Annotated in this window: 58 protein-coding genes, 4 tRNA genes and 2 pseudogenes (1 of these 64 only partly in view); 37 read left to right on the top strand and 27 right to left on the bottom strand. The window is 62.2% G+C overall.

All coding sequences use genetic code 11. The features are described from left to right. Positions 1 to 13: 13 nt before the first annotated feature. Positions 14 to 90 (bottom strand) — tRNA-Met (locus ACIPZ8_RS19260). Between the two features lie 136 nt (positions 91 to 226). Next, positions 227 to 303 (bottom strand) — tRNA-Met (locus tag ACIPZ8_RS19265). A 208-nt stretch (positions 304 to 511) separates the two neighbouring features. On the opposite strand from ACIPZ8_RS19265, the gene dinB reads away from it, so the two are divergent. After that, the gene (gene dinB, locus ACIPZ8_RS19270; protein ID WP_400726660.1) at positions 512 to 1570 is read left to right on the top strand and encodes a DNA polymerase IV; all 1059 of its coding nucleotides are present in this window, start codon (positions 512 to 514) and stop codon (positions 1568 to 1570) included. 33 nt (positions 1571 to 1603) lie between these two features. Here the strand turns inward: dinB and ACIPZ8_RS19275 are convergent, their stop codons facing one another. The 4 genes from ACIPZ8_RS19275 to ACIPZ8_RS19290 all read right to left on the bottom strand — a co-directional run bounded on the left by ACIPZ8_RS19275 (position 1604) and on the right by ACIPZ8_RS19290 (position 6396). Beyond that, a complete protein-coding gene (locus tag ACIPZ8_RS19275) occupies positions 1604 to 2557 on the bottom strand; it encodes a hypothetical protein (protein ID WP_400726303.1) in 954 nt (317 codons plus the stop codon). 20 nt (positions 2558 to 2577) lie between these two features. Further along, positions 2578 to 4293 carry a proline--tRNA ligase gene (locus tag ACIPZ8_RS19280; RefSeq protein WP_294340617.1) on the bottom strand — a complete coding sequence of 572 codons (1716 nt, stop codon included), beginning with the start codon at positions 4291 to 4293 and terminating at the stop codon, positions 2578 to 2580. Between the two features lie 160 nt (positions 4294 to 4453). Beyond that, the gene (locus ACIPZ8_RS19285; RefSeq protein ID WP_400726306.1) at positions 4454 to 5728 is read right to left on the bottom strand and encodes an OprD family porin; all 1275 of its coding nucleotides are present in this window, start codon (positions 5726 to 5728) and stop codon (positions 4454 to 4456) included. A gap of 401 nt (positions 5729 to 6129) precedes the next feature. Beyond that, positions 6130 to 6396: a hypothetical protein gene (locus tag ACIPZ8_RS19290; RefSeq protein WP_400726309.1), complete on the bottom strand. Its 267-nt coding sequence runs from the start codon at positions 6394 to 6396 to the stop codon at positions 6130 to 6132. A gap of 71 nt (positions 6397 to 6467) precedes the next feature. Here ACIPZ8_RS19290 and ACIPZ8_RS19295 point away from each other — a divergent pair, with 71 nt between their 5' ends. Together ACIPZ8_RS19295 and ACIPZ8_RS19300 are read left to right on the top strand one after the other, a co-directional pair. Beyond that, positions 6468 to 6887: an HIT family protein gene (locus ACIPZ8_RS19295; protein WP_400726312.1), complete on the top strand. Its 420-nt coding sequence runs from the start codon at positions 6468 to 6470 to the stop codon at positions 6885 to 6887. A gap of 1 nt (position 6888) precedes the next feature. Continuing rightward, positions 6889 to 7095: a SlyX family protein gene (locus ACIPZ8_RS19300; protein WP_400726314.1), complete on the top strand. Its 207-nt coding sequence runs from the start codon at positions 6889 to 6891 to the stop codon at positions 7093 to 7095. A 39-nt stretch (positions 7096 to 7134) separates the two neighbouring features. Here ACIPZ8_RS19300 and ACIPZ8_RS19305 read toward each other — a convergent pair whose 3' ends face one another. Beyond that, on the bottom strand, positions 7135 to 7728 hold the full coding sequence (locus ACIPZ8_RS19305; RefSeq protein WP_400726317.1) for a cold shock domain-containing protein membrane protein: 594 nt from the start codon (positions 7726 to 7728) through the stop codon (positions 7135 to 7137). 277 nt (positions 7729 to 8005) lie between these two features. Between ACIPZ8_RS19305 and ACIPZ8_RS19310 the strand changes: the two genes are divergently transcribed. From ACIPZ8_RS19310 to ACIPZ8_RS19395, 18 genes are all read left to right on the top strand, one after another. Next, complete coding sequence (locus ACIPZ8_RS19310; protein WP_400726320.1) at positions 8006 to 8479, top strand: Dps family protein; 474 nt, start codon at positions 8006 to 8008, stop codon at positions 8477 to 8479. Positions 8480 to 8629: 150 nt separating this feature from the next. Next, complete coding sequence (locus ACIPZ8_RS19315) at positions 8630 to 8956, top strand: ribbon-helix-helix domain-containing protein (protein WP_400726323.1); 327 nt, start codon at positions 8630 to 8632, stop codon at positions 8954 to 8956. Between the two features lie 92 nt (positions 8957 to 9048). Continuing rightward, complete coding sequence (locus tag ACIPZ8_RS19320) at positions 9049 to 9270, top strand: FmdB family zinc ribbon protein (protein WP_027919960.1); 222 nt, start codon at positions 9049 to 9051, stop codon at positions 9268 to 9270. A gap of 94 nt (positions 9271 to 9364) precedes the next feature. Then, positions 9365 to 11140 carry an aspartate--tRNA ligase gene (gene aspS / locus ACIPZ8_RS19325; RefSeq protein ID WP_085675671.1) on the top strand — a complete coding sequence of 592 codons (1776 nt, stop codon included), beginning with the start codon at positions 9365 to 9367 and terminating at the stop codon, positions 11138 to 11140. A gap of 109 nt (positions 11141 to 11249) precedes the next feature. After that, on the top strand, positions 11250 to 11996 hold the full coding sequence (locus ACIPZ8_RS19330; protein WP_027919958.1) for a YebC/PmpR family DNA-binding transcriptional regulator: 747 nt from the start codon (positions 11250 to 11252) through the stop codon (positions 11994 to 11996). A 140-nt stretch (positions 11997 to 12136) separates the two neighbouring features. Then, positions 12137 to 12661 carry a crossover junction endodeoxyribonuclease RuvC gene (gene ruvC / locus ACIPZ8_RS19335; RefSeq protein ID WP_060510186.1) on the top strand — a complete coding sequence of 175 codons (525 nt, stop codon included), beginning with the start codon at positions 12137 to 12139 and terminating at the stop codon, positions 12659 to 12661. 109 nt (positions 12662 to 12770) lie between these two features. Continuing rightward, positions 12771 to 13388, top strand: coding sequence for a Holliday junction branch migration protein RuvA (gene ruvA, locus ACIPZ8_RS19340; RefSeq protein WP_400726325.1), 618 nt, complete (start codon positions 12771 to 12773; stop codon positions 13386 to 13388). Continuing rightward, positions 13385 to 14431 carry a Holliday junction branch migration DNA helicase RuvB gene (gene ruvB, locus ACIPZ8_RS19345; protein ID WP_103445278.1) on the top strand — a complete coding sequence of 349 codons (1047 nt, stop codon included), beginning with the start codon at positions 13385 to 13387 and terminating at the stop codon, positions 14429 to 14431. Before ruvA ends, ruvB begins: the two co-directional genes overlap by 4 nt. A 125-nt stretch (positions 14432 to 14556) precedes the next feature. After that, positions 14557 to 15009 carry a tol-pal system-associated acyl-CoA thioesterase gene (ybgC, locus tag ACIPZ8_RS19350; protein ID WP_400726328.1) on the top strand — a complete coding sequence of 151 codons (453 nt, stop codon included), beginning with the start codon at positions 14557 to 14559 and terminating at the stop codon, positions 15007 to 15009. A 2-nt stretch (positions 15010 to 15011) separates the two neighbouring features. Beyond that, positions 15012 to 15707, top strand: a complete 696-nt coding sequence (gene tolQ, locus ACIPZ8_RS19355; protein WP_054883398.1) for a protein TolQ — start codon at positions 15012 to 15014, stop codon at positions 15705 to 15707. Positions 15708 to 15721: 14 nt separating this feature from the next. After that, on the top strand, positions 15722 to 16174 hold the full coding sequence (gene tolR / locus ACIPZ8_RS19360) for a protein TolR (RefSeq protein WP_008090221.1): 453 nt from the start codon (positions 15722 to 15724) through the stop codon (positions 16172 to 16174). Next, positions 16174 to 17250 carry a cell envelope integrity protein TolA gene (gene tolA, locus ACIPZ8_RS19365; RefSeq protein ID WP_085675676.1) on the top strand — a complete coding sequence of 359 codons (1077 nt, stop codon included), beginning with the start codon at positions 16174 to 16176 and terminating at the stop codon, positions 17248 to 17250. Before tolR ends, tolA begins: the two co-directional genes overlap by 1 nt. Positions 17251 to 17267: 17 nt before the next feature. Beyond that, positions 17268 to 18548, top strand: a complete 1281-nt coding sequence (gene tolB, locus ACIPZ8_RS19370; RefSeq protein WP_152955760.1) for a Tol-Pal system beta propeller repeat protein TolB — start codon at positions 17268 to 17270, stop codon at positions 18546 to 18548. A gap of 55 nt (positions 18549 to 18603) precedes the next feature. Beyond that, positions 18604 to 19101: a peptidoglycan-associated lipoprotein Pal gene (gene pal / locus ACIPZ8_RS19375; protein WP_023381906.1), complete on the top strand. Its 498-nt coding sequence runs from the start codon at positions 18604 to 18606 to the stop codon at positions 19099 to 19101. Between the two features lie 6 nt (positions 19102 to 19107). Next, positions 19108 to 19923, top strand: coding sequence for a tol-pal system protein YbgF (gene ybgF, locus ACIPZ8_RS19380; protein WP_400726333.1), 816 nt, complete (start codon positions 19108 to 19110; stop codon positions 19921 to 19923). A 159-nt stretch (positions 19924 to 20082) separates the two neighbouring features. Then, positions 20083 to 20730, top strand: a complete 648-nt coding sequence (queE, locus tag ACIPZ8_RS19385) for a 7-carboxy-7-deazaguanine synthase QueE (protein WP_400726336.1) — start codon at positions 20083 to 20085, stop codon at positions 20728 to 20730. Positions 20731 to 20746: 16 nt separating this feature from the next. Beyond that, positions 20747 to 21421 carry a 7-cyano-7-deazaguanine synthase QueC gene (gene queC / locus ACIPZ8_RS19390; protein WP_159411720.1) on the top strand — a complete coding sequence of 225 codons (675 nt, stop codon included), beginning with the start codon at positions 20747 to 20749 and terminating at the stop codon, positions 21419 to 21421. A gap of 61 nt (positions 21422 to 21482) precedes the next feature. After that, positions 21483 to 21558, top strand: a tRNA-Lys gene (locus tag ACIPZ8_RS19395). 91 nt (positions 21559 to 21649) lie between these two features. On the opposite strand, the gene ACIPZ8_RS19400 is transcribed toward ACIPZ8_RS19395, so the two are convergent. The 4 genes and pseudogenes from ACIPZ8_RS19400 to ACIPZ8_RS19415 all read right to left on the bottom strand — a co-directional run bounded on the left by ACIPZ8_RS19400 (position 21650) and on the right by ACIPZ8_RS19415 (position 26190). Then, a complete protein-coding gene (locus ACIPZ8_RS19400) occupies positions 21650 to 22609 on the bottom strand; it encodes a cation diffusion facilitator family transporter (RefSeq protein WP_400726339.1) in 960 nt (319 codons plus the stop codon). Between the two features lie 94 nt (positions 22610 to 22703). Beyond that, positions 22704 to 23459 carry a methyl-accepting chemotaxis protein gene (locus tag ACIPZ8_RS19405; protein ID WP_371263085.1) on the bottom strand — a complete coding sequence of 252 codons (756 nt, stop codon included), beginning with the start codon at positions 23457 to 23459 and terminating at the stop codon, positions 22704 to 22706. Positions 23460 to 23561: 102 nt separating this feature from the next. Continuing rightward, positions 23562 to 24770: pseudogene (locus tag ACIPZ8_RS19410) on the bottom strand (HAMP domain-containing protein); the annotation flags it as partial. 67 nt (positions 24771 to 24837) lie between these two features. Continuing rightward, positions 24838 to 26190, bottom strand: a complete 1353-nt coding sequence (locus ACIPZ8_RS19415) for an APC family permease (protein WP_400726341.1) — start codon at positions 26188 to 26190, stop codon at positions 24838 to 24840. A gap of 451 nt (positions 26191 to 26641) precedes the next feature. Between ACIPZ8_RS19415 and ACIPZ8_RS19420 the strand changes: the two genes are divergently transcribed. Further along, a complete protein-coding gene (locus tag ACIPZ8_RS19420; protein ID WP_400726343.1) occupies positions 26642 to 28150 on the top strand; it encodes a YdgA family protein in 1509 nt (502 codons plus the stop codon). A gap of 215 nt (positions 28151 to 28365) precedes the next feature. Next, entirely contained in the window at positions 28366 to 29424 is a 1059-nt protein-coding gene (nadA, locus tag ACIPZ8_RS19425) for a quinolinate synthase NadA (protein ID WP_019472564.1), read from the top strand. Positions 29425 to 29512: 88 nt separating this feature from the next. On the opposite strand, the gene ACIPZ8_RS19430 is transcribed toward nadA, so the two are convergent. Beyond that, positions 29513 to 30949, bottom strand: coding sequence for a M48 family metalloprotease (locus tag ACIPZ8_RS19430; protein WP_400726346.1), 1437 nt, complete (start codon positions 30947 to 30949; stop codon positions 29513 to 29515). Between the two features lie 118 nt (positions 30950 to 31067). Between ACIPZ8_RS19430 and ACIPZ8_RS19435 the strand changes: the two genes are divergently transcribed. Together ACIPZ8_RS19435 and ACIPZ8_RS19440 are read left to right on the top strand one after the other, a co-directional pair. Next, positions 31068 to 31307, top strand: a complete 240-nt coding sequence (locus ACIPZ8_RS19435; RefSeq protein ID WP_159411714.1) for a sulfurtransferase TusA family protein — start codon at positions 31068 to 31070, stop codon at positions 31305 to 31307. 19 nt (positions 31308 to 31326) lie between these two features. Beyond that, the gene (locus ACIPZ8_RS19440) at positions 31327 to 32397 is read left to right on the top strand and encodes an AI-2E family transporter (protein ID WP_400726349.1); all 1071 of its coding nucleotides are present in this window, start codon (positions 31327 to 31329) and stop codon (positions 32395 to 32397) included. Positions 32398 to 32431: 34 nt separating this feature from the next. Here the strand turns inward: ACIPZ8_RS19440 and ACIPZ8_RS19445 are convergent, their stop codons facing one another. Beyond that, positions 32432 to 32905, bottom strand: a complete 474-nt coding sequence (locus tag ACIPZ8_RS19445) for a peroxiredoxin (RefSeq protein WP_400726351.1) — start codon at positions 32903 to 32905, stop codon at positions 32432 to 32434. A gap of 11 nt (positions 32906 to 32916) precedes the next feature. Beyond that, entirely contained in the window at positions 32917 to 33477 is a 561-nt protein-coding gene (locus ACIPZ8_RS19450; protein ID WP_013973793.1) for a glycine cleavage system protein R, read from the bottom strand. A 260-nt stretch (positions 33478 to 33737) separates the two neighbouring features. Here ACIPZ8_RS19450 and dapA point away from each other — a divergent pair, with 260 nt between their 5' ends. From dapA to ACIPZ8_RS19475, 5 genes are all read left to right on the top strand, one after another. After that, positions 33738 to 34625, top strand: coding sequence for a 4-hydroxy-tetrahydrodipicolinate synthase (gene dapA, locus ACIPZ8_RS19455; RefSeq protein WP_400726354.1), 888 nt, complete (start codon positions 33738 to 33740; stop codon positions 34623 to 34625). Between the two features lie 15 nt (positions 34626 to 34640). Further along, the gene (bamC, locus tag ACIPZ8_RS19460; RefSeq protein ID WP_400726357.1) at positions 34641 to 35759 is read left to right on the top strand and encodes an outer membrane protein assembly factor BamC; all 1119 of its coding nucleotides are present in this window, start codon (positions 34641 to 34643) and stop codon (positions 35757 to 35759) included. Continuing rightward, positions 35760 to 36518 carry an MBL fold metallo-hydrolase gene (locus ACIPZ8_RS19465; protein WP_400726359.1) on the top strand — a complete coding sequence of 253 codons (759 nt, stop codon included), beginning with the start codon at positions 35760 to 35762 and terminating at the stop codon, positions 36516 to 36518. A gap of 29 nt (positions 36519 to 36547) precedes the next feature. Then, on the top strand, positions 36548 to 37258 hold the full coding sequence (gene purC / locus ACIPZ8_RS19470) for a phosphoribosylaminoimidazolesuccinocarboxamide synthase (protein WP_011535129.1): 711 nt from the start codon (positions 36548 to 36550) through the stop codon (positions 37256 to 37258). A gap of 91 nt (positions 37259 to 37349) precedes the next feature. Next, positions 37350 to 37439 (top strand) — tRNA-Ser (locus tag ACIPZ8_RS19475). 71 nt (positions 37440 to 37510) lie between these two features. Here the strand turns inward: ACIPZ8_RS19475 and ACIPZ8_RS19480 are convergent. The 3 genes from ACIPZ8_RS19480 to ACIPZ8_RS19490 form a co-directional block, all read right to left on the bottom strand. Beyond that, positions 37511 to 39262, bottom strand: coding sequence for a hypothetical protein (locus tag ACIPZ8_RS19480; RefSeq protein ID WP_400726361.1), 1752 nt, complete (start codon positions 39260 to 39262; stop codon positions 37511 to 37513). A gap of 565 nt (positions 39263 to 39827) precedes the next feature. Continuing rightward, positions 39828 to 40445: a LysE family transporter gene (locus tag ACIPZ8_RS19485; protein WP_400726362.1), complete on the bottom strand. Its 618-nt coding sequence runs from the start codon at positions 40443 to 40445 to the stop codon at positions 39828 to 39830. A gap of 109 nt (positions 40446 to 40554) precedes the next feature. Next, positions 40555 to 40899, bottom strand: a complete 345-nt coding sequence (locus tag ACIPZ8_RS19490) for a hypothetical protein (protein ID WP_400726364.1) — start codon at positions 40897 to 40899, stop codon at positions 40555 to 40557. Positions 40900 to 41159: 260 nt separating this feature from the next. Between ACIPZ8_RS19490 and ACIPZ8_RS19495 the strand changes: the two genes are divergently transcribed. After that, complete coding sequence (locus tag ACIPZ8_RS19495) at positions 41160 to 41351, top strand: DUF4223 family protein (RefSeq protein ID WP_027918621.1); 192 nt, start codon at positions 41160 to 41162, stop codon at positions 41349 to 41351. A gap of 76 nt (positions 41352 to 41427) precedes the next feature. On the opposite strand, the gene ACIPZ8_RS19500 is transcribed toward ACIPZ8_RS19495, so the two are convergent. Together ACIPZ8_RS19500 and ACIPZ8_RS19505 are read right to left on the bottom strand one after the other, a co-directional pair. Beyond that, positions 41428 to 42297: a LysR family transcriptional regulator gene (locus ACIPZ8_RS19500; RefSeq protein WP_400726366.1), complete on the bottom strand. Its 870-nt coding sequence runs from the start codon at positions 42295 to 42297 to the stop codon at positions 41428 to 41430. A 61-nt stretch (positions 42298 to 42358) separates the two neighbouring features. Further along, positions 42359 to 43411 (bottom strand): proline racemase family protein, encoded by a 1053-nt coding sequence (locus ACIPZ8_RS19505; RefSeq protein ID WP_400726367.1) that lies wholly within the window; start codon positions 43409 to 43411, stop codon positions 42359 to 42361. 350 nt (positions 43412 to 43761) lie between these two features. Between ACIPZ8_RS19505 and mqo the strand changes: the two genes are divergently transcribed. Further along, positions 43762 to 45399, top strand: coding sequence for a malate dehydrogenase (quinone) (mqo, locus tag ACIPZ8_RS19510; protein WP_400726370.1), 1638 nt, complete (start codon positions 43762 to 43764; stop codon positions 45397 to 45399). A 50-nt stretch (positions 45400 to 45449) separates the two neighbouring features. On the opposite strand, the gene ACIPZ8_RS19515 is transcribed toward mqo, so the two are convergent. From ACIPZ8_RS19515 to ACIPZ8_RS19535, 5 genes are read right to left on the bottom strand one after another with little or no spacing between them, the layout of a single operon-like run. After that, positions 45450 to 45893, bottom strand: a complete 444-nt coding sequence (locus ACIPZ8_RS19515; RefSeq protein WP_400726371.1) for a hypothetical protein — start codon at positions 45891 to 45893, stop codon at positions 45450 to 45452. 26 nt (positions 45894 to 45919) lie between these two features. After that, a complete protein-coding gene (locus ACIPZ8_RS19520) occupies positions 45920 to 46240 on the bottom strand; it encodes an AzlD domain-containing protein (protein WP_159411700.1) in 321 nt (106 codons plus the stop codon). Continuing rightward, positions 46219 to 46920 carry an AzlC family ABC transporter permease gene (locus ACIPZ8_RS19525; protein WP_400726374.1) on the bottom strand — a complete coding sequence of 234 codons (702 nt, stop codon included), beginning with the start codon at positions 46918 to 46920 and terminating at the stop codon, positions 46219 to 46221. The genes ACIPZ8_RS19520 and ACIPZ8_RS19525 overlap by 22 nt, the downstream gene beginning before the upstream one ends. After that, positions 46917 to 47399, bottom strand: coding sequence for a GNAT family N-acetyltransferase (locus ACIPZ8_RS19530; RefSeq protein ID WP_400726377.1), 483 nt, complete (start codon positions 47397 to 47399; stop codon positions 46917 to 46919). Before ACIPZ8_RS19530 ends, ACIPZ8_RS19525 begins: the two co-directional genes overlap by 4 nt. Then, positions 47383 to 48129: a 2OG-Fe dioxygenase family protein gene (locus ACIPZ8_RS19535; protein ID WP_400726380.1), complete on the bottom strand. Its 747-nt coding sequence runs from the start codon at positions 48127 to 48129 to the stop codon at positions 47383 to 47385. The genes ACIPZ8_RS19530 and ACIPZ8_RS19535 overlap by 17 nt, the downstream gene beginning before the upstream one ends. Positions 48130 to 48333: 204 nt before the next feature. On the opposite strand from ACIPZ8_RS19535, the gene ACIPZ8_RS19540 reads away from it, so the two are divergent. The 3 genes from ACIPZ8_RS19540 to ACIPZ8_RS19550 all read left to right on the top strand — a co-directional run bounded on the left by ACIPZ8_RS19540 (position 48334) and on the right by ACIPZ8_RS19550 (position 50616). After that, positions 48334 to 49203: a LysR family transcriptional regulator gene (locus ACIPZ8_RS19540; protein ID WP_400726382.1), complete on the top strand. Its 870-nt coding sequence runs from the start codon at positions 48334 to 48336 to the stop codon at positions 49201 to 49203. A gap of 157 nt (positions 49204 to 49360) precedes the next feature. Then, complete coding sequence (locus ACIPZ8_RS19545; RefSeq protein WP_400726385.1) at positions 49361 to 50005, top strand: hypothetical protein; 645 nt, start codon at positions 49361 to 49363, stop codon at positions 50003 to 50005. Next, positions 50005 to 50616 carry a helix-turn-helix transcriptional regulator gene (locus tag ACIPZ8_RS19550; protein WP_400726387.1) on the top strand — a complete coding sequence of 204 codons (612 nt, stop codon included), beginning with the start codon at positions 50005 to 50007 and terminating at the stop codon, positions 50614 to 50616. Before ACIPZ8_RS19545 ends, ACIPZ8_RS19550 begins: the two co-directional genes overlap by 1 nt. Positions 50617 to 50675: 59 nt before the next feature. Here the strand turns inward: ACIPZ8_RS19550 and ACIPZ8_RS19555 are convergent, their stop codons facing one another. Further along, positions 50676 to 51011, bottom strand: a complete 336-nt coding sequence (locus tag ACIPZ8_RS19555) for an ArsR/SmtB family transcription factor (protein ID WP_400726389.1) — start codon at positions 51009 to 51011, stop codon at positions 50676 to 50678. A 48-nt stretch (positions 51012 to 51059) separates the two neighbouring features. Here ACIPZ8_RS19555 and xenA point away from each other — a divergent pair, with 48 nt between their 5' ends. Together xenA and ACIPZ8_RS19565 are read left to right on the top strand one after the other, a co-directional pair. Next, positions 51060 to 52151 carry a xenobiotic reductase XenA gene (xenA, locus tag ACIPZ8_RS19560; RefSeq protein WP_400726392.1) on the top strand — a complete coding sequence of 364 codons (1092 nt, stop codon included), beginning with the start codon at positions 51060 to 51062 and terminating at the stop codon, positions 52149 to 52151. Positions 52152 to 52400: 249 nt separating this feature from the next. Then, a pseudogene (locus ACIPZ8_RS19565) lies at positions 52401 to 52487 on the top strand (helix-turn-helix transcriptional regulator); the annotation flags it as partial. Positions 52488 to 52509: 22 nt separating this feature from the next. On the opposite strand, the gene ACIPZ8_RS19570 reads toward ACIPZ8_RS19565, so the two are convergent. Then, positions 52510 to 53757, bottom strand: a complete 1248-nt coding sequence (locus ACIPZ8_RS19570) for an NAD(P)/FAD-dependent oxidoreductase (protein WP_400726395.1) — start codon at positions 53755 to 53757, stop codon at positions 52510 to 52512. 2 nt (positions 53758 to 53759) lie between these two features. Continuing rightward, positions 53760 to 54124 carry the 3' portion of an aldehyde dehydrogenase (NADP(+)) gene (locus ACIPZ8_RS19575; protein WP_400726398.1) on the bottom strand. The gene runs 1213 nt beyond the window's last position, so the window shows 365 of its 1578 coding nt (coding positions 1214-1578); the start codon falls outside the window, past its right edge — the gene reads right to left on this strand; its stop codon occupies positions 53760 to 53762.

Consider the following 54124-nt stretch of genomic DNA (forward strand, 5'->3'; position numbering starts at 1 on the left):
CTTTTCTCGAATCTGGTTGCGGGAGCCGGATTTGAACCGACGACCTTCGGGTTATGAGCCCGACGAGCTACCAGGCTGCTCCATCCCGCGCCTGTGGGATCGAATTCTACAGTGTAAGCAGCGCGTGTCAAGCGCTACTTATTGATTTCACTTGTTTTTTCTTCTGCTGGTTAAATCGGGGCAAAAGAAAAAGGCCACTGCGTTAACAGTGGCCTTTTCTCGAATCTGGTTGCGGGAGCCGGATTTGAACCGACGACCTTCGGGTTATGAGCCCGACGAGCTACCAGGCTGCTCCATCCCGCGCCTGTGAGATCGAATTCTACGGGTTTCCTCGCTCATGTCAAGCAATATTATAGAAAACCCTTTTTCGTTCAATCCCTTAGCGTCCATGCCTGGCTGCGGCTCAGGCGCGACGGGGCTTGCAAGCCGATTATCGAAGCAGGCTGTCTCAGTGTCAGCGGCATGCGCTACTATCTGTATGAATTTACAGTGGTGGCCGTCATCAATGTCTTTGCGCAAGATCATCCACATCGACTGCGATTGTTTTTACGCCGCCATCGAGATGCGTGACGACCCGCGCCTGGCTGGCCGCCCCATGGCGGTCGGTGGTTCCCCTGACCGGCGCGGGGTAATCGCCACCTGCAATTATGAAGCGCGTGCCTATGGCGTGCGTTCGGCCATGTCGTCCCGGCATGCTCTCAAGCTTTGCCCGGACCTGGAAATCGTCAAGCCGCGCTTCGAGGCTTACCGGGAAGCTTCGCGCGAGATTCACGCCATTTTTCGTGACTACACCGAGTTGATCGAACCGTTGTCACTGGATGAGGCGTATCTGGATGTCAGTGAAAGCCAGTGGTACGCCGGAAGTGCCACGCGAATCGCCGAGGACATTCGCCGGCGGGTCGCCCGCACCCTGCACATCACGGTATCTGCTGGGGTGGCCCCGAACAAGTTTCTGGCCAAGATCGCCAGCGACTGGCGTAAGCCCAACGGCATCTTCGTGATTACCCCGGAGCAGGTCGAGGCCTTCGTTGCTGCCTTGCCGGTGGCCAAGCTGCATGGCGTGGGCAAGGTGACTGCGGACAAGTTGAACCGCCTGGGGATCGATACCTGTCTTGATTTGCGAGAGTGGTCGCGGCTGGCGTTGGCGCGCGAGTTCGGCAGCTTTGGTGAGCGGCTCTGGGGGTTGGCGCGAGGGATTGACGAGCGTGCGGTTCACAACGATAGCCGCAGGCAGTCGGTCAGCGTGGAAAACACCTATGACAACGACCTGCCAGATCTGGCCAGTTGCCTCGAACGCTTGCCTGAGCTGCTGGCCAGCCTTAATGAGCGGATTGAACGGATGGACAACAGCTACCGGCCGGACAAGCCGTTCGTCAAGGTCAAGTTTCATGACTTCAGCCAGACGACCATGGAGCAAGCGGGGGCGGGCAGGGACCTGGAAAGTTACCGTCAGTTGCTGCGTCAGGCGTTCGCCCGGGGTAGCAAGCCGGTGCGCTTGCTGGGGGTGGGGGTGAGGCTGCGGGATCTGCGCGGGGCCCATGAGCAGTTGGAGTTGTTCCCAGGCAATTGAAAAGGGGCCGTAAAAACGGCCCCTTCTTTATAGTTACTGCGCTCCGGGATCAGCGACCAGCCGGCCAGTGGCCTTGGTCAGTGCCGACAGGAATTCCTGTTGCAGCTCCGGATCGTTGCGTGTCAGCTCGACCAGGCTCTGCTCCATCTCGCTGGCTTCTTCTTCCAGGCCCAGCTCGGACAAGCGCTTGACCCGGTGTACCCACTGGCCGACATCGTCATCCTCGAGGTCATCGAAGATCAGCTCGTGGGCCTCGCGCAGCTTGTTGCGCAGGGTGGTGCTGACCAGCAGGCTGGCATCGCCACGCACGCCGTTGTCCTCGTCGGCCACCTGCAGGTGCAGGGTGCCGACGTGGTTCAGGTGCTGTTCCGAGAACGGGCTGTCCAGCAGGTTCAGGCGCAACACGCCATTCCTGTCGGTGGTCAGCTCGTGGGTCATCTTGCCCGCCTTGACTTCGACCAGGCGTTCACTCCAGGGCACGCTGGTGAACTCTTCGCGCTTGTCCTTCTGCACTTCGCTGATGCCCGCCAGGTTCTGCTGGGCGCGGCCATTGGACGGCGTGTTCATGAACGGATTGAGGCCATCCACGCCGTAGCTGAGCCAGTCGTGGGTCATGCTCTGCGGCAGGTTGCCGAGGGCGAACACGTTGACCACATTGGCGCCAATCCCGGCCACCACGGCTACCGCGCCGAGCGGGATCTCGTAGATCTCCCGCCACGGTTGGTAGGGGGTGTAGCGGTCGTAGCGGCGGGTGACCTCGTACTCGGTGACCTCGAAACGCTTCTGCTCATGGATACGCACACGCCGTTGCGGAAGCTCCATCACCTTCGGCTCGCCGACATCGATCTGCAGGGTGTGTTCGAGCAGCTTGCGCTCGACGCGCTCCTCATGATCGCTGCGCTGGGACATCTGGTTGGCGCAACCGCTGGCGAGCAGGGCGCCGCACAGTGCGGCGCCTCCCAGGGTAAAGGTACTTCGCTTGGACATGATTACTCGTGCATTGATTATCAGCGGCGAACGCGGGCCTGCAGGAAGGTCAGCACTTCATTGAGCGGCAGCTGTTGGGCTTCCGACTCGGTGCGGTGCTTGTACTCCAGGTTGCCGTCGGCCAGACCGCGGTCGCTGACGACGATGCGGTGTGGAATGCCGATCAGCTCCATGTCGGCGAACTTGATGCCGGGGCTGGTCTTCTTGTCGCGGTCGTCCAGCAGTACCTCGTAGCCGGCTGCGGTCAGCTCGGCGTACAGCTTGTCGGTTGCCTCACGGACCACCTCGGTTTCATAACGCAGTGGTACCAGGGCAATCTGGAACGGTGCCAGGGCGTCGTTCCAGATGATGCCCTTGTCGTCGTAGCTCTGCTCGATGGCAGCGGCGACCACGCGGGACACACCAATGCCGTAGCAGCCCATGGACAGGGTTACCGGCTTGCCGTTCTCGCCCAGGACCTGGCACTTGAGGGCCTCGCTGTACTTGGTGCCGAGCTGGAAGATGTGGCCGACTTCGATGCCGCGCTTGATTACCAGGGTACCTTGGCCATCCGGGCTTGGGTCGCCCTCGACGACATTGCGCAGGTCGGCAACCTGTGGAACGGGCAGGTCGCGTTCCCAGTTCACGCCGAAGTAGTGCTTGTCGTCGATGTTGGCGCCGATGCCGAAGTCGCTCATCAGGGCGACCGAGCGGTCGATGACGATTTCCAGTGGCAGGTTCAGCGGGCCGAGCGAGCCGGCGCCGGCACCAATGGCCTCGCGCAGTTCGGCGTCGGTGGCCATGACCAGCGGGTCGGCAACCTGTTCCAGCTTGGCGGCCTTGATTTCGTTGAGCTCGTGGTCGCCTCGGACGATCAGGGCGACCAGCTTGCCTTCTTCGGCGCCGCGCACGATCAGGGTCTTGACGGTCTTTTCGATCGCTAGGCCGTGGTTTTCCACCAGTTGGGCGATGGTCTTGGCTTCCGGGGTGTCGACCAGGCGCAGTTCCTCGGTAGGAGCAGGGCGCACGGTTTCACGCGGGATGGCTTCGGCCTTCTCGATGTTGGCGGCGTAGTCGGAGCTGTCGCTGAAGATCACGTCATCTTCGCCCGACTCGGCCAGGACGTGGAATTCGTGGGAGTAGCTGCCACCGATGGAGCCGGTGTCGGCCTGCACTGGGCGGAAGTCCAGGCCCAGGCGGGTAAAGACGTTGGTGTACGCCTGGTGCATGCGGTCGTAGGTTTCCTGCAGGGAAGCCTGGTCGGCATGGAAGGAGTAGGCGTCCTTCATGATGAATTCGCGGCCGCGCATCAGGCCGAAGCGTGGGCGAATCTCGTCACGGAATTTGGTCTGGATCTGGTACATGTTGAGCGGCAGCTGTTTGTAGCTGGACAGCTCGTTGCGGGCCAGGTCGGTGATCACTTCTTCGTGGGTCGGGCCGACGCAGAAATCGCGCTGGTGGCGGTCTTTCAGGCGCAGCAGTTCAGGACCGTACTGTTCCCAGCGGCCGGATTCCTGCCACAGCTCGGCAGGTTGGATGCTTGGCATCAGCACTTCCAGGGCGCCGGCGGCGTTCATTTCCTCGCGCACAACGTTCTCGACCTTGCGCATCACCCGCAGGCCCATCGGCAGCCAGGTGTACAGGCCGGAGGCCAGTTTGCGGATCATGCCGGCACGCAGCATGAGCTGATGGCTGATGACCACTGCGTCGGCAGGGGTTTCTTTCTGGGTGGCGAGCAAATATTGACTGGTGCGCATGGTTAGCCGTGTCGATTGCCTAAGACGTTGAAATAGCCCCGCATTGTACGGGGGCGAAACGAAGGCGTACAGAATGCCCCAGGGCGTGGCCGTTGTCAGCCAAGAAAAAGCCCGGCAAGTGTGCCGGGCTTTTTCAGGTGCGGGGCACTGTAAGCCAGGCTTACAGGATGCTCAGCGGGTACTCGACGATCAGGCGCAGTTCGTCGATCGAGTTCGAACCGTAGTAGACGCCATCGCTGGAACGGTAGGTGGCCTGACGAACGCGGAAGCTCAGGTCTTTGGCCGGGCCTTCCTGCAGTACGTACTTGACGTCTACGTCGCGTTCCCATTCCTTGCCATTGCTGGTGGAACCGGTGTTGGCATCGCTACCACGCACGTAACGGGTCATGAAGGTCAGGCCTGGCACGCCGAACTCGGCGAAGTTCAGGTCGTAGCGAGCCTGCCAGGATTTTTCGTCTTCGGCGTTGAAGTCGGAACGGGCCACGGAGTTGGCCAGGAAGATGGTGCCGCCACCATCGACGCCGTAGCCGTAGTCGCCGTCACCGTGGACCTTCTGGTAGGCCAGGGTGAAGGTGTGAGCGCCGATGTTGTAGGCGCCCGACAGGCTGTAGGCCTGGTTGTCGAGCTTGGTCACGCCATCTTTCTCGGCGCGCTGCAGGCCTTGGCCATCGCTCTTGGTGTCATAGATGTTGAAGTCGAACACCAGGCCCTGTTTGTCCGAGAGCGGCAGCGCCCAGTTCACGTTGGCGTAGTACTTGCGCCAGTAGTCTTCGACCTTGGAGTAGTACAGGCTGGTGGACAGGTTGTTGGTGAAGGCGTAGGTGCCACCGACAACGTCGGCCTGCTTCAGGTGCAGGCTGTCGTGGAAGGTCTCGGACTGAGCGTTCAGCGCGGTGAAGTGACCTGCGTTGAGGGTCAGGCCCTTGATTTCGTTGCTGGTGATCAGCGTACCTTGCGCCACTTCTGGCAGCAGGCGGCTGTCATCGGTCGCGAACACTGGCATGGCAGTGAACTGGTCGCCGAACTTCAGCACGGTATCGGAGAAGCGCAGTTTGACCGCGCCGCCAGCTTCGGAGAACTCGTCCTGCGCGCGGCCGTCGGAGTCAGTCGGGAACTGGCCGGTGCTGTGGCGGCCCTTGCCGCTGTCCAGTTTCACGCCGAGCATGCCGATGGCGTCGACGCCCACGCCGATAACGCCCTGGGTGAAGCCCGACTCGTAAGTGCCGAGGAAGCCGAGGCCGGTTTCTTCAACGCGGCTCTGGGTGCCTGGCTCGTTGTTACGGAAGTCACGGCTGAAGTACAGCATGCGAGTCTTGACGTTCAGCTTGCTGTCTTCGAGGAAACCCTTGGCATCGTCCTGGGACGAAGCCACTGCCATCTGCGAGGTCCCTGCCGCAACGGCCAGGGCGATCATGCTCCACTTCATCACGCGCATCGTGATTTGCTCCTTTGGTTTTTAGGAAGAGTACCGCTGCGTCCAAGTCTTTTAGTTATATGGAGCAGCTCTTTCTTGTTATGTCGGCGGAAATGTATAGCACGCTGACTGTTGTTGGCGATATGGCAAAAATCATCCTTACGGGAACTTTATTGCCATGTCGCTTTTAGGTATTTCCATGTCGCAAACCACGAACCGGTTAACCGGGCCGTACAACACCAGCGCTGTTCCATTGCCGTAACGGTTCTGTAACTGCAGATTCCGGCTGGGGAAACTCCCTGGCGTATCCAATTTCGCTGTTGTTATTTGTCGCGTCACCCGGTCAATGCAGGTGCCGTGCCGACTTGGCGTGAAAGGAATGCAACAAGCGTGCTCAAAATTAACAACGGTTCATGAAATTTTCACAATGCCTGCTGCCAAAGGTCGGAAAGTGCCGAAAACACGGGGCGGGAGTTGTCTGATGGTGTGCCAGCTTCAATGGTCTGGCTAAAACAAAAAGCTGCCATAAAAGTCAATGTGTTACCGACAACTGTTGATCCTGAGTCATCGATGTGGGTAGAAGTGTAGTGCCGCACACTTTTGCGGCCACATTTTGGTGCGAAAAGTAGCGCTGTGTTACCGCTGTTGTGCAAGTCGTGAAGATTCATGAGCTTGAAGCGTTCACCCACGCGTTTGGCGCATGCTGGAGCGGGCGAAGCAGAGTATCCTTGGCGCATAGGGTTATTGTTGGAGATTGATCGTGTTTGATATGGATTCTCGTTTGCAGCAGGACTCCCTGGTGCTGGGTGACTTTCCGCTGTGCCGTCTGCTGCTCAGCAAGGATGCCAATTACCCGTGGTTCATCCTGGTGCCCAGGCGCGCAGGTGTGAGCGAGCTGTTCGACCTGAGCCAGGAAGACCAGGCGCAGCTGTGGAAGGAGACCACCTACCTGGCTGAAGCGCTCAAGCGCGAGTTCGCGGCTGACAAGATGAACGTTGCCACCCTGGGTAATGTGGTCAGTCAGATGCACATGCACGTGATCGTTCGCCACAAGGGTGATCCAGCCTGGCCAGCGCCCGTCTGGGGCAAGGTGCCGGCTGTCGGATACGCGCCGGAGCAGGTTGATGCCATTCGTCAGCGTCTGCGTACGCTGCTGACCCACGATTACCAGGAGGCCTGACATGTCGGCGGAGTTGCGCATCATCGAGCTGGAAACCCGTCAGGCGTTCCAGGATGACACGATCCTGGCGCTGAATGATGTGGTGGTCGAGCAGGGGCGGGTCATCGAGCGCCTGCAGCTGCAGATGGCCGAGCTGATCAAGCGTTATGAAGAAATGGTCGGACAGTACGGCAGTGAAGGGGAAGAGGCGCCGCCACCTCACTACTGATATGTCGCCGCCCTGGGTTTGCCCCAGGGCGGCGCAGGGTCAACGGCGGTTCACCGCGACCACGTCTTCGGCCTGCAGGCCTTTGTCGCGGTGCATCACCGAGAACTCCACGCGCTGGCCTTCGACCAGGATGCGGTGGCCCTCGCCGCGGATGGCGCGGAAGTGGACGAAGATGTCGTCGCCCGAATCGCGGGAGATGAAACCGAAGCCCTTGGAGGTGTTGAACCACTTCACGGTGCCGGTATCACGCTTGCCAGCTTCCAGGGGCGCGCCTTGGCTGGCGCGGGCCTTCTTGCCGCTGCGGGCGAAACCGGCCACCAGGTGCAGGGCGACGGCCAGTGCGGCGCAGACCAGCGCCGCCAGGTTGCCCATTTCCGGGCGCGCCAGCAGGGTCAGGGTCTGCAGGACCACCGCCACCACCAGCAGGGCGCAGGCCAGGTATTGCAGTTGTTGCCGCGCACCGCGGTAATACATCGGTACGACCGGGGCCAGCAGCAGGTTGAGCAGGCCGAGCAGGGTCAGATAGACCGCGTCGGGTTGCTGCAGGAAGGGTGTTGCGTCGGGTTTGAGGCTGGGCATGAGCGATAGCAGCAAAGCCGCAACGCCCGTCACCAGATGGACGATCTTGAACATGGGTTGGCTCACAGTTGATAAGGCCGATCACAGGAAGAGCTGGCGGCACGGTGCGCATGAGGTGTAAAGCGCGAACACGTGGAGGCCAGCCTATGCACCCGGCAATGACAGTCCGCACGGGTGGCACCGTGCCTATTTAACAGCAAAGGCGGGGGCTTCTCAAACCGCAGGCGGCAGGCGCCGATGGCTTGCCCCGTGTCATGGGCGTGTTGCGCCAAGTATTGATACAGTGTGTCGGGCCCGCTTGATCATCAAGCCTTATGGAAAGGGGAACTTCATGGCAATCGATATCGGTATCAATGAAGAAGATCGCAAGTCCATCGTCGAAGGGCTTTCCCGCCTGTTGTCGGATACCTACGTGCTGTATCTGAAAACCCATAACTTCCACTGGAACGTCACAGGTCCGTCGTTCCGCACCCTGCACCTGATGTTCGAGGAGCAGTACAACGAGCTGGCGCTGGCGGTCGACTCGATCGCCGAGCGGATCCGCGCACTGGGCTTCCCGGCACCAGGTTCCTATGCCTTTTATGCGCGACACTCTTCGATCAAGGAAGAAGAGGGGGTTCCGCCCGCGGACGAGATGATCCGCCAGCTGGTGCAGGGGCAGGAGGCCGTGGTGCGTACTGCCCGCAGTATCTTCCCGGTAGTGGACAAGGTCAGCGATGAGCCGACCGCTGACCTGCTGACCCAACGCATGCAGGTGCATGAAAAGACAGCCTGGATGCTGCGAGTGCTGCTCGACGGCAATTGATCGGCTAATCGAGTAGGACTTGTCCGAAGGCCCGGCTGAATGCATTCCAGTCGGGCCCTTTCGTCTGTGCAGGAAGGCTTTGCCGCTGCTTTGGGCGCCTTGCTCAGCGCTTCATTGAACCCCGGTTGAATGAACTGAGGAAGTGGCGCGATGCAAGCAATCAAGCGTGAGGTGAGGGTGGGGCACTGGCCTGGCAAGCAGTGCATCGACCCGTTCAAGGCCGATTTCGACATGTTACAGACTCAGCCCGTATCGCGTTCGGTGCGGTTGAATGGTTTTTCCACCTGCCTGCGCCTGGAGGCGGTGTATTGGGGTATCCTCGAGCAGATCGCCGCCGCGAACCAGTGCTCGGTCAGTGCCGTGCTGTCCTATGTCGATCGCGAGGTGCACTTGCGTCAGGGCGGGGTGCGCAACTTCAGCGGGCTGATCCGGGTGATCTGCGTTGCCTGGTTGCGCGATCCGCCGAGTGCACGCTGATCGCCCGGCGGGCTGCGCAGTGTCGGTTAACCATATATAATCCCGCTTTTTGCTGCCCCGGCAGCCAGCGTTGTGGTTGACGAGAGACGTTCATGCCCCTTTATGACTATCAATGTGCTTCCTGCGATCACCGGATGGAGGCGCTGCAGAAGATCAGCGCCGCGCCGCTGACCGACTGCCCGGCCTGTCAGGCGCCGGCATTGAAGAAACTGCTGTCGGTCCCCGGTTTTCGCCTGAGTGGCAATGGCTGGTACGAAACCGACTTCAAGACCGGGGCGAAAAAGAACCTGGCAGGCGGCGACAAGGCCGACTGAGTTGAATTGCAGTAGCCGGGTCTTGCAGTATTAGCCCTCCGGGCGGCCAAGGCCTCCAACGAATACACGAATCACGAGAAGCGAAACCACCATCATGATGCGCAGCCATTATTGCGGCCAACTGAACGAGAGCCTGGACGGCCAGGAAGTCACCCTTTGCGGCTGGGTCCATCGTCGCCGCGACCACGGCGGGGTGATCTTCCTCGACATCCGTGACCGCGAAGGCATGGCCCAGGTCGTGTTCGACCCGGATCGCGCCGAAACCTTCGCCGCCGCTGACCGCGTGCGCAGCGAGTACGTCGTGCAGATCACCGGCAAGGTGCGCAAGCGCCCGGACGGCGCGGTGAATGCCAACATGGCATCCGGTGCCATCGAGATCCTCGGCTACCAGCTGAACGTGCTGAACGAAGCGGAAACCCCGCCGTTCCCGCTGAACGAGTACTCCGACGTTGGCGAGGAAACCCGCCTGCGCTACCGCTTCATCGACCTGCGTCGCCCGGAAATGGCCGACAAGCTGCGCCTGCGTTCGCGCATCACCAGCAGCATCCGTCGTTTCCTCGATGAAAACGGCTTCCTCGACGTCGAAACCCCGATCCTCACCCGCGCCACTCCAGAAGGCGCGCGTGACTACCTGGTGCCGAGCCGTACCCACGCAGGCAGCTTCTTCGCCTTGCCGCAGTCGCCTCAGCTGTTCAAGCAGCTGCTGATGGTTGCCGGTTTCGACCGCTACTACCAGATCGCCAAATGCTTCCGCGACGAAGACCTGCGTGCCGACCGCCAGCCGGAATTCACCCAGATCGACATCGAGACCAGCTTCCTCGACGAAGCCGAGATCATGGGTCTCACCGAGAGCATGATCCGCAAGCTGTTCAAGGAAGTGCTGGACCTGGAATTCGGCGAATTCCCGCACATGACCTTCGAAGAGGCCATGCGCCGCTACGGTTCCGACAAGCCTGACCTGCGTATCCCGCTGGAACTGGTCGACGTTGCCGACCAGCTGAAGGATGTCGACTTCAAGGTCTTCGCCGGCCCGGCCAACGATCCGAAGTGCCGCGTCACCGCCCTGCGCCTGCCAGGCGGCGCCAGCATGCCGCGCAGCAAGATCGACGAGTACACCAAGTTCGTCGGCATCTACGGTGCCAAGGGCCTGGCCTACATCAAGGTCAACGAGCGCGCCAAAGGCGTCGAAGGCCTGCAGTCGCCGATCGTCAAGAACATCCCTGAGGCCAACCTCAACACCATCCTCGACCGCGTTGGTGCTGTCGACGGTGACATCGTGTTCTTCGGTGCCGACAAGTTCAAGGTCGTCAGCGAGGCCCTGGGCGCGCTGCGTATCCGTCTGGGTCACGACTTCGAGCTGCTGACCTGCGAGTGGGCGCCGATGTGGGTCGTCGACTTCCCGATGTTCGAAGAGAACGAAGACGGCAGCTTCACCGCGCTGCACCACCCGTTCACCGCGCCGAAGTGCACCCCGGAAGAGCTCGAGGCCAACCCGGCCACCGCGCTGTCGCGTGCCTACGACATGGTCCTGAACGGTACCGAGCTGGGTGGCGGTTCGATCCGTATCCACCGCAAAGAGATGCAGCAAGCGGTATTCCGCCTGCTGGGCATCGAGGCTGCGGAACAGGAAGAGAAGTTCGGCTTCCTGCTCGACGCCCTGAAGTTCGGTGCACCACCCCACGGTGGCCTGGCCTTCGGTCTGGACCGTCTGGTCATGCTGATGACCGGCGCCCAGTCGATCCGTGAAGTGATCGCCTTCCCGAAAACCCAGAGCGCCGCGTGCGTCATGACCCAAGCCCCTGGCATGGTCGACGCCAAGGCCCTGCGCGAGCTGCACATCCGTCTGCGCGAGCAGACCAAGGTCGAGTAATCGGTCTCGGGCGCATCCCGGCGGGTGCGCCCCGGCGCTTCGGCGCAGTATTCCCACGTTCCGCCCTTCGGGGCGGAACCTGTTTCTGTTTCAAGGATTCGGAGTCGTTATGGCTGGTCATTCCAAGTGGGCGAACATCAAGCACCGCAAAGAGCGCCAGGATGCCAAGAGAGGCAAGATCTTCACCAAGTGGATCCGTGAGCTGACCGTCGCGGCCAAGCAAGGGGGTGCCGACCCCGGCTCCAACCCGCGCCTGCGCCTGGCGTTGGACAAGGCCCTGGGCGCCAACATGAGCCGTGACATCATCGATCGCGCCGTGGCCCGTGGTGCCGGCACCAACGAAAGCGACAACGTCGAAGAACTCAGCTACGAAGGCTACGGTCCGGGTGGCGTGGCGATCATGGTCGAGGCCATGACCGACAACCGCAACCGGACTGCCGCCGCCGTGCGCCATGCCTTCACCAAGTGTGGGGGCAACCTTGGCACCGACGGCTCTGTGGCCTATCTGTTCGAGCGCAAGGGGCAGATCAGCTTCGCCCCGGGCATCGACGAAGACGCCCTGATGGAAGCCGCCATGGAGGCCGATGCCGACGACGTGGTGGCCAACGACGATGGTTCGTTCGAGGTGTTCACCTCGTTCAACAGCTTCTATGCCGTGCGTAACGCGCTGGAAGAGGCTGGTTTCAAGGCCGCCGACGCGGAAATCGTCATGCAGCCGACCACCAGCGCCGAACTGGACCAGGAAGGCGCCGAGAAGGTGCTCAAGCTGATCGACATGCTCGAAGACCTGGACGACGTGCAGAACGTCTACTCCAATGCGCAGATCTCCGACGAGATCATGGAAAAACTCGGCTAAGGTTCTTCCGTTGGCTTTGAAGGCCTATTCGCGGGCAAGCCCGCTCCCACAGGTATTGCATCAGGCTCGGGTTTGGTGCGGTCCCTGTGGGAGCGGGCTTGCCCGCGAATAGGCCGGTACATTTTGAACATGCAGGCGCTATGACTCTGATTCTTGGTATCGACCCCGGCTCGCGCATCACCGGCTACGGTGTGGTCCGCCAGACCGCCCGTGGTTGCGAGTACGTGGCGTCGGGCTGCATCCGTACCGGCAGCGGCGAGCTGCCCGAGCGGTTGCAGATTGTTTTTCGCGGTGTCAGCGAGATCATCGCCCAGCATGGCCCGGTGACCATGGGCATCGAGCGGGTGTTCATGGCGCGCAACGCCGACTCCGCGCTCAAGCTCGGCCAGGCTCGCGGCGCGGCCATCGTCGCTGCCGCCGAAGCAGGCCTGGAAATCGCCGAATACAGCGCCAGCCAGGTCAAGCAGGCTGTCGCTGGCAGCGGTGGGGCGAATAAAGAGCAGGTGATGCTGATGGTCATGCACTTGCTCAAGCTGACCCAGAAGCCGCAAATCGATGCCTCGGACGCCCTGGCCATCGCCCTGTGCCATGCCCATACCCGCTCCAGCCTGGTGCCGCACGGCCTGGCCACGGCGCGGCGGCGTGGCGGGCGCTTGCGTCTTTGAGCGCTTCATGCGCTGATACACATTTTGTTCGGGTGAAACGTTCACCCGGTGCATTTGCTGATAGGGTTGAGCGGTCTTTGACCGGCTCCCCGAGAGAAAGGATCGGAACGTGATTGGACGTTTGCGCGGCACCCTGGCGGAAAAACAGCCGCCGCACCTGATTATCGACGTCAACGGCGTGGGCTACGAGCTGGAAGTGCCGATGACCACCCTGTACCGCCTGCCCAAGGTCGGCGAGCCGGCGACCGTGCATACCCATCTGGTGGTGCGCGAGGATGCCCACCTGCTCTACGGTTTTGCTGAAAAGCGCGAGCGCGAGCTGTTCCGCGAACTGATCCGCCTGAATGGCGTGGGCCCCAAGCTGGCACTGGCACTGATGTCCGGCCTGGAAGTGGACGAACTGGTGCGCTGCGTGCAGGCCCAGGACGCCTCGGTTCTGGTGCGCGTGCCGGGTGTCGGCAAGAAAACCGCCGAGCGCCTGCTGGTCGAGCTGAAGGACCGCTTCAAGGCCTGGGAAACCTCTCCAGCCATGTTCACCCTGGTCTCCGATGGCCCGCTGCCAGTGGCCAGCGAGTCTTCTGCCGAGGCCGACGCGGTCAGCGCCCTGGTCTCCCTGGGCTACAAGCCGCAGGAAGCGAGCAAGGCCATTGCCGCGATCAAGGACAAGGCCGGCCTGAGCAGCGAAGAACTCATTCGTCGCAGCCTTAAAGGGATGATTACCAAGTGATCGAAGCCGACCGCCTGATTGCCGCCAGTGGCCGCGACCGAGAAGAGGTCCAGGACCGTGCGATCCGCCCGCTGCGCCTGGACGAGTACATCGGCCAGCCGGTGGTGCGCGAGCAGATGGCGTTGTTCATCCAGGCGGCGCGCGGGCGTGGCGAGTCGCTCGACCATACGCTGATCTTCGGCCCGCCCGGCCTGGGCAAGACTACCCTGGCCAACATCATCGCCCAGGAAATGGGCGTGTCGGTCAAGAGCACCTCGGGGCCGATCCTCGAGCGGCCGGGCGACCTGGCGGCGATGCTGACCAACCTCGAACCGCACGATGTGCTGTTCATCGATGAAATTCACCGCCTGTCACCGGTGGTCGAGGAAGTGCTGTATCCGGCAATGGAGGACTTCCAGCTCGACATCATGATCGGCGAAGGCCCCGCAGCCCGTTCGATCAAGCTCGACCTGCCACCGTTCACCCTGGTAGGCGCCACCACCCGGGCCGGGATGCTCACCAACCCGTTACGTGATCGCTTCGGTATCGTCCAGCGCCTGGAGTTCTACAGCGACAAGGACCTGGCGACCATCGTCAGCCGTTCGGCCAACATTCTTGGCCTGGCCATCGAGGACCACGGCGCCTACGAGATCGCGCGTCGCGCCCGCGGTACGCCACGGATTGCCAACCGCCTGCTGCGCCGTGTGCGTGACTACGCCGAGGTCCGCGGCAAGGGGCAGATCACCAAGGCCGTGGCCGACATGGCGCTGAACCTGCTGGATGTCGACGAGCGCGGTTTCGACCATTCCGACCGTCGCCTGCTGCTGACCATGATCGAGAAGTTCGACGGTGGCCCGGTCGGCGTGGACAACCTGGCTGCCGCCATCAGCGAGGAGCGCCACACCATCGAGGATGTGCTCGAGCCCTACCTGATCCAGCAGGGCTACATCATGCGCACGCCGCGCGGTCGTGTGGTTACCCGGCACGCCTACCTGCACTTTGGCCTGAATGTGCCTGGCAGCCTGGGAGGCGCCGGTGAATTTTCCGAGCCAGGCGATGAATGACAGATCAAAACCCGCTTTTCGTGGTCCTACCGCTGGCATGCCGATGGCTCGCTGGCAATTCGACATTAATGAAGAAAAAACAGTTGCCGCAGCGGATTGGCAAGCTGAGGAGTAAGCACTAGAGTATGCGCGCGCAAAATGGCCTGGAACCGTTCGCACATCGTTGTCGTGTCTATTACGAGGATACCGATGCCGGTGGCGTGGTGTATTACGTCAATTACCTGAAATTCATGGAGCGCGCGCGCACCGAGCGCCTGCGGCATCTGGGTTTTTCCCAGGCGCAGCTGGCCGAGGACAACCTGCTGTTCGTGGTTCATTCCAGCGAAGCCCGCTATCACGCGCCGGCACGCCTGGACGACCAGCTTAGGGTCACAGCGCAAGTACTTGAACTCAATCGCGCCAGCCTGCGCTTCGTGCAGCAGGTCTGGCGGGAAAAAGATGAAACGCTGCTCTGCGAAGGGCAGTTCCTGGTGGCCGCCGTGCGCGCCGACACTTTCAAACCCCGAGCCATACCCCCGGAGCTGCGCGACGCCTTTGCGGCGGACGGCTCGGGTAATCAATCGAACGCAGGAGAATAAGCGTGGAAGCTAACGTCGTCGACCATACCTCCATGTGGAGTCTGGTCAGCAATGCCAGCGTGGTGGTACAGCTGGTAATGCTGACTCTGGTGGCCGCCTCGGTCACCTCATGGATCATGATCTTCCAGCGCAGCACCATGCTGCGCGCCGGTCGTCGTGCGCTGGATGCCTTCGAGGAGCGCTTCTGGTCGGGTATCGACCTGTCCAAGCTGTATCGTCAGGCAGGCAGCAACCCGGACCCGGACTCCGGTGTGGAGCAGGTCTTCCGTGCCGGCTTCAAGGAGTTCTCGCGCCTGCGCCAGCAGCAGGGTGTAGACCCGGACGCGGTCATGGAAGGCGTGGCGCGTGCCATGCGCGTGGCCATCTCGCGTGAAGAAGAAAAGCTCGAGCAGAGCCTGCCGTTCCTCGCCACCGTCGGTTCGACCAGCCCGTACATCGGCCTGTTCGGTACCGTGTGGGGCATCATGAACTCGTTCCGCGGCTTGGCCAGTGCCCAGCAGGCCACCCTGGCCACCGTGGCCCCGGGTATCGCCGAAGCGCTGGTCGCCACTGCCATCGGCCTGTTCGCGGCCATCCCGGCGGTCATCGCCTACAACCGTTTCGCGGCGCGCAGCGAAGTGCTGATCGGCCGTTACTACACCTTCGCCGACGAGTTCCAGGCGATCCTGCACCGCAAAGTGCACACCAGCGAAGAGTAATCAGGTAGAAGCCCATGGCCCGAGTTCGCCACAAACGCAAGCCCGTCGCCGAGATGAACGTGGTGCCCTACATCGACGTGATGCTGGTGCTGCTGGTCATCTTCATGGTGACGGCGCCCATGCTCAACCAGGGCGTGAAGGTCGACCTGCCCAAGGTTTCCAGCGAAGCCTTGCCGCAGGACAACAACGTCCAGATCCTCACCATCTCCATCAAGGCCGACAAGACCTACTACTGGAACCTCGGCAGCGAAGTCGACACCGACAAGCAGATGGACAAGGCCATGACCTTGCCGGACATGACCAGCGCAGTGACCAAGATCATTGCCGCCGGTCGCGACCAGGGCAAGCAGACCCAGGTCTTCATTCGTGGCGACAAGGCTGTCGACTACGGCGCCGTCATGGGTGCCATGGGCGGGTTGCAGAAGGCCGGTGTCGGTAACGTTGGCCTGATTACCGAGGCGCCCTGATGCAACAGCGAGAGCCATCCGCCTCGGAAAGCTACTTCTGGCCCAGTGTCTGGGCCATCGGCCTGCATGTGCTGGTGTTCGCCCTGCTGTTCGTCAGCTTTGCCATGACGCCTGAACTGCCGCCTTCCAAGCCGATCGTTCAGGCTACCCTGTATCAGCTCAAGTCCAAGAGCCAGGCGACCACCCAGACCAATCAGAAGATTGCCGGGGAAGCGAAGAAAACCGCTTCGCGCCAGACCGAAGTCGAGCAGCTGGAGCAGAAAAAGGTCGAGCAGGAGGCCATCAAGGCCGCGGAACAAAAGAAAGCCGACGCCGCTCAAAAGGCTGAGGAAGCACGCGAGGCCGCCGAAGCCAAGAAGGCCGAGGAAGCCGCGAAAGCTGCCGAAGCCAAGAAAGCCGCCGAGTCCAAGAAAGCCGAAGAGGCGAAGAAGGCCGCCGAGAAGCAGCAGGCCGACATCGCCAAGAAGAAGGCCGAGGAAGAGGCGAAGAAGCAGGCCGAGGAAGAAGCCAAGAAAAAAGCAGCCGAGGAGGCCAAGAAGCAGGCCGCCGAGGACGCGAAGAAGAAAGCAGCCGAGGACGCCAAGAAGAAAGCGGCGGCCGAGGAGGCGAAGAAGAAGGCAGCTGAAGAGGCCAAGAAAAAGGCCGCTGCAGATGCTCAGAAGAAGAAGGCACAGGAAGCGGCCCGCAAGTCGGCGGAAGACAAGAAAGCTCAGGCCTTGGCCGAGCTGTTGTCCGACACCACCGAGCGGCAGCAGGCTCTGGCTGACGAGCAGGGTGACCAGGTGGCCGGCGACTTCGACGACCTGATCCGTATGCGCGCGGCCGAGGGCTGGGCACGTCCGCCTTCCGCGCGTAAGGGCATGACGGTGACCCTGCAGGTCAACATGTTGCCGGACGGCACCGTCACCGGTGTCAGCGTGATCAAGTCCAGTGGCGACGGTCCGTTCGACAGTTCGGCGGTGGCAGCAGTGAAGAACATTGGTCGTTTGACCGAAATGCAGGGTATGAAGCCGAGCGATTTCAATCGTTATCGTTCGTTCAAGATGACATTTACACCTGAGGATCTAGCGTTGTGATTAAACTCCTTCGAGGAATGCTGGTCATGCTCTGCTGCGTGGCTGGCATGGCCATGGCAGAGGAAAAGAACATCCTGGTCACCAGCGGCAGCGATCGGGCCACGCCCATCGCGGTAGTGCCGTTTGGTCTGCAGGGTGGCAGTGTGCTGCCAGAAGACATGGCCGACATCATCGGCAACGACCTGCGCAACTCGGGCTACTACTCGCCGATTCCGCGTCAGAACATGATCAGCCAGCCTACCCAGGCCAGCGAAGTCATCTTCCGTGACTGGAAAGCGCTGGGTGCCCAGTACGTGATGGTTGGCAGCATCGTGCCGTCGGGCGGTCGCCTGCAGGTGCAGTACGCGCTGTTCAACGTCGCCACCGAGCAGCAAGTGCTGACCGGTAGCGTGGCGGGCAGCACCGACCAGCTGCGCGACATGGCGCACTACATTGCCGACCAGTCGTTCGAGAAGCTTACTGGCATCAAGGGCGCGTTCTCTACCCGCATGCTGTATGTGACGGCCGAGCGCTTCTCCACCAACAACACCCGCTACACCCTGCAGCGTTCGGACTACGACGGTGCCCGTGCAGTGACCCTGTTGCAGTCGCGTGAGCCGATCCTGTCGCCACGCTTCGCGCCGGATGGCAAGCGTATCGCCTATGTTTCGTTCGAGCAGAAGCGCCCGCGCATCTTCGTGCAGAACATCGATACCGGCCGCCGCGAGCAGGTGACCAACTTCGAAGGCCTGAACGGCGCGCCAGCCTGGTCGCCTGATGGTTCGCGCCTGGCGTTCGTGCTGTCCAAGGACGGCAACCCGGACATCTACGTGATGAACGTGGCTTCGCGCCAGATCAGCCGCGTTACCGCAGGCCCAGGCATCAACACCGAACCGTTCTGGGGCAAGGATGGCAACACCCTGTACTTCACCTCCGACCGTGGCGGCAAGCCACAGATCTACAAGCAGTCGGTCAGTGGTGGTGGTGCCGAGCGCGTGACGTTCGTGGGTAACTACAACGCCAACCCGAAACTGTCGGCGGACGAAAAGACCCTGGTCATGATTCATCGTCAGCAGGGTTTCACCAACTTCAAGGTGGCGGCACAGGACTTGCAACGCGGAAGTGTAAAGATTCTCTCGGAAACGAGTCTTGATGAGTCGCCCACTGTTGCGCCTAACGGCACCATGCTAATCTACGCCACCCGCCAGCAGGGCCGGGGAGTCTTGATGCTCGTGTCGCTTAACGGCCGTGTGAGGCTCCCACTTCCTACCGCTCAAGGCGAAGTCAGAGAACCGTCCTGGTCCCCTTACCTGAACTGATTGCGGCGTAATACGTTTTTGCTTAACACACTGGGGTTTCATTAGGAGTTTCACGATGGAAATGCTGAAGTTTGGTAAATTTGCTGCGCTGGCTCTGGCCATGGCCGTAGCTGTAGGTTGCTCCTCGAAAGGCGGTGACAACGCTGGTGAAGGCGCTGTTGATCCGAACGCTGGCTACGGTGCCAACACTGGCGCTGTTGACGGCTCCCTGAGCGAAGAAGCTGCCCTGCGCGCAATCACCACCTTCTACTTCGAATACGACAGCTCGGACCTGAAGCCAGAAGCCATGCGCGCTCTGGACGTTCACGCCAAGGACCTGAAAGCCAACGGCAACCGCGTTGTCCTGGAAGGCAACACCGACGAGCGCGGCACCCGCGAGTACAACATGGCTCTGGGTGAGCGTCGTGCGAAAGCCGTTCAGCGCTACCTGGTTCTGCAGGGTGTTTCCCCTGCTCAGCTGGAACTGGTCTCCTACGGCGAAGAGCGTCCAGTTGCCACCGGCAACGACGAGCAGTCCTGGGCTCAGAACCGTCGCGTAGAACTGCGTAAGTAAGTTCTTATGCGTATGTGCCGTCGTGCTGTAACCGTCCTCGCACTCAGCCTGCCGCTTTCGGCGTGGGCTGCGGTTCCTGTAGTTGATGACAACGGGGGTGCTTACCCACCTTCCGGTTATGGCACGAGCGGCGCCTATGCCGGCGCAGGGGCTTCGACCCCTGCCTCGGCACAGGGCCAGCTGTTCATGCAGCTGCAACAGATGCAGGATCAACTTTCCCGTCAGCAAGGCATCATCGAAGAGCTGCAAAACGATGTGTCGCGCATGAAGCAGGAAAACCTGGAGCGTTACCAGGATCTTGATCGTCGCATCAACAGTGGTGGCGCGCCTGCCGCGACCCCCGACAATTCCTCCACCGGTGGTGCATCCAATGCCGCCGTCGGTGCAGCAGCAGGCGCCGCTGGCGCAGCTGCACAACAGCCGGCCGCCAGCAGCGAGCCCGGTGATCCGGCGAAAGAAAAGCTCTACTACGACGCAGCTTTCGACCAGATCAAGCAAAAGGATTTCGACAAGGCCAGCCAGGCGTTCAACGCCTTCCTGCGCAAGTACCCGAACAGCCAGTACGCCGGCAACGCCCAGTACTGGTTGGGTGAGGTGAACCTGGCCAAGGGCGACCTGCCCGCTGCCAGCCAGGCCTTCGCCCAGGTCGGCCAGAAGTACCCCAAGCACAGCAAGGTGCCTGATTCGCTGTACAAGCTGGCTGACGTCGAGCGCCGCATGGGCCACACCGACAAGGTCAAGGGCATCCTGCAGCAGGTCATCACCCAGTACCCCGGCACCTCCGCCGCGCAACTGGCGCAACGCGACCTGCAGAAGCTCTAAGCTGCACCTTTGCAAGAAACCCGCGCCTGTCGCGGGTTTTTTCGTTAGAATCACGGCCCTTTTTTTATAAACACGCTGTAGCGGATAACGCCATGTCGAGTCCGCGACAGTGCCTGACGGAGGCGGACAGCCTGTTTAGCTGTCACGCCCGTGGCGAGCATGCAAGACACATTACGCATTACCGAAGTCTTTTACTCTTTGCAGGGTGAAACACGAACGGCTGGGCTGCCCACGGTATTCGTGCGCCTGACCGGTTGCCCCCTGCGCTGCCAGTACTGCGACAGTGCCTACGCCTTCACGGGTGGCACCCTTCGCACCCTCGATTCGATCCTGGAGCAGGTGGCTGGCTTCAAGCCGCGTTATGTCTGCGTCACCGGCGGTGAGCCGTTGGCCCAGCCGAACGCCTTGCCGCTGCTGCAGCGCCTGTGCGATGCCGGTTACGAGGTTTCGCTGGAAACCAGCGGCGCCCTCGATATCTCGGGCACCGATGTGCGCGTCAGCCGTGTGGTCGACCTCAAGACCCCGGGGTCGGAAGAGTCGCACCGCAACCGCTACGAGAACATCGAGCAACTGACCCGCAACGACCAGGTCAAGTTCGTCATCTGTTCCCGCGAGGACTACGACTGGGCGGTTTCCAAGCTGATCCAGTACAACCTGGCCGAACGTGCGGGCGAAGTGCTGTTCTCGCCCAGCCACCACCAGGTGAGTGCTACCGATCTGGCCGACTGGATCGTCGCCGACAACCTGCCCGTACGCTTCCAGATGCAGCTGCACAAGCTGCTGTGGAACGACGAACCCGGACGTTGATTGAGGAGTGAAAGAGATGACTGAGAAACGCGCGGTAATCCTGCTGTCTGGCGGCCTCGATTCGGCAACGGTGGTGGCCATGGCCAAGGCCGAAGGCTACAGCTGCTACACCATGAGCTTCGACTATGGCCAGCGCCATCGCGCCGAGCTCAATGCCGCCGCCCGCGTTGCCCGTGACCTGGGCGTGGTCGAGCACAAGGTCATTGGCCTCAACCTCGATGGTATCGGCGGTTCGGCCCTGACCGACAGCAGCATCGATGTGCCGGAGACCCCGGGCGAGGGCATTCCGGTGACCTACGTACCGGCCCGCAACACCGTGTTCCTTTCGCTGGCCCTGGGTTGGGCGGAAGTGCTGGAAGCGCGCGACATCTTCATCGGCGTCAATGCCGTGGATTATTCCGGCTACCCGGATTGCCGCCCGGAGTTCGTCGAGGCGTTCGAGCGCATGGCCAACCTGGCCACCAAGGCGGGTGTCGAAGGGCAGGGCTTCCGCATCCAGGCGCCGCTGCAGAACATGAGCAAGGCGCAGATCGTGCAGGCGGGCATTGCCCGGGGCGTGGACTACAGCCTGACGGTTTCCTGCTACCAGGCCAACGATGAAGGCCAGGCCTGTGGCAAATGTGACAGTTGCCGCCTGCGTGCTGATGGTTTCAAGGCTGCAGGTGTAGAAGACCCGACTCGCTACTTCTGACAAAAGGTTGGCTCAGGTGTTGATTTCCCGTTAAAAATCAGTATTATACGCGCCATCCAACGGGTCGTTAGCTCAGTTGGTAGAGCAGTTGGCTTTTAACCAATTGGTCGTAGGTTCGAATCCTACACGACCCACCATATGCAGTAAGGCAAAGCCCGCAACCAGTCATGGCCGCGGGCTTTGTCGTTCATGGCTGGCCGGTGCCGGGGCGCAGGGCGCCCCTCCTGATTATTCAGCCCACTCCGGGTCCCCGGTAAACACCACGGTAATCCAGCGATCCGGCCCTTCGCCGCCTACCGCATCGCCGATTTCATTGCGCCACGCATCCCATTCATCGATGGTCTTTGCAGCCATGGTCTTCGGCACGATGAAATACAGTTCGATCTCCCGTGAGCGCCCGACCTTGGCCACATAGGCTCTGTATGACTGCAGGCCGTGCCGCGCCACGAAAGCGCGCGCCACTTCGTCCACATGCAGCTTCAGGTCGCCTGGTGTCACCAGGAAGATCTCCGACAGCGCCTGACGCACCACCGACAGCGGCAGCGGAATGATCACCAGGCACACCAATGCCAGTACCGCCGGGTCGATGTACGGCGATACCCACTCCCACTGTGTACCTTGCACCGCGTAGCCAAAGCAGAAGGCAATCAGCAGCGCGGCGGTGATGCTGGCCGACATCACCCAGCCTTTGACGTCCATGCGCACGAAGTCCGACTTCAGCTTGCGGTTGGCGCGGTTCTCGACCACGGCGATGGTCGCGCAGGCGACGACGGTCAGCAGCGCATAGACCATCGCGATGCCGAACTCCAGGTGGCGGCCGCCTTGCAGCAGGCTGCTCACCGCGTTGATCAGCGCGTATATGGCGACGCCGCTGAGCAGGATGCCATTGAGTGCCAGGACCATCGGTTCCAGGTGCCAGAAGCCCATGGTGAAGCGTTCGCGCAGCTTGCGCGAGAGTTGCAGGCTGGTGGCGTGGGAGGTGATCAGCTTGACCACTACCAGCGACAGGCCGCTCATGCTGGCATCGACCAGCGAGTAGACGCCGTCGAAGACGATCGAGAACGAGCCGGAGGCCAGGCCGAAGCCGATGCCGATGGTGGCGATGAACAGGGTGACGGCGATCGAGGTGCGTAACAACCCCTGTTCGCTGGTGATGTCAAAGAATGAGGTTCGGGTTGCAGTTTGCATGTGTTTTGCTCGGTAAATAACGATGTTGCTGTGTTGGCTATGCCGGCCTCTTCGCGGGCTTGACCCGCGAAGCAGGCGAATTGGCCCTTACAGGCTAGACGCGAAACTGTTCCATCAACGCCTGTTGCTGATTGGCCAGTCGGTTCAGGGCCTGGCTGATCCGCGCCGATTCATCGGCCTGGCCCGACAGCGACTCGGTCACGTCGCGAATCCCGGCCACATTGCGGTTCACTTCCTCGGCCACGGCACTCTGTTCCTCGGCCGCCGAGGCAATCTGCAGGTTCATGTCGCTGATCACCGCCACGGCCTCGCCAATGCGCTCCAGCGCGGGCAGTGCCTGCTCCATGCGCGTGGCGCTGGCCTGGGCCTGGCGCTGGCCTTCATGCATGGCGCCGACCACGTCCTGGGTGCCTTGCTGCAGCCCTTCGATCACCTGGCGAATCTCTTCCACCGACACCTGGGTGCGCTGGGCCAGGCTGCGCACTTCGTCGGCGACCACGGCAAAGCCACGCCCGGCCTCGCCTGCGCGTGCGGCTTCGATGGCGGCGTTGAGGGCCAGCAGGTTGGTCTGCTCGGCAATCGCGCGGATCACCTCGAGCACCGAACCGATCTGCTCGCTGCGGTGTTCCAGTGCGCGGGCCTCGTCCATGGCGGTGTTCATGCCGGTTGCCAGCTGGTCGATGGTCTGACGGGTGCTGGCGATCAGTTGCAAGCCCTCACGGCTGGCCTGGTCGGCGCCGCGTGCGGCTTGGGCCGCCTGGGCAGCGTTGTGGGCGACATCCTGGGCGGTGGCACTCATCTCGTTGGCGGCGGTGGCGACCTGTTCGATTTCCCGTTGCTGCTGCTGCATGCCATTACTGGTCTGGCTGGCGATGGCTGCGGACTGGTCGGCGGTGCCGCGGGCCTCGAGCAGTGAGCCTTTGACCTGGGCGATCACCGGCTGCAGCTTGTCGAGGAAGCGGTTGAACCAGCCCGTCAACTGGCCCAGTTCGTCCTGGCGGGCGTAGTCCAGGCGGCGGGTCAGGTCACCTTCGCCGCTGGCGATGTCTTCCAGGCGGGCGGCCACGGCCAGGATCGGCCGGGTAACGCCACGCGCGGTCAGCCAGACCAGCAGCAGGCCGATGATGGCGGCGCCCAGGCCGATCAACAGGCTGGTCAGGTTGGCGCTCTGGTTATGGCTGTCCAGGCGCTGGTTGAGGGCCAGGGCTGGCGCTTGCAGCACCGCTTCCGGCAGTTCCAGTTGTACTTGCCAAGGGGTGGCGTCAGGGATCGGCGCGAACGGCCGTGTCACGCGCAGCAGACCCTGATCCACCTCCTTGTCCAGCGGCTGGCCCAGCTTGCTGGCGTCACGGCTGTGGCCGGCGAGCAGGCCGGCTGCGCTGACGATGCTGACCTGGCCTTGGCCGTCGAAGAGTTCCTGGCGGCCATCCAGGCTCAGTTGCTGAAGGTTGTCCAGGCCGATGTCCAGGCCGACCACGCCGACGACCTTGCCGTTTTCCAGCAGGGGCAGGGCGATGCTGGTCATCAGTACCTGGCGGCCATTGACGTCGTCGAGGTAAGGCTCGAGCACGCAGGCCCTGGCGGTTTCCTGCGGGCAGGTCAGCCAACGGTTCCTGGCCAGGCCATTGGTGCCAGGGCTGTTGTCGTTCAGCATCGATTCGGGCATCGCCTCCAGCTCCAGGGTGCCTGGGCGAGGTTGCGACCAATACAGCGAGAAGCGCCCGCTTTCGTTGCTGCCACTGGTTTCCTGGCCGATGAACTGGTTATCCAGGTGGTCGAGCGCATCGGGCTGGAACACCAGGTACAGGCCGATCACGTCCGGGTTGCCGGCCAGGCTGGCGTGGGCCTGGCGGGTCAATTCGGCGCGCAGGTCGAGGCCGCCCTTGGCCTTGAGCACCTGTACCAGGCGGGCGAAGCCGTTGCCGTACTGGTAGGCGTCCATGAAGTAGCGCTGGATGCGCAGCGCCTGGGTCTCGGCGTGGGCCTGCAGGCGCAGGCGCGCGCTGTGTTCGAGCATTTCGGTACTGGCCTGGTTGACCAGGGCCGCGCTACGTCGGGCCTGGGTCAGCGAGGTGGCGACCAGCAGTGCGACGATGGCCAGCAGGCACAGGCCGGCCAGCAAGGTGATCTTCCATTGGATGGACAGGCGACGTAGCGGCATCGGGACGTTCCTTTTCGAACAAGGAACAACGCCCGCGTTCAGGCGCGGGCGTTGTCGGTGGCGAGTGTCATTCAGCGACGTAGTTCGGTGGCGCGACGCGGAAGGCCTTGGTCAGCCAGGCCAGGTGCAGCAGGCCCGCCAGTGCCCAGAGGCCGCCGAAGATCAGCGAATTCTCGTTGAGGTCGAGCCAGAGCTTGGCAATGATGCAGAAGCCGATGGTCGGCAGTACCAGGTACTTCATCTTGTTGGCCAGCCCCTGGCGATTGCCTTCGCGCAGGTAGCAGTGGTTGATCACCGACAGGTTGACGAAGCTGAACGCTACCAGCGCGCCGAAGTTGATGATCGAGGTGGCGGTTACCAGGTCGAAGAAAATTGCCGAAAGGGCGATCAGGCCGACCACGGCAATGTTCACGACCGGGGTCTTGTAGCGCGGATGCAGGCGGGCGAACACGCCGCTCGGGATCACATTGTCGCGGCCCATCACGTACAGCAGGCGCGACACGCTGGTTTGCGAAGCCAGGCCCGAGGCGATGGTGTTGATCACCGTGCAGGCAATGAAGATCGACTGGAACAGCTTGCCACCGACATACAGGGCGATTTCCGGCAGGGCCGCTTCCGGGTCGTGGAAGCGTGCATTGGTCGGGAAGTAGGCCTGCATGAAGTACGACACCAGGATGAACACCACGCCGCCGATCAGGGCCGTGAGGAAGATCGCACGGGGGATGATCTTGCCCGGGTCCTTGGTCTCTTCAGACAGGCAGGTGACTGCGTCGAAGCCCAGGAACGAGAAGCACAGGATGGTTGCGCCAGCCGCCAGGGCGCTGAGTTGCGTCTGCGAGTCTGCGAACGGCGTCAGGCTCCAGGTGGTGCCCAGCCCCTCGCCCTGGCCCAGGCCGCGGACGCAGAGGTAGATGAACACCGACATGATCATCAGCTGCACCACCACGAACAGCAGGTTGAAATGCGCTACCAGGTTGATGCTGCGCATGTTGATCACGCTGATCAGGGCGACGAAGCCAGTCACCCACACCCATGCCGGTACTTCGGGGAACATGGCCGAGAGGTAAAGCTTGGCCAGCAACGCGTTGACCATGGGCAGCAAGAGGTAATCGAGCAGCGATGACCAGCCGACCAGGAAGCCCGCATGCGGGTTGATGGCACGTTGGGTGTAGGTGTAGGCGGAGCCGGACTGCGGGAAACGGCGGACCAGCGTGCCGTAACTCACCGCGGTGAACAGAACGCCGGCCAGGGCCAGCAGGTAGGCGCTGGGAACGTGGCCGGAGGTCACGCCGGACACGATGCCGAACGTGTCGAACACGGTCATTGGCGTAAGGTACGCCAAGCCGATGATGACCACGTGCCAGAGGCGCAGGGATTTACGGAATTGGCCGTTGCCGGTGGCGTTGTGGTCAGGCTGCATGCTGGTGTGGCTCCATGTTGTTCACCTTTTTGTTTGGAGCAGAGATAGGCGCGTGCTAGGCGCCGACGTCAGGCTGGCAGTGCCTTGGCGAGGAGGTTGAAGCGTGCGGGCAGGGGCATCCGAGCATCATGACGGCGCGACTTTTTCTTCTTCGTGGATCGGGCGCTGGGCGAGGTGGTGAAAATAAAAAACGATTGATAGGGAGGCGTCAAGTTAAACATGACAAGATGTTGCGAAATTGAAATATTTATCGGTTAAAAGGCCTGAATGTTCGGTTTTTGCGCGTTTTTTTGCGGTTTCGATCGACTTGGATGTTCGTAAAAATTAACGATCTGATGGATTGTCGGACATTTCCCAAATCCGCCATTTCTGCCCAGGCGCCATCACCAGCCTGTCACCGCGGTGATATCCTTTTGCACCCCGCCCATATGGACATCGATCGGTTCTATTCATGAAGAAATCAGTAGGCATCCTTTCCGGCCTGGCCATCGCCATCGCCGTCGTGACCACCGCTGGCGCCTGGTACACCGGCAAGCAGCTGCCTGCGGAGCTGGACAACGCCGTCAGTCGCAGCAACGAACAGCTCAAGAAGGCCCTGACCAATTATGGCGGCAGCATGACCGTCGAGCTGGTTTCACTCGATCGGCAATTCTTCAGCAGTACTGCGCAGTACCGGCTCAAGGCCAGGGACATCAACCTTGGCCACGGCGAAGTGGTCAGTTTCGACCTCGGCATGACCGACCAGATCGAGCACGGCCCGTTCCCGTGGTCGCGGGTCAAGGCACTGAAACTGGTGCCGGTGCTGGCCGCGAGCAGCAGCAGCCTGCAGAAGGATGACCTCACTGCGCCGTGGTTCGCAGCCGCAGGAGAGCAGTCGCCGATCAGCGCACACACCAGCCTGGGCTTCTCGGGCAACGTCGACAGCAACATCACTGTGGCACCGCTCAAGCGCACCGAGGCCGACGGCAGTAGCCTGGATTTCTCGGGGATGTCGCTGGAGGTCAGCGGTGATCAGGATGGCAAGGCGTCGAAGTTCCACGGCAGCGCGGATCGCTTCGTGATGAAGCTGGTCGGTGAGGACCATGCGCCGGCCACCTTCGAGCTCTCGGGGTTGAAGGTGGGTGGCAACCTGGCGGCCAGCAAGCATGACGCGGTGTACGTCGGCAATGTCGACCTGCTGCTGGCCGAGGCCAGGGCGACCTTGGGTGACAAGCAGCAGGTGCTGGTGCTCAAGGGCCTTGAGCAGAACTTCCTGCAAACCCTCGATGGCCCGGACACCGTGGGTGGCCGCGTGGATTACCGGGTAGCAGACATCACCTGGGATGGCCGCGCAGTCGGTAACGCGCAGATGGGTGTGACCGTCAAGTCGCTCAATGCTCCGGCCTTGCAGTCGCTGTCGCAGTGGTACCAGGCCCACCTGCCGGAGTTCGAGGCGGCTCAGGCTGCCGGCCAGCCGGTGCCGGAAATCCCGATGGATGAGGCGGAAAAAGCCAGGTTCCACGGCGACCTTCAACAGCTGCTGGCCTCCAGGCCCAAGCTGGCCATCGAGAACCTGGCGTTCCGCACTGCCAATGGCGAGAGCCGTTTCGACCTGTCGATGGATTTCGCCAGCCCGACCTCGTTCGACCTGCCGCCTGACCAGCTGAGCAAGCAACTGATCACCGAGGTGAAGAGCAAGCTGTCGTTGTCCAAGCCGATGATCGGCGACCTGGCGACCTTGCAAGCGCTGCTGGAAGGGCAGACCGATGCCCAGGCAATTGCTTCGCAATCGAGCCAGGCAGGGGAGATGGTCGGCATGATGGCGGTGCAGAGCGGCATGGCCACCGTACAGGGCAACGATGTGGTGTCGAGCCTGCACTATGCCGATGGCATGGTCGACTTCAACGGCAAGAAGATGACCGTCGAAGAATTCGCCATGCTGTTGGCGGCGCATTTTGCCGCCATGCAGCCGCAAGGCTGATGTTCAGCCTGTGCTGGCCTCTTCGCGCCGGCACAGGCATCACAAAAACCGCTTTTGAATTCCCTTGATTGTCTGTAGCCTTCGGCGTCCGATAATAATCCGCGCCCGCAGAGGGCCGTGGCGGCACGCCTGCCGTCCGGCACCCCTAGCCGATCTGCCAGGGCCGGGTGATACACTCGATTTGACGCGCACGCGCGCCTGCAGGTCCAGCGATCATGACCCAGATTTCCGAACGCCTGTTGGTTCAGGCCCACCTTGACGCCAAGCAGCCCAATCCGCTGACCGCCGAGCAGGAGGCCGAATACCGTGCGGCCATCGCTGCCGAGCTGAAAGCGCAGAATGCCGTGCTGGTGGCCCACTATTACTGCGACCCGGTCATCCAGGCGCTGGCCGAAGAGACTGGCGGCTGCGTGTCCGACTCGCTGGAAATGGCTCGCTTCGGCAAGAACCACCCGGCCGAGACGGTGATCGTCGCCGGTGTGCGTTTCATGGGCGAAACCGCCAAGATCCTCACCCCGGAAAAGCGCGTGCTGATGCCGACCCTGGAGGCCACCTGCTCGCTCGACCTGGGCTGCCCGGTCGAAGAGTTCTCGGCCTTCTGCGACCAGCACCCCGAGCGTACCGTGGTGGTGTATGCCAACACCTCCGCTGCGGTGAAGGCGCGGGCGGACTGGGTGGTGACCTCGAGCTGCGCGCTGGAAATCGTCGAAAGCCTGATGGACAACGGTGAAACCATCATCTGGGGCCCGGACCAGCACCTGGGCCGCTACATCCAGAAGCAGACCGGTGCCGACATGCTGTTGTGGGACGGTGCCTGCATCGTTCACGAAGAGTTCAAGTCGCGCCAGCTGGCCGACATGAAGGCGCTGTATCCGGATGCCGCCATTCTGGTACACCCGGAGTCGCCGGAAGCGGTGATCGAGCTGGCCGACGCGGTGGGCTCCACCAGCCAGCTGATCAAGGCGGCGCAGACCCTGCCGAACAAGACCTTCATCGTCGCCACCGACCGCGGCATCTTCTACAAGATGCAGCAGCTGTGCCCGGACAAGGAATTCGTCGAAGCGCCGACCGCCGGTAACGGCGCGGCGTGTCGCAGCTGCGCGCACTGCCCGTGGATGGCGATGAATACCCTGGAGCGGGTGCTGGATTGCCTGCGTAACGGCAGCAACGAGATCTTCGTTGACCCGGCGCTGGTGCCGAAGGCGATCAAGCCGTTGAACCGCATGTTGGACTTTACCCAGGCTGCTCGCCTGAAGCTCTCCGGTAACGCCTGAAATCGCTGGGGCCGCTCCTACAGGCGATCGCGTCCCCTGGTAGGAGCGGCCTTGTGTCGCGAAAGGGGCGCAAAGCGCCCCCAAATTATCAGCGCCCCATCATTTCCTGAACCATGCGCTTCTGTTCCAGGATCTCGCGCTGGCGCTGGTCGATCTGCGACGCCAGCGGGAAGTTGCTGCCCGCACGGCGCTTGGCGTAATCCAGCTGCTGTACCGCCTGGTCGAAATCCCCCACCAGGGTGAAGTACTCCGCGCGCGCCCGGTGCAGGCCGATGGTGTTGCCCGACAACCCGCGCACTTCAGCCATGTCGTACCAGACGTCCGGGTCATCCGGCCGGCTCTTGAGCAGGTCGTCCAGCACCTTCTCCGCCTCGGCCGGCTTGTTCTGCTTGACCAGCAGGTCGGCACGCACCTGTTTCAGCGGGTAGTTGCCCGGGTACAGCCCCTGCATGCGCTCGGCGCGTTGCTGCGCGTCGGCCAGGCGGTTGTTGGTGATGTCCAGGTCGATCTGCGCCAGGTTGTAGGTGATGTCGTTGGGCGCCTTGGCCAGCAACGGCTTGAGGTTCTCCCGCGCTTCGTTGAGCTGGCCACCCTTGATCTGTGCCAGGGCCAGGCCATAGCGTGCAGCGTCCAGTTTCGGGTCTTCGTCGAGCTGGGCGCGGAAGCGCTTGGCTGCCAGGCCTGGGGTGCCCTCGTAAGTGAGTGCCACACGGGCGCGGATCAGCTGGTAGCGCTGGCTGTCCTCGACGCCGCCCTTGGGCGCCTGTTCGGCGCGGTTGCGGGTGTCGGCGATACGCGACTCGGTCACCGGGTGAGTCAGCAGGAATTCTGGCGGCTTGGCATCGTAGCGATACTGGCGCGCCAGGCGTTCGAACATGGTCGGCATGTTGCGCGGATCGTAGCCGGCCTTTTCCAGGTTCTGGATGCCGACGCGGTCGGCTTCCTGTTCGTTCTGCCGCGAGAAGCGCCGTTGCTCCTGGATGGCCGCTGCCTGGGTGCCGGCGATCATGCCGATGCCGGCATCGCCGGCACCCCCTGCCGCCAGCACGATACCGGTCAGCAGTGCCGCCATCATCGGCAGCTGCATGCGCTGCTGGGCCTCGACGCCACGGGCAAAGTGGCGTTGCGACAAGTGCGCGAGTTCGTGCGCCAGCACCGACGCATACTCGCCTTCGGTCTGGGCGTTGAGGAACAGGCCACCGTTGACCCCGACGATGCCGCCAGGTGCGGCAAAGGCGTTGAGCTCGCGGCTGTCGATAAGGATGAATTCCAGGCGCCGGTCCTGCAGCTGGCTGGTTTCGGCCAGCCGGTACACGGTGGTTTCGACGTAATCCTTGAGCTGTGGGTCGTTGAGCTGGTTGACCTGGCCGCGCAACAGGCTCAGCCAGGCGCGGCCGAGGTCGTGCTCCTGTTTCGGCGAGACGATTGCGGAGCTGGCGTCGCCCAGTGACGGCAGGTCGTCGGCATGACCGGGAAGGGCCATCAGGCAGGCCAGCGTCAGCAGGGTGGGGCGCAGTAGATTCATGCAGAAGCTCGCGTCGATCAAAAAGCCTTACTGTAGCCGGGTCGCGCGGAGCCGACCAGTGGCGGTATGCTACCGAGCTTTACCCAAGATTATCCGCCACGGCCTGGAGACGCGCCCGATGAGTGACACCCTGACCTGCGACGCTGAACTCGATGCCAGCGGGTTGAACTGCCCGTTGCCGCTGCTCAAGGCGAAGATGGAGCTCAACCGCCTGGCCAGCGGGGCGATATTGAAAGTCATCGCCACCGACGCCGGTTCGCAGCGCGATTTTCGCACTTTCGCCCAGCTTGCCGGTCATACCCTGCTGCAAGAAACGGCCGAGGCCGGTACCTATACCTACTGGCTCCGCAAGGCCTGAGCCAACCCAAGGATCGTCAATGTTCAAAGTGCTTCGCGACTGGATAGAGCGCTACTTCTCCGATGAGGAAGCAGTGGTGCTGGCGGTCCTGCTGTTCCTCGCCTTTACCGCGGTGCTCACCCTCGGAGGCATGCTCGCGCCGGTGCTGGCGGGCATGGTCCTGGCGTTTCTGATGCAGGGCCTGGTCAATGCCCTGGAGCGCGTGCGCGTGCCGACCCGGCTGGCGGTGACGCTGGTGTTCGCCCTGTTCATGGGGGCGCTGGCGGTGTTCCTGCTGGTGCTGGTGCCGCTGCTCTGGCACCAGCTGATTACCCTGTTCAACGAGCTGCCGGGGATGCTCGGCAAGTGGCAGTCGCTGCTCCTGCTGCTGCCTGAGCGTTATCCGCACCTGGTCTCGGACGAGCAGGTGCTGCATGCGATCGAGTCGGTACGAGGCGAAATCGGCAAGTTCGGCCAATGGGCGCTGACCTTCTCGCTGTCGAGCCTGCCGCTGCTGGTCAACGCGATGATCTACCTGGTGCTGGTGCCGATCCTGGTGTTCTTCTTCCTCAAGGACCGCGAGCTGATCGGGCGTTGGGTCAGTGGCTACCTGCCGCGTCAGCGCACCTTGTTGAACCGGGTGGGCAGCGAGATGAACCGGCAGATCGCCAACTACATCCGCGGCAAGGGCATCGAAATCCTGATCTGCGGGATTGCCACCTACATCGCCTTCATCAGTCTGGGGCTCAACTACGCCGCGTTGCTGGCGCTGCTGGTGGGATTGTCGGTGGTGGTGCCCTATGTGGGGGCCGTGGTAGTGACCGTGCCGGTAACGCTGATCGCGCTGTTCCAGTGGGGCTGGGGTGACCAGTTCATCTACCTGATGACGGTGTACGCGATCATCCAGGGGCTGGACGGCAACGTGCTGGTGCCGTTGCTGTTCTCCGAGGCAGTCAGCCTGCACCCGGTGGCGATCATCTGCGCAGTGCTGCTGTTTGGTGGGCTTTGGGGGTTCTGGGGGATCTTCTTCGCGATCCCGCTGGCGACCTTGATCAAGGCCGTGCTGGATGCCTGGCCCAGGCAGGAGCCTAGCGTCTCACCGATGCTTTGATGCAACTGGGGCTGCAAAGCAGCCCCAATCGATTTCAGCCTTTATTCAAGGCCTGTGCAGCCGCCAACACGGCATCCACATGCCCGGGCACCTTCACACCACGCCATTCCTGGCGCAGCACACCGTCCTTGTCGATCAGGAAGGTACTGCGGTCGACGCCCATGTATTCCTTGCCATACAGCTTCTTCAGCTTGATTACGTCGAACAGCTGGCACAGGGCCTCGTCCTTGTCGCTGATCAGCTCGAACGGGAAGGCTTGCTTGGCCTTGAAGTTCTCGTGCGACTTGATGCCGTCGCGCGACACGCCGAACACCACGGTATTGGCGGCGGCAAAGGCATCATGCTGGTCGCGGAAGCCCTGGCCTTCGGTGGTGCAGCCCGGGGTGCTGTCCTTCGGGTAGAAGTACACCACCACCTGCTGGCCCTTGAGTTCGGCCAGGCTGACGGTCTGGCCGCTGGTGGCCTGGGCCTGGAAGTCGGCGACGGGTTGGTCGAGTGCTACTGCCATGGTCGGTTTCCTTACATGGGGTTCTGTGGACGCCACGGCTCGATCAGTGCGTCGAGGTTCAAGGCATCGGCGAAGTCCAGGAACTGGTCGCGCAGCCAGCTGATCTGCGTGCCGGCCGGCAGGATCACGGTGAACTGGGCATTGAGCATGCTGCTGCCGGTCTGCGGCGCCAGGTAGGTGTCGCAGGTCATGGCTTCGAGCTCGACGCGGTGGTCGAGGAAGAACTGGCACAGTTCGTTGATGATGTCCGGGCGGTAGGCGGCGCTGACATAGGCCACGTAGGGCAGGGCCTGCGGGCGCACTTCCTGGTCGGCGCTGCGCACCACGTCGAGGGTCAGGCCGTGTTTCTTGCCCAGGCCCGGCAGCATGGCTTCGAGGCGCGCCAGGGCATCCCAGCTGCCGCCTACCTGCAGCACCAGGGCGCTGGTCTCGCCGTGGCGGCTCAGGCGCGAGGTGACCACCGCGCAGCGGTTTTCGAAGGCGGCGCGGCTGAGGACGTTGGCCAGCTCCATGGGGTTGGGGCCCAGGGCGCTGATGACAAGGAATTGTTCGCGGACGGTGGGGGTGGACATGCAGCATTCCTAAAGCGATGAGCGGTCGGTGCAGGACGGGCGAAAGCCTCCTGTCGGCAGGGCCCGGGGCTCGCATGCGAGGACGTGGACGCTGGCCGGGGAGCAGGGTCGACGGCCCGGCGGGCCGCGCTGCACCGATCAAAGGATCAAGGGTAGCGAAATAAGGCGCCGAGGGGAATGCTCCGCCCGCCTGCTTCGCTTGTGCAAGGCCGATGCCCCCAGTACCATTACCGCTCTCTTTTTCCGGCAGGAGCAGTTACATGATTGCGGGCAGTATGGTGGCGTTGGTCACACCCATGGATGCACAAGGGCGTCTGGACTGGGACAGCCTCGACAAACTTGTAGACTTCCACCTGGAAAACGGCACCCATGCGATCGTCGCTGTCGGCACCACCGGTGAGTCGGCCACGCTGGATGTCGAAGAACACATCCTGGTCATCAAGCATGTGGTCGAGCGCGTCAAGCACAGCAAGAAGCCGATCCCGGTCATCGCTGGCACCGGTGCGAACTCCACCACCGAAGCCGTGCACCTGACCCAGAACGCCAAGAACGCTGGCGCCGATGCCTGCCTGCTGGTGGTGCCGTACTACAACAAGCCGACCCAGGAAGGGCTGTACCAGCACTTCAAGCACATCGCCGAAGCCGTCGACATTCCGCAGATCCTCTACAACGTTCCTGGCCGCACCTCCTGCGACATGCAAGCCGAGACCGTGATCCGCCTGTCGAAGGTCAAGAACATCATCGGCATCAAGGAAGCCACCGGCGACCTGGCGCGCGCCAAGGCCATCCTGGATGGCGTCGACAAGGATTTCATCGTCCTGTCCGGCGATGACCCGACCGCCGTCGAGCTGATCCTGATGGGCGGCAAGGGCAACATCTCCGTCACGGCCAACGTCGCCCCGCGCGAAATGGCCGACCTGTGCGAGGCCGCCCTTGAGGGCAATGCCGAGAAGGCCCGCGCAATCAACGAAAAACTCATGCCGCTGCACAAGGACCTGTTCTGCGAAGCCAACCCGATCCCTGTGAAGTGGGCGCTGGTGGAAATGGGCCTGATGCACAAAGGCATTCGCCTGCCACTGACCTGGCTGAGCGAAGGTTGCCACGAAAAAGTCCGTACTGCCTTGCGCCAGTCCGGCGTACTGGTTTAAGAGGAAGTACACCGCATGAAGCGACTGGCTGGTCTTTCCGCACTCGCCCTGATCATTTCCAGCACCAGTGGGTGTGGCTGGCTGTGGGGCGAGGATGGCTATTTCCGCGACCGCGGCAGCGATTACCTGCAGGCGCACCCGACTGCGCCGATGCAGCTGCCGCCGGACGCCGGCAAGGCCAAGCGCCTTGACCCGTTGCTGCCGATCCCGCGCAATGTCGCCGACGATCACGCCACTGGCGAGTTCGAAGTGCCGCGCCCGCAACCGCTGACCGCCGGCGCCGAAGCCAGCGATTACACCCTGCAGCGCAGCGGCAGCAGCCGCTGGGTACTGGCCCAGCACTCGCCGGCCGAAGTGTGGCCGGTGGCGCACCAGTTCTTCGAGGACAACGGCTTCCGCATCGCTGAAGAGCGCCCGCAGACCGGTGAATTCAACACCACCTGGCAGCGCTTCGATGAACTGTCGGCATCGCTCGGTCAGCGTCTGTCGAGCACTGCCAGCAGTGGCGACAGCGAAGTGCGAGTGCGTGTGCGCATCGAGCCTGGCGTGCAGCGCAACACCTCCGAGGTGTACATCGTCAGCGTCGAGCGCCCGGCCGGCAGCACCGCCGATACCGCGTTCCCGTCCACTTCGGCCAACACCGGCGCCGACGCGCTGCTGGTCGACGAAATGCTGGCCAGCATGAGCCGTAGCGCCGAGAAGGGCGGTTCGGTATCGCTGTTGGCTGCGCGTGACTTCGACGCCCCTAGCCGTGTCAGCCTGAGCGAAGACGGCAGCGGCAACCCGGTGCTGTTCCTCGGTTCGGACCTGGACCGTGCCTGGTCCGGCGTGGGCCGTGCGCTGGAGCAGAGCGGCCAGTGGCGTGTCGAGGACATCAACCGCAGCCTGGGCCTGTACTACATCAACCTGTCGGAAAAGCCTGAAGACAAGCACAACGAGCCTGGCTTCTTCAGCCGCATGTTCGGCAGCGAGCCGACCAAGGAAGAGCGTGAGGCCCGTGCCGAGCGTTATCAGGTACGCCTGAGCAAGGTCGGCGAAAGCGTGCAGGTTACCGTCGAGAAGAACATCAACACCGTGGCCCCGGCCGATGTCGCCCGCCGCGTGCTGAGCGCCATTCAGGACCACCTGGGCTAAGTGCGCTTCGCGGTACTCGGAAGCGGCAGCCAGGGAAATGGCACGCTGATCGCCAGTGGTGACACCTTCGTCCTGGTCGATTGCGGCTTTTCACTGCGTGAAACCGAGCGGCGCCTGGCGCTGCTCGGGGTGTCGGCGGCACAACTGAGCGCCGTGCTGGTCACCCACGAACATGCCGACCACGTGCATGGGGTGGGGTTGCTGTCGCGGCGCTACAATGTACCGGTCTACCTCAGCCAAGGCACATTGCGCGGCATGCGCAAGCCGGTGGAGGTGGCCGGTTTTCTCGCTTGTGGCGAGCGGCTGCAGATCGGTGGCCTGGACGTGAGCGCGGCGCGGGTCGAACACGACGCCTATGAGCCGCTGCAGTACGTGTTCAGCGACGGCAAGCGGCGTTTTGGCATGCTCACCGACCTGGGTTCGTACGATGCGCTGCTGCTCGAGCGCTACCAGGGCCTGGACGCACTGCTGATCGAAGCCAACCACTGCCGCGACCTGCTCGCACGTGGCCACTACCCGGCTTTCCTCAAGCAGCGGGTGGGTGGCATGCAAGGGCATTTGAACAATCACCAGGCCGCGCGCCTGGTGCAAGAGTTGGGCTGGAACAACCTGCAGCATCTGGTGCTGGCCCACCTCAGCAGCAAGAACAACCTGCCACACTTGGCCCGCCAGTGCTTCGTCGACACCCTTGGGTGCGACCCGGACTGGCTCCAGGTGGCGAATCAGGAACACGGGCTCGACTGGCGCGAAATCGCCTAGCCCAACACCTCAGCAAGCGGAGCCCAATCATGGAAAAACGCGACGAACTCTACCGCGGCAAGGCCAAATCGGTTTACAAGACCGACGACGCCGACCGCTTGATCCTGCTGTTCCGTAACGACACTTCGGCGTTCGACGGCAAGCGCATCGAACAGCTGGACCGTAAAGGCATGGTGAACAACAAGTTCAACGCCTTCATCATGCAGAAGCTCGAAGAAGCTGGCGTGCCGACCCAGTTCGACAAGCTGCTGGGCGACAACGAGTGCCTGGTGAAGAAGCTGGACATGATCCCGGTCGAGTGCGTGGTGCGCAACTACGCCGCCGGCAGCCTGGTCAAACGCCTGGGCGTGGAGGAGGGCATCAAGCTGGAGCCGTCCACCTTCGAACTGTTCCTGAAGAACGACGAGAAGGGTGACCCGTTCATCAACGAATCCCACGTGGTTGCGTTCGGCTGGGGCACCGCCGAGCAGCTGGTCGAGATGAAGAAGCTGTCGCTGAAGGTCAACGAAGTGCTGAGCAAGCTGTTCGATGACGCCGGCCTGCTGCTGGTCGACTTCAAGCTGGAGTTCGGCGTATTCCACGGCCAGATCGTCCTGGGTGACGAGTTCAGCCCGGACGGCTGCCGCCTGTGGGACAAGGAAACCCGCAAGAAGATGGACAAGGACCGCTTCCGCCAGGGTCTGGGCGACGTGATCGAAGCCTACGAAGAAGTTGCCAAGCGCCTGGGCGTGCCGCTGTAAGCTGCGCGTTCACGCAAGCGCCTGATACCACGCGATTTTTTTTGAAAAAAAGTTTGCCTTTCAAGAAAACGCTGGTATGATGCGCGGCATTGGAGAGATGCCGGAGTGGTCGAACGGGACGGATTCGAAATCCGTTGTACTGGCAACAGTACCTAGGGTTCAAATCCCTATCTCTCCGCCATACAAGATGAAGCCCCGCAGATTAAAGTCTGCGGGGCTTTTTCGTTTCTGGTTCTTATTGCTCGCTCAAGCTCACCAAGGCGTTGGTTCCAGCGCGCCGACCCCGGTGGGGGTGGTGCTGCCTTCGCCATTGCGCAGGAACGGCAGGTGCCAGAAGTCATTGGGCACAACCTCGTCCCCTGGCTTGACGTTTTCCGGGAAGATGAACTCGAACACCGGTGCCACGTACTGGCCGGCAGTCAGCCCGTTGGCCACGGTCAGGCGGCCGGCGTTCTGCAGGCAGCTATCGACACCCGGTTGCGGGAGAGTGTTGGTGGGTACGCACAGTGAGCGAGCGACCACCCGCAAGGTACGGCTTGGCTGGCTGAGCAGGCCGGTCGGTGCCTTGGACGCGCGCAACCGTGCGCGCTGTGGCTGCGGGCCTACGTTTTGCGTGGTGATCCCGCCGGAAGCGCCGGCACAGGTGGCCGCCAGCACGGTGGCAGGGTCACATTCGCCGGTCATTTCAAACGGCGTGATCCAGCGGTTGCGTTGTACGCCGGTGGCAGGATCGACATCGATTAGGTAGATGTCCACCGGCGTCTTGACGTCGGTCGTCTCGGCTTCGAGGAAGATGCGGTCCTGGGTTTCCTGGGCTGCACCGTTTACCGCTGTTGCAGCCGGGTCAGCTGTGCCGACGCCGAACTCGCCAATGGCCAGGTAGCTGGGCTGACTGCCCGGCTGGGTATAGATGCCGACGTTGGCCTCGATGGTGTGGGCCGAAATGAAGTCCGGCACACCGGCAGTGGTCGATTTGAACAGCGTGCCGGAGTAGGTGATGAAGTCGCCGACTTCAAACGGTACCTGTTGCGTCGGGTCTGGGTCGGTTGCGGTCCGGGTCGGGTCACTGAAGCGCTTCATGACGAACTGGCTGCAATACAGTTGGCCTGCCTTCGGTGGTGTCAATTCGCCCGATGCAGGTAGCGCCACGCCGGCCTGGGCAAAGTTGCGGCAGTTGTTGGTGGTGGTCGGGGTGACCACTTTTGGCCGGTTTTTCTGTGGGCAGAGCGGATCGTCTCCGGTACGCGGGACGCACATCGGGTAACCCGTGGCCGAGTGAATGGTCGGGTTGGCGTCATCCACCGAGAAACGCGCATCGGGGCTCTGGGCCCGGCCGAAACGCCCGTTGGGGTCGTTGATCTGCAAGACGGTCGGTTGCGGCGAGTTGGTACTCGTCACTTCTATGTTCCCGGTGGTCTGGTCGATTCTGCTGATGTAACCGCTGCCGACCTGGGCCGATTGCTGGGAGACAAAGATCAACCCGGCAATTTGTTTGCCGGCGACGGTATTGCCGACAACATGCACTTCAAATGATGGGTAAGTGGCCGGTAGTTGTTTAAGACCCAGCGGGCCGCCCTGTACGAACTCTGCCCAGGTGAGTGTATTGGCGGGCATCTGGATGACCGAGTTGCAGGGCACGGTAATCGTTGTGCCGTTGACCACTACAGTACCGCCCAGGCGGTTCGGGTTACTGGTATTCGGGCAGTTGCTGTTGCTGCTGTCGACGCTCATGTCCTGAATGAAACCGGTGATGTCGAAGCCGTGAATGGCCAAGGGATCGACGAAAATCGGGTCAGGTAGCGTAGGCGTTGTAAACGGTGATGGCGTCCCCTTGACCGGCTTGTCGGTCCCGCCCTTGGCCCAGGCATCGCCAGGCCCGGCAATACCCAATGCCAGTGCAGCGACTACTGCCCCGGCAAGCAGTGCGGGGCGAGCGAACAGCGTGCCGAGCCGCGTTTGAGCGGGGACTGCTGCTGACGTTTTGAATCCTGCAGGTGTGCTCATAATGGTCTCCGAAATGCTGCCAGCCTCTTTGCAAGCATTCGATCTACCGACACAGGGCTCGTATTGCACAAAGGCCTGTGCAATAACTACGGAGCGATACGGATATCGAATAAACGGCTCGACCTGGAATACCGAACTACGGGATATCCATCGATCTCGAGCGGCGATGTACTGGCCGGTTCCGGACATGGTCGCGAGAGGGACTTCCTTGAGCCATAACGGTCAAAGCACGTGTTGTGCCAGTGCCAGGTTGTAATGGCGAGCCCCGGAAAACTGTTACCAATTGTAAAAAATATATTCACAACTTCAGTGCTCCCGAAATGGGCAGCCCAGTTTTGGGGATGCAACGCCAGAATTGGGGGGTGGCTCCGTGGCCAATCGGGGCCTTGGAGGCAGGGGATCTCCAAGGCAGCCTTTTCGCAATAAAAAAGCCCCTGGAAACGATCAGTTTCCAGGGGCTTTTACTGCTTTATTTACAGCGAGGAGCATCTTCAAGCGGGTGAGCATGGACAGTCCTTTCGATGGGGTGAATGCTCAGAGGAGAAGATTCCACTTCTCGCTGGTTTCAGCGCATCGCTGCCAGCTTGATGCCGAACCCGACCAGGCAAGCCCCAGCCAAGCGTTCGAACATGTTGGCGATCCGGGGATTGGCGCGCATGCGCTCCGCCAGCAAATGTGTCAGCACCACCGCGATCAACCCATACAGGAAGGTCACCACTGCCACGGTGGCGGCAAGGAAACCGAAGGTCAGAAGCCCCTGGTGCCTCACCGGGTCGACGAACAGCGGGAAGAAAGCCATGTAGAACATGATCGCCTTGGGGTTGAGCAGGGTGATCATCATGGTCTGGCGCAGGTAGTGGCCGTTGTCCATGCGGCTGGTGCGGGGAGCGCCGCCGGGTTTGCTCAGCAGCATGCGCAGGCCCAGGTAGGCCAGGTAGGCAGCGCCGGCCCACTGCACCACGTGGAAGGCGGCGGGGTAGGCGGCCAGCAGGGTGGCGACGCCGGCCACGGCCAGCCACAGCAGCACCTGGTCACCGAGGATCACCCCGCAGGTTGCCGCCATGCCGGCCTTGATGCCGCCCTTGCCGGTGGCGGTGATCAGGGCGAAGTTGCCTGGGCCGGGGATGGCCAGGACGATGATGAAGGCGATGACGAAAGCGCCGTAGTCGGTGACGCCGAGCATGGGGAACTCCTGTTGGGCAGTGCGAAGGCAGGCTCGTAGACTATCGCGCTTTACATGGCCGGTAAAAACATTGGGGCCGCACAGCGGCCCCAAGCACAGACTTGCCAGGTTATTCCTTGATCTCTCGGACAAGACGCGAAGACCAAGGGCACCAATGGCCACCCGGCAGGAAAGCACCACCGGCTTCATCCAGGTGATCTTCCAGGTACTGGGTGGTTGAGTCACACACCTCGATCGCCACTTCGAAGAAGTTGATGGTGTCCGGCTCCAGGTAGAAACTCCAGCGTGGGTTATAGGGTGCCTGGCGTTTGGTCAGGCGACCATGAACGTGGATCTTGTTCTTTTCCTCGCCGGACAGGATGCGTCGAGCCTCGGCGATGCGTGCTTCATCGGTCAGCTTGAAGATGAACTCCGGGGCTTGTTCGGCGGTGGTCAGTGCGAAATAAGCTTCCATGCAATGTCTCCTGAAAACTGAATGGGTGTCGAATTGGCGTGTTGCGTTCTCAGGTATAGAGGCCTGGCGGCCCATGGCAAATGCACCGCGCTGAGGAGTTCACGTTTTCAAAGCGTGGGTCACCCGTCGCTGTGAGGCAGTTCACGGGTACGGCGCATTTTGTCGATGGCGTGATGTGACTTGGATCCAATGCCTGGGTTCTGTATCATCCCGCCGCCATCAGAAAGATGGCGGAAGATGAAGCATTTAAAGGACTTAGTATGAAAAAGCTGTTCAAGGCCACTGTCGCCGTTGCTGTAGTATCCGGCGTCGCCCTGCTGTCGGGCTGCACTGGCCAAGTCTACAACCAGCAGAAAAACTGCTCGTACGACTACCTGTTCCACCCTTCGGTTTCCATCTCCAAGGTCATCGGTGGCTGCGGCCCGATCGATAAGCTGCCTCAGCAGCAGTAACCCTGGTGGTCCCCAGATCTCGCCGCTAGCGGCCTGATCCGAAGCCCCCGGTCATGCAAATGGCCGGGGGTTTTTGTTAACTGAAGCGCTTGCCCTGGGTGTAGAAGGGGATCGATTGCAGTCCCTCGACTGCCTTCAGCGTTTCCGGCGACCGCTCACGCAAGGTGGAGAACGCCAGGTAAGTACGCACACTGAGCTCCGGCGCAGCGGCCACTCCATGCAGGCGCCCCTCGGCTAGCAGGTCCTTGACCATGAACTGTGAGAAATACGCCGAACCGCCGTGCCTGAGGATGTAGTCGAGGGCAATGGTTTCCTGGGTGATCGACAGGCGATGACGCCTGGCTCCGGGGAAGGCCGCATTGTGCTGGTCGGTGAAAGAGCGGCCCCAGCTGATATACACGTACCCCTCGCCATGGCCCTCGAACACGGTGTCGGCCTGGGTCGACACCAGCTGCAGCGGCTCTTCGAGGAAGGGTTCGAGGGCCACGTCTGGCCAGTGGTGGGGTTCGTATAGAATCGCCAGGTCCAGCAAACCTTCTCGCAGTTCGTTCATCAGCAGGACCGAGTAGTCCGACTGCACCTGCGTGGCGACCCGTGGCTGATGCTGCTCCATCCACGCCACCCAGTCGGCAGTGATGTTGCCCCAGTGGTTCATTGGCAACCCCAGGCTGACCGAGCTGCGCACATCGGTAGGCAAGGCCACGTCATGCTGGGCGCGCTCCCAGGCACTGATCACCGACACCGCATGCCGGTAGAACAGATGGCCGCCGGAGGTCAGGGTGACGCCATGGCGGCTGCGGCTGAACAGCGGGCGGTTGAGGCGATCTTCAAGGGCCTTGATCCGTGCGCTGACCGAAGACTGGGTGATGTGCAGGCGTTCAGCGGCCTTGTGGAAGCTGCCGCTGGCGGCCACTTCGATGAAAGCGCGCAGGTGCTCGATGTTCATGAGAATGCGACCGTCGTCAGTGGGCGAGCCGGCTGGCCCGACTCGCCGATACTAGCGGCACTCAGGCCCAGATGTCGCCAATGGTGAAACCCTCCGGGAACGGGTCGTCGTGGTCGAGGACGAAGGTGTTCAGGCCGCAGATCCAGCTCTTGCCAGTGATGGTCGGCACTACGGCCGGGTTGCCGCCGATGCTGGTTTCGTCGATCAGGCGGCCGGTGTAGACATTGCCCAGCAGCCCCTGGTGGCGGAAGTCGCGGTGCAGCGGCAGCTCGCCCTTGGCGTGCAGCGTGGCCATCTTCGCCGAGGTGCCGGTGCCGCACGGGCAACGGTCCAGCGCACCGGTCCAGGTGGCCGGGTCATCCCAGGAAAACGCGCCACTGGCCATGGTCACGGCATTCTTCCAGTCGGCGTTGGGGTCTTCGCTGGGGCCGGACAGCTGGGAGATGGTGATGCCGATATCGGGGTAGTCAGGGTGGGCAACCGGCAGCTGCTCGATGGCGGCCTGGCGGATCATCGACGATACCCGGGCGATCTCGCCACCGTGCTCGGGGATCAGTTGCAAGCCCTTGAACTGGCGCACGTCGGCGATCACGTAGAACATCCCGCCCCAGCCCACGTCCACGCGGACCTTGCCCAGGTGCGGCACATCGATTTCGGCGTCGATATGCGCCGCGAACGCCGGCACGTTCTGGAAGGTGACCGCCTTGACCTTGCCACCCTCGCATTGCGCCTTGATGCGGATCAGCCCGGCCGGCGCTTCCAGCACCAGTTCAGTGAGCGGTTCGCGCATCGGCAGCATGCCCATTTCCAATAGCACGGTGACCACCGAGATGGTATTGCCGCCGGACATCACCGGGTACTCGATCTGCTCCATGATGATGTAGCCGGCGTCGGCCTCGGGGTGGCTGGGCGGGACAATCAGGTTGCAGCAGTGCGCCGGGTAGCCTCGGGGTTCGCGAAGCATCAGCTTGCGCAGTTGGTCGTCGTTGGCTTCGAGCCATTTCATCTTGGCGTGCACGCTGGCGCCGGGGATGTGCGGGATGCCGCCGGTGATCACGCGCATGGGCGTGCCGGCGTGGGTGTCGACGGCGTGGATGGTGCGTTTGTATGACATGCGGGGCGGCCCTCTATTGTGGTGTTTGAGCGGGGTCTGGGCCGCAGGATAAAGGGGCTGGGATGGCCTGTAAGGCGAATAATTCCGATCAGGTGATCGGTTTTCTGGATGGAGAAACAAACTGAGACAACCCGCCGCGTTGACCCCCGTCCGGCAATTTGTTTGTGCTGGCATTTCGGTTACAATCGGCGAAACGATTCAGCCTTGCCGGTCAATTCGACAAAAGCCTGGGTCGTTTTCTGGTTCTCTGGCTGCTGAACAATCATCAACAACAAGCCTGCGCTGAAGAACAAGGAATACTCTGGGCCAGCCACAGGCCCACCCTCCGTTCTACTGACTGGAAATGATCAATGTTCAAGAAAGCTGGCAAGACCTTGCTGGGTCTGGCTGTCGCTGCGAGCTTCATGCAAGCGCACGCCGCAGAAACCAAGAAAGTCGATGTGCTGCTGGTCGGCGGCGGCATCATGAGCTCCACCCTGGCCGTGTGGCTGCACGAGCTGGAGCCGAGCTGGTCGATGGAAATGGTCGAGCGCCTGGACGGCGTCGCCGAAGAAAGCTCCAACGGCTGGAACAACGCCGGTACCGGCCACTCCGCGCTGGCCGAGCTGAACTACACCCCTGAAGACAAAGACGGCAACGTCAACATCTCCAAGGCCATCGAAATCAATGAAGCCTTCCAGATCTCCCGCCAGTTCTGGTCGTGGCAGGTTCGCCAGGGCGTGCTGAAGAACCCGCACTCGTTCATCAACACCACCCCGCACATGAGCTTCGTCTGGGGCGATGACAACATCAAGTTCCTCAAGAAGCGTTACGAGGCGCTGCAGGCCAGCCCGCTGTTCCGCCCGATGCAGTACTCCGAGGACCACGCGCAGATCGCCAAGTGGGTCCCGCTGATGATGGAAGGCCGTGATCCGAAGCAGAAGCTGGCGGTCACCTGGACCCCCATCGGCACCGACGTCAACTTCGGCGAAATCACCCGCCAGTTCGTTGGCCACCTGCAGACCCAGAAAGGCTTCGACCTGAAGCTGTCCAGCGAAGTGCAGGACATCACCCGCAACGAAGACGGCTCCTGGCACGTCGAGTACAAGAACCTCAAGGACGGTACCGAATCGGCCACCGACGCCAAGTTCCTGTTCATCGGTGCCGGTGGCGGCGCGCTGAAGCTGCTGCAGAAGTCGGGCATTCCTGAAGCCAAGGAATATGCTGGCTTCCCGGTGGGCGGTTCGTTCCTGGTGACCGAGAACCCGACCATTGCCATGCAGCACATGGCCAAGGCCTACGGCATCGCCTCGACCGGTGCGCCACCCATGTCGGTACCGCACCTGGACACCCGCGTGCTGGACGGCAAGCGCGTGATCCTGTTCGGCCCATTCGCCACCTTCTCGACCAAGTTCCTGAAGAACGGTTCGTACCTGGACCTGCTGAGCAGCACCACCACCCACAACGTGTGGCCGATGACCAAGGTCGGTATCGACCAGTACCCACTGGTCGAGTACCTCGCCGGCCAGCTGATGCTGTCGGATGACGACCGCTTCGAAGCCCTGCGCACCTACTTCCCGAACGCCAAGAAGGAAGACTGGAAACTGTGGCAGGCTGGCCAGCGCGTGCAGATCATCAAGCGTGACGAAGAGAAGGGCGGCGTGCTGAAGCTGGGCACCGAAGTGGTGGCTTCCCAGGACCGCACCATCGCTGGCCTGCTGGGCGCCTCGCCAGGTGCTTCGACCGCCGCGCCGATCATGCTGAACGTGCTGGAAACCGTGTTCAAGGAAAAGGTCGCTACCCCTGAGTGGCAGGCCAAGATCAAGGAAATCGTACCAAGCTACGGTACCAAGCTGAACGACTCGGCCGCGGCCACCCAGAAAGAGTGGAACTACACCGCTGAAGTGCTGCAGCTGGAGAAGCCACCGGTGATCGACGACAGCGTCGGCACCACCGTGGCGCCGAGCAAGCCGGTTGAAAGCAAGCCAGAGAACGACATGGCACTGTAACCAGGCGATGTGGGTCAGAAAGAGCCACGGGTGAACCCCGTGGCTTTTTTTTATTGCTGTTTCGGCAAGAGGCTGTCGACGGCAAGTTCCTGCAGCACCTCGCTCAGGTCGAGGTCCACGGCCAGCGCCAGAAAACTTGCGTCACCTGCGTCGCTGACGGGGAACACCTTCGCCTCGGTGGCAGCCCTGAGCACCACCTGGTCGCCGTGCATGATGTGCAGTTGCGAGCCATCGGCCATTTCCAGCTTCAAGCTGCCCGAGGTGGCGAAGAGCAACAGGTCGTTGCCCGGGCTCAAGTGCGCAGCTGCATGCAGATGGCGATACTCGGCGATCCAGCCGTCGCGCAGAAACGTCTTGCTCAAGGCATAGGCCAACGAGCACTCCAGCGACAGGTCAGCCATTTCGTCGATCACCCGGTCACGTGGAACCTGGGGCATCAGGCGGGAAAACTCACTCAGGTTGGTCAGGGTGACTTTCCGGCGGGCAAGGCTCATAACGGTTTCCTTTTCAGATTCTGGCCTCAAGCCAGCAGCGTGATCGCCACGTGCCCGGCGACACCGGCACACACGCTGTAGATCAGGCTCCGCGACCAGTAGGCGACAATGACCACCGGAATCGCTGCCAGCAGGTCGGCATTCAGGCCCAGCAGCGAGCCGTCCTTGGCCACCAGCAGGGCGGGTACGGTGATGCTGGCGATGATTGCCACCGGCAGGTATTCAATGACGTCATTGAACCACTTGGGGGATTTCTCCATTTTCAGCAGAAACGGTGTCGCGCGGGTCAGGTAGGTGATGGCAGCCATCAGCATCACCGCGGCGATCAGGTAGTTCTTTTCAGGCATAACCCTGCTCCACAGCCAACGGCGGTTGCGATGAATACGTTCAAGGGCGAGGGCGCATACAGGTTCAACAGGCAGGTGGTGACGATCACCACCAGGGCGATGACGGCTTTGGTGAAGGTGCTGCACAGCGATATCAGCACGAAGATCATCATGGCCGTCAGGGCATAGTCCAGCTTGAACTGGGAAAACCGGTTCAAGGCATCCGACGCCACCGCGCCAAACACCGCGCCGGCAATCCAGCTGGCATGGCAATAGGTATTGAACTGCAGCAGATAGCCAGGCGAGGTCGGCCTGCCGTTCTCCAGGCGTTGGCTGTGAAAGGCAAAGGACTCATCGGTCAGGCCGAATGCGTAAAGCAACTTCTGCGGCTTGCTGATCGGCAGTTGCGCGGTGCGTTTGGACATGTACATCGCCATCAGCATGTGCCGCGAATTGATCAGCAACGTCGACAAGGCAATGGTGATCAGCGGCGCGCTGGTGGTCATCAGCGCCAGCGCGGCGAATTGCGCCGCCCCGGCATAGACGAACAGGCACATGGCAGCCGGCAGCCACAAGGGCAGGCCGGCATTGATGCACATGACGCCGAACACGAAGCTGACGACGAAGTAGCCGGTGACGATCGGCAGGGCGTCGACCAGGCTTTCCTTGCGCGAGGTGGTTAGCAGTACCGAAGAGGTCACAGGTCGACCTCGCAGGTGATTTCACCACGGGTTTGCAGGAAGCCTTGTTTCTGCCAGAAGCTCAATGCGTTGGCGTTGTCATTCTCAACGAACAGAAACACCCGGCGAATGCCGTGCTGGCGGAAATCGCTGAGAATCGAATTGGCCAGTGAAGTGCCGATCCGGCTCTGCCGATAGTCCGGCGCAACCGCCATGTGATTGATGGTGCCGCGTGTGCCCATCAAGCCCCCTGCGACCGCGCCGACGATGGTGCCGGCGTGGTTTTCGGCCATGTAGCAATAGGTATGCTCCGAGCCGAGCAAGCCTTTGAGCAGCCCTTCGTCCTGCCAGTCGCAGAACGAGGTCTCCTCGAAGCGACGGAAGAAGTCGACGATCTTGCGGGCATGGAAGGGCGTGGCTTTCTTGATGCTCAGGCCATTGATGTGTTCGCCCGGAAACAACTTCGGCACCGGGCCGATGTAACTAGTCGATAATGTCATGCTCGCTGCCCGGTCGAGAGAAGGAAATAGCAATGATTTGCCGATAGCCCATTTCCGAAGGGCTCGGGTTGATCGCCGGAGTGACATAGTGTTGCAGTTCGCGATCGAGGAAGTACGTGGTGTCGAGAATGTTCAGGTAGGTGCCGGAGTCGATCACATTCGACTGTTTGTCGTAGATATTGCTGGTAGCCCCCTCGACATTGTGACGGCCCCAGAAGTGCACGCCGCTGAACGGATAACCGTCGCAGTGAATACCTTCAGGGGTAATTTCGATCTGCGCTCCCGGTTTGATTTCGATACGGATCTGGTGCACCTGGCACTGCCAGCTGACCGTGTGCAGTTCTTCAGGCAATACCGCCTTGTACACGTCGAAATCCAGGCGGATCAACGCACGCAGTATCGGTGAGTTGAAGACATCGGCGGAGATGTCTTCGAAGTGGCGCGCCATGCCGCCGACATAGTTGTTGTGTGCCTCGGACTGTTCGTAGGCGCGGTGATTGAGTTGGCACAGTTCGCCGGTCACCGGGTTGAAGTCGAAGTCACTGTAACGGCGGTAACGCGTGCCCTTGTCGGCCTGGCCGTAATAGCGGTCGATACCCATGGTTTCCCAACTTTTGGAAAACTCGACAAACTCCTTGAAGCCGCCGTTCAACGCATAATCACTGCCCATGACATTGACCGTCTTGTTTTGTCGCAGGGCAGTATCGATGTTTCTGTTCAGTGTCAGCATGGCAAATCTCTTTTTATGTAAAAGCTGACAAAAATCTAACAGTTGAGTCGTCCGGCGAAACTTCACTTTTTTTTGACGTGCCTCAACCGTTGCTTGCTACCCAGACGGTGTGCACCGTTATCGGGCAGACAGTGCCGGCGGTTGTGCGATATCCTCATGCCCTTCGTTGACGGCCTGCGTCAACGGAACGGGGAGGGAGAGTGAATGGACATCAAGGTGCTTAAAAACATCGTGACCGTAGCCCGCACGGGCTCGATCACCGATGCGGCCGAACAGGTACACGTCACGGTCCAGGCCTTGGCTGCTCAGTTGAAAAAGCTCGAAGATCATTGCGGCTTCAAATTGTTCGACCGGACCAACAAAGGGGTATCGCTGACCCAGGAGGGCATGGGCATCCTGCCGCATGTCCTGGAAATCGTGCGTTCATCCGAGCGCATGCAGCTGAAGATCAATCAGTTGCGCCAGAGCCGCAACCAGCGCCTGCCGTTGCGGGTTGCCTTGAACAGTACGCTGTCGATGGAAATCAACCAGCAGATCATGGGCGCCGTGGTCAGCAAGTTGTCCGGCTACAATCCGATCTTCAGTTGCTCGGAGTCGCCCGACAACCTGGTTAAGCTGGCCAAGGACGAAGCGGACATGGTGGTGGTGCTGGGCGACAGCATTGGCGAAAACTACCATTCGGTGCCGCTGAAGGGCTTGCGCATCGAAGTCGTTGCCTCGTCATCCAGCAATGACCGCTCAGCGCCGTGCGCGGTGATCAAGCCTTTGCCGGAATGCCCGTATTCCTCGATCTTTACCCGCTTTGCCGAGCGCCGGCCAGGCATGCTGGACGCGGCAACCGTGTTCCATTCCGGCAGCGAGATCGTCAGCGTATCGATGATCAAGAGTTTTGGTGGGGTGGGCGTGCTGTCGCGGGCGGTTGCCGAGGCCAATGACCTGTTCATCTGGCCGGGTTTCTCCGACTTTCTCGATGTTTACCTGGTCATGAAAGAACCGTGGATCATCGAAGAGGAGTTCCCGCTGTTCTGCGCCGTCCCCACCCCCATCCGCAGCCTGGACGCCATCAGCGCCTGACCTTGCAGCGCCGGGCGCATAAGCCACGGGAAGCCTCCCGTGGCTGTTGTTTTCAATGGGCAAGCCATTGATCGGAATTCCGCCGCCGGCCGAATAAAAACATATTTTGATGCTTAAATTAATCTTGTCAGTCGATCCCCTCCAGGAGGGTGCCGTCATGAACATCAAGATTGCCGCCTTACTGCTGCTCGCCCTGTGCGCTCAGCCGGCATGGAGCCAAAGCTACTCGTACTCCTCCGCAACCCCCGCCGCGAAACCCGCCGAATCCGGCGCGATGACCACGCGCATGGCCTTGCGCGACCTGTGGGTCGAGCACATTTTCTGGGTTCGCAACTATGCCGTCGCCAACCAGGCCGGCAACGCCAAGCAGGCCGCAGTCGCGGCCAAAGAAGTGGTTGCCGACGCCACCAGGATCGCCAACAGCATCGCCCCGCTGTATGGCCAACCCGCCGCCGATCAGTTGCTCAAGCTGCTCGCCGGCCACTGGGGCGCGATCAAGCACTACAGCGATGCCACCGTGGCCAAGGACAAGAACGGGCAGCAAGCCGCCGTCAACGACCTGGGCAGCAATGCCAAGGCCATCGCCGCGTTCCTGGCCAAAGCCAACCCGAACTTGCCGGAGCAGACCCTGCTGACCTTGCTCAGCGCCCACGGTGGCCATCACGTGGCGCAGATCGATCAGCTGGCCGGCGGTGACTACGCGGGTGAGGCGCGTACCTGGGCGATGATGCGCGAGCATATCCTGACCTTGTCCGACGCCCTCACGGCGGCGCTGGTCAAGCAGTTCCCGGACAAATTCTGATGCTCGAAGGCCTTGGCCGTACCCAACAGGACCTGCTCCACGCGTTGCTGCATCAGCCGGCCGGCATGAGCATCGACGAGCTGGCGCAGGCCCTGGCCGTTACCCGCACGGCAGTGCGCCAGCACCTGGCCGCGCTGGAGCGTGACGGCCTGGTCAAGCGCGGCGCAACCCGGCCCACCGGGCGCCGGCCGGAGCAACTGCACCAGCTGACCGAACATGGCCGCGAACTGTTCCCTCGGCAGTATCCGCTGCTGGCCAACCTGCTGATTGCTGAAGTGGCGGGCTTGATGGGGCAGGAGGCGTTGCTGGCGCTGATGCGACAGCTGGGGCGCAAGCTGGCGGCGGACCTGGAGGCTGAGGTGGTGGATGAAGGGCGGATCGTCGAGCACATGAATGCGGCGGGGTATGAGGCCGAAGTGTTCTTCCGCTCTTCGGGTGAGCCGCAGATCGTGGCGCACAACTGCGTGTTCCATCACCTGGCCAAGGCGCATCCGGTGGTGTGTGAGCTGGACCTGGCGTTGATTGGCACGCTCGGCGGCGCCGAGGTCAGCCATGAGGAATGCATGTTGAGGGGCGGGCAGGTGTGCCGCTTTGCCCTGCGCAAGGAATGATGTTGCCTTCACTGACCTCTTCGCGGGTGAACCCGCGAAGAGGTCGGCCCAGGCTGAAATCAGCTCTGCTTCAGTATGCAGTCCAGCAACCCGGGAAACCGCTCGCCCAGCATCTCGCTGCGCAGCGAATTCATGTGGGTAGTCCCGACATTGCGGGTATGCACCAACCCCGCATCACGCAATACGCGGAAATGGTGCGACATGCTCGACTTTGGCCGCCCGCCATCGAGCTCGCCGCAGCTGGCCTCGGCCACGCCTGCCAGGTGGCGGACGATGGCCAGGCGCACCGGGTCGCTCAGCGCGTAGAGCACGCGCTCGAGAATCAGGTCTTCAGGGTTGGGGTGTTGGTAGGCTCGCATGGCCGACATGATAGCGGGGGTTTCATTAATTGCCATAGTTCGATTATGATCGAACAATCGTATCAAGTTGATCCGGAGCTGCCCATGTCTGCCCTGTTCCAGCCTTATACCCTCAAAGATGTCACCTTGCGCAACCGCATCGCCATTCCGCCGATGTGCCAGTACATGGCCGAGGACGGCATGATCAACGACTGGCACCATGTGCACCTGGCCGGCCTGGCCCGCGGCGGTGCCGGCCTGCTGGTGGTCGAGGCCACCGCCGTGGCGCCGGAAGGGCGCATTACCCCCGGTTGCGCCGGGATCTGGAGCGACGCCCACGCCCAGGCCTTCGTGCCGGTGGTGCAGGCGATCAAGGCTGCCGGCTCCGTGCCGGGTATCCAGATTGCCCACGCCGGGCGCAAGGCCAGCGCCAACCGCCCGTGGGAAGGGGATGACCACATCGCCGGCGACGATGCCCGCGGTTGGGACACCATCGCGCCGTCGGCCATCGCCTTTGGCGCGCACCTGCCCAAAGTGCCGCGCGAAATGACCCTGGACGACATCGCCCGGGTCAAGCAGGACTTCGTCGACGCCGCGCGCCGTGCGCGTGATGCCGGTTTCGAGTGGATCGAGCTGCACTTCGCCCATGGCTACCTCGGGCAGAGCTTCTTCTCCGAGCACTCCAACCAGCGCACCGATGCCTACGGTGGCAGCTTCGACAACCGCAGCCGCTTCCTGCTGGAGACCCTGGCCGCCGTGCGTGAGGTCTGGCCGGAGAACCTGCCGCTGACTGCGCGCTTTGGCGTGCTGGAATATGACGGTCGCGATGAGCAGACCCTGGAAGAATCGATTGAACTGGCGCGCCGCTTCAAGGCGGGCGGGCTGGACCTGCTGAGCGTCAGTGTCGGTTTCACCATTCCTGAAACCAACATTCCATGGGGCCCGGCATTCATGGGCCCGATTGCCGAGCGCGTGCGTCGTGAGGCAGGGCTGCCGGTGACTTCGGCGTGGGGCTTTGGTACGCCGCAGCTCGCCGAGGAAGCGCTGCAGTCACGTCAGCTTGACCTGGTATCGGTTGGGCGTGCGCACCTGGCCGACCCGCACTGGGCGTACTTCGCAGCCAAGGAGCTGGGCGTGGACAAGGCCTCCTGGACCTTGCCAGCACCGTATGCGCACTGGCTCGAGCGTTATCGCTGAGCCTTGATCCAGCCCCACAGGCACTGCCGCGCCAGTGGGGCGCATTGCGCTCAGCAAGCGTGGCGGTGATGGCGTGGAATTCACCGGGCAGGCCTTGGCCCAGGGGTGATACCAAGTTGACGAGCGCGCATGCCGACTTCATGAAAAACGTTGTGCACCGCGCCGGCTCCTCTGAAAAGGTGCCCTTGTGGCCGTTGCCAGCGCTGATGGCCGTAGTCGGCGCGGAATATCTGCTGCTCAGCGGGCTGCTTGTACGCCAAGCTGGATATCTCGTCGCAGCCAGAGCTGTTTTCATTGTTCCTGCAGTCATTGGGGCACGACCCGCAGCACCCTTGAATGCCGAGCGTGCCCCTGAGCATCAGAAGCGATCCAGCCGGTAGGCCCCCAGGTCGGCGGCACCGGCTTGCCCAGCCAGACGCCCCACCCATTCCGCCGTCACCGCGGCCTGGGTCAACCCCAGATGCTGATGCCCGAACGCCAGCAGCACCCGCCCATCACACACCCGGTCGATCACCGGCAACGAGTCCGGCAACGATGGCCTGAAGCCCATCCACGGCGTCGCGCCTTCAGTGCTCAGGTCCTGCTGGAACAGGCCCTTGCTCAACCGGTGCAACTGCCACGCCCGCTGCATGCTGGGCGGCGCATCGAGGCCGGCGAACTCCACCGTGCCGGCCAGGCGCAGCCCATCGGCCATGGGCGTCATGATGAACTTGCGCTCCAGTGAGGTGACTGCGAACGGCAGACGCTGCTGTTCCTGCGGCAGCATCAGGTGATAGCCGCGCTCGGTGTCCAGCGGTACGCACTTGCCGGTCAGCGCTGCCGTCAGTTGCGCAGAATGTGCGCCGCAACTGAGCAGTACCTGGCGAGCCTTGAACGTCCCCTGGTCACTGGCCAGGCTGACCCCGCCGCCGCGCAGTTGCCCACCCGCAACCCGCGCCTGGACGAAACGCACACCGCTGGCCTTGGCCGCTTCGAACAGCGCGCAGACCACCTGGTACGGGTCGATGAAGTGCCCGGTACGCGGGAAGAACAAACCGCCCAACAGCGCAGGGTTCAGCTGCGGTGCTGCCTCGCGCACGTGCTCGGCCGACCACAAGTCCACCGCCACGTCCTGTTGCTGCATGCGCGCCTGCAAGGCGTGCAGCGCCTGGCGCGACTCGGGCCGTTCGAACACCAGCAGCGAGCCATCTTCCTTGAACAGCTCGCTGCGCCCGATCGAGCCGAGCAAGCGCTGCCAGGCAGCCAGGCTGCCTTCGTTCAGCGCCCGGATACCGGCCACGCTGCGCTGGAATGGCGCCGGGCGCAGGTTGAGCAGCAGCCGGATGAACCACGGCATGGCCTTGGGCAGGTACTTCCAGTCCAGGCGCAGCGGGCCCATCGGGTCGAGCAGCATGCGCGGCAGGCGCTTGAGGATCGACAGGTCGGCGATCGGGAACACCTGCTCGGTGGCCAGGTGCCCGGCGTTGCCGTAGGAGGCACCCTGGCCGGGCGCCTGGTAGTCGAGCAGCAGCACCCGACGGCCCTGGCGGGCCAGTTGCAGGGCGCAGGTCACGCCGACGATACCGGCGCCGACCACGGCGATATCGGTTTCAGGGCTGTCGACCATGTTCACGCTTCCCGTTTACCGTCGAGCAAGCGCCGCAGCTGCAGCGGGTTGCCGTGCTTGAGCGCCTGCGGCAGCAGGGCATCGGGGAAGTCCTGGTAGCACACCGGGCGCAGGAAGCGCAGGATCGCCGCCGTGCCGACCGAGGTGGTGCGGGTATCGGAGGTGGCCGGGAACGGCCCGCCGTGGACCATCGCATCGCACACCTCGACACCGGTCGGCCAGCCGTTGACCAGGATGCGCCCGGCCTTGCGTTCCAGGGTCGGCAGCAGGGCGCGGGCGCTGTCGATGTCGGCAGCGTCCAGCTGCAGCGTGGCGGTCAGCTGGCCTTCAAGGTGCTCGGCCACTTGGCGGACCTGCTCGTCGCTGC

The sequence above is a fragment of the Pseudomonas sp. NPDC089422 genome (assembly GCF_044749405.1).
Taxonomy (GTDB): domain Bacteria; phylum Pseudomonadota; class Gammaproteobacteria; order Pseudomonadales; family Pseudomonadaceae; genus Aquipseudomonas.

Bases quoted from the DNA above. Each gene is read 5' to 3' on its own strand.
- ACIPZ8_RS19275 (WP_400726303.1), bottom strand. From the start codon at position 2,557: ATGTCCAAGCGAAGTACCTTTACCCTGGGAGGCGCCGCACTGTGCGGC.
- ACIPZ8_RS19280 (WP_294340617.1), bottom strand. From the start codon at position 4,293: ATGCGCACCAGTCAATATTTGCTCGCCACCCAGAAAGAAACCCCTGCC.
- ACIPZ8_RS19285 (WP_400726306.1), bottom strand. From the start codon at position 5,728: ATGCGCGTGATGAAGTGGAGCATGATCGCCCTGGCCGTTGCGGCAGGG.
- ACIPZ8_RS19300 (WP_400726314.1), top strand. From the start codon at position 6,889: ATGTCGGCGGAGTTGCGCATCATCGAGCTGGAAACCCGTCAGGCGTTC.
- ACIPZ8_RS19305 (WP_400726317.1), bottom strand. From the start codon at position 7,728: ATGTTCAAGATCGTCCATCTGGTGACGGGCGTTGCGGCTTTGCTGCTA.
- ACIPZ8_RS19310 (WP_400726320.1), top strand. From the start codon at position 8,006: ATGGCAATCGATATCGGTATCAATGAAGAAGATCGCAAGTCCATCGTC.
- ACIPZ8_RS19315 (WP_400726323.1), top strand. From the start codon at position 8,630: ATGCAAGCAATCAAGCGTGAGGTGAGGGTGGGGCACTGGCCTGGCAAG.
- ACIPZ8_RS19320 (WP_027919960.1), top strand. From the start codon at position 9,049: ATGCCCCTTTATGACTATCAATGTGCTTCCTGCGATCACCGGATGGAG.
- aspS (WP_085675671.1), top strand. From the start codon at position 9,365: ATGATGCGCAGCCATTATTGCGGCCAACTGAACGAGAGCCTGGACGGC.
- ACIPZ8_RS19330 (WP_027919958.1), top strand. From the start codon at position 11,250: ATGGCTGGTCATTCCAAGTGGGCGAACATCAAGCACCGCAAAGAGCGC.
- ruvC (WP_060510186.1), top strand. From the start codon at position 12,137: ATGACTCTGATTCTTGGTATCGACCCCGGCTCGCGCATCACCGGCTAC.
- ybgC (WP_400726328.1), top strand. From the start codon at position 14,557: ATGCGCGCGCAAAATGGCCTGGAACCGTTCGCACATCGTTGTCGTGTC.
- tolR (WP_008090221.1), top strand. From the start codon at position 15,722: ATGGCCCGAGTTCGCCACAAACGCAAGCCCGTCGCCGAGATGAACGTG.
- tolA (WP_085675676.1), top strand. From the start codon at position 16,174: ATGCAACAGCGAGAGCCATCCGCCTCGGAAAGCTACTTCTGGCCCAGT.
- tolB (WP_152955760.1), top strand. From the start codon at position 17,268: ATGCTGGTCATGCTCTGCTGCGTGGCTGGCATGGCCATGGCAGAGGAA.
- pal (WP_023381906.1), top strand. From the start codon at position 18,604: ATGGAAATGCTGAAGTTTGGTAAATTTGCTGCGCTGGCTCTGGCCATG.
- ybgF (WP_400726333.1), top strand. From the start codon at position 19,108: ATGCGTATGTGCCGTCGTGCTGTAACCGTCCTCGCACTCAGCCTGCCG.
- queE (WP_400726336.1), top strand. From the start codon at position 20,083: ATGCAAGACACATTACGCATTACCGAAGTCTTTTACTCTTTGCAGGGT.
- queC (WP_159411720.1), top strand. From the start codon at position 20,747: ATGACTGAGAAACGCGCGGTAATCCTGCTGTCTGGCGGCCTCGATTCG.
- ACIPZ8_RS19400 (WP_400726339.1), bottom strand. From the start codon at position 22,609: ATGCAAACTGCAACCCGAACCTCATTCTTTGACATCACCAGCGAACAG.
- ACIPZ8_RS19405 (WP_371263085.1), bottom strand. From the start codon at position 23,459: ATGCAGCAGCAGCAACGGGAAATCGAACAGGTCGCCACCGCCGCCAAC.
- ACIPZ8_RS19415 (WP_400726341.1), bottom strand. From the start codon at position 26,190: ATGCAGCCTGACCACAACGCCACCGGCAACGGCCAATTCCGTAAATCC.
- ACIPZ8_RS19420 (WP_400726343.1), top strand. From the start codon at position 26,642: ATGAAGAAATCAGTAGGCATCCTTTCCGGCCTGGCCATCGCCATCGCC.
- nadA (WP_019472564.1), top strand. From the start codon at position 28,366: ATGACCCAGATTTCCGAACGCCTGTTGGTTCAGGCCCACCTTGACGCC.
- ACIPZ8_RS19430 (WP_400726346.1), bottom strand. From the start codon at position 30,949: ATGAATCTACTGCGCCCCACCCTGCTGACGCTGGCCTGCCTGATGGCC.
- ACIPZ8_RS19435 (WP_159411714.1), top strand. From the start codon at position 31,068: ATGAGTGACACCCTGACCTGCGACGCTGAACTCGATGCCAGCGGGTTG.
- ACIPZ8_RS19440 (WP_400726349.1), top strand. From the start codon at position 31,327: ATGTTCAAAGTGCTTCGCGACTGGATAGAGCGCTACTTCTCCGATGAG.
- ACIPZ8_RS19445 (WP_400726351.1), bottom strand. From the start codon at position 32,905: ATGGCAGTAGCACTCGACCAACCCGTCGCCGACTTCCAGGCCCAGGCC.
- ACIPZ8_RS19450 (WP_013973793.1), bottom strand. From the start codon at position 33,477: ATGTCCACCCCCACCGTCCGCGAACAATTCCTTGTCATCAGCGCCCTG.
- dapA (WP_400726354.1), top strand. From the start codon at position 33,738: ATGATTGCGGGCAGTATGGTGGCGTTGGTCACACCCATGGATGCACAA.
- bamC (WP_400726357.1), top strand. From the start codon at position 34,641: ATGAAGCGACTGGCTGGTCTTTCCGCACTCGCCCTGATCATTTCCAGC.
- purC (WP_011535129.1), top strand. From the start codon at position 36,548: ATGGAAAAACGCGACGAACTCTACCGCGGCAAGGCCAAATCGGTTTAC.
- ACIPZ8_RS19480 (WP_400726361.1), bottom strand. From the start codon at position 39,262: ATGAGCACACCTGCAGGATTCAAAACGTCAGCAGCAGTCCCCGCTCAA.
- ACIPZ8_RS19485 (WP_400726362.1), bottom strand. From the start codon at position 40,445: ATGCTCGGCGTCACCGACTACGGCGCTTTCGTCATCGCCTTCATCATC.
- ACIPZ8_RS19490 (WP_400726364.1), bottom strand. From the start codon at position 40,899: ATGGAAGCTTATTTCGCACTGACCACCGCCGAACAAGCCCCGGAGTTC.
- ACIPZ8_RS19495 (WP_027918621.1), top strand. From the start codon at position 41,160: ATGAAAAAGCTGTTCAAGGCCACTGTCGCCGTTGCTGTAGTATCCGGC.
- ACIPZ8_RS19500 (WP_400726366.1), bottom strand. From the start codon at position 42,297: ATGAACATCGAGCACCTGCGCGCTTTCATCGAAGTGGCCGCCAGCGGC.
- ACIPZ8_RS19505 (WP_400726367.1), bottom strand. From the start codon at position 43,411: ATGTCATACAAACGCACCATCCACGCCGTCGACACCCACGCCGGCACG.
- mqo (WP_400726370.1), top strand. From the start codon at position 43,762: ATGTTCAAGAAAGCTGGCAAGACCTTGCTGGGTCTGGCTGTCGCTGCG.
- ACIPZ8_RS19515 (WP_400726371.1), bottom strand. From the start codon at position 45,893: ATGAGCCTTGCCCGCCGGAAAGTCACCCTGACCAACCTGAGTGAGTTT.
- ACIPZ8_RS19520 (WP_159411700.1), bottom strand. From the start codon at position 46,240: ATGCCTGAAAAGAACTACCTGATCGCCGCGGTGATGCTGATGGCTGCC.
- ACIPZ8_RS19530 (WP_400726377.1), bottom strand. From the start codon at position 47,399: ATGACATTATCGACTAGTTACATCGGCCCGGTGCCGAAGTTGTTTCCG.
- ACIPZ8_RS19535 (WP_400726380.1), bottom strand. From the start codon at position 48,129: ATGCTGACACTGAACAGAAACATCGATACTGCCCTGCGACAAAACAAG.
- ACIPZ8_RS19540 (WP_400726382.1), top strand. From the start codon at position 48,334: ATGGACATCAAGGTGCTTAAAAACATCGTGACCGTAGCCCGCACGGGC.
- ACIPZ8_RS19545 (WP_400726385.1), top strand. From the start codon at position 49,361: ATGAACATCAAGATTGCCGCCTTACTGCTGCTCGCCCTGTGCGCTCAG.
- ACIPZ8_RS19550 (WP_400726387.1), top strand. From the start codon at position 50,005: ATGCTCGAAGGCCTTGGCCGTACCCAACAGGACCTGCTCCACGCGTTG.
- ACIPZ8_RS19555 (WP_400726389.1), bottom strand. From the start codon at position 51,011: ATGGCAATTAATGAAACCCCCGCTATCATGTCGGCCATGCGAGCCTAC.
- xenA (WP_400726392.1), top strand. From the start codon at position 51,060: ATGTCTGCCCTGTTCCAGCCTTATACCCTCAAAGATGTCACCTTGCGC.
- ACIPZ8_RS19570 (WP_400726395.1), bottom strand. From the start codon at position 53,757: ATGGTCGACAGCCCTGAAACCGATATCGCCGTGGTCGGCGCCGGTATC.